61 protein-coding genes, 1 other RNA gene and 2 other annotated features (2 of these 64 running past the window's edge) are annotated in these 57,671 nt (G+C 40.3%); of the genes, 49 read left to right on the forward strand and 13 right to left on the reverse strand.

Translation table 11 applies throughout. The annotated features are described in order from the left end of the window. Together tgt and yajC are read left to right on the forward strand one after the other, a co-directional pair. Positions 1 to 547, forward strand: the end of a protein-coding gene (gene tgt, locus J2S05_RS00950; RefSeq protein WP_306979055.1) for a tRNA guanosine(34) transglycosylase Tgt. It extends 593 nt beyond the left edge of the window; 547 of the gene's 1,140 nt are visible here — the last part of the coding sequence; the start codon falls outside the window, past its left edge; it ends in the stop codon at positions 545 to 547. 91 nt (positions 548 to 638) lie between these two features. Then, complete coding sequence (gene yajC, locus J2S05_RS00955; RefSeq protein ID WP_306979057.1) at positions 639 to 896, forward strand: preprotein translocase subunit YajC; 258 nt, start codon at positions 639 to 641, stop codon at positions 894 to 896. 43 nt (positions 897 to 939) lie between these two features. Here the strand turns inward: yajC and J2S05_RS00960 are convergent, their stop codons facing one another. Next, positions 940 to 1,314 carry a TIGR04086 family membrane protein gene (locus J2S05_RS00960; RefSeq protein ID WP_306979059.1) on the reverse strand — a complete coding sequence of 125 codons (375 nt, stop codon included), beginning with the start codon at positions 1,312 to 1,314 and terminating at the stop codon, positions 940 to 942. Between the two features lie 158 nt (positions 1,315 to 1,472). On the opposite strand from J2S05_RS00960, the gene J2S05_RS00965 reads away from it, so the two are divergent. Then, a complete protein-coding gene (locus J2S05_RS00965) occupies positions 1,473 to 1,919 on the forward strand; it encodes a YetF domain-containing protein (protein WP_306979060.1) in 447 nt (148 codons plus the stop codon). A gap of 85 nt (positions 1,920 to 2,004) precedes the next feature. Beyond that, positions 2,005 to 2,271, forward strand: a complete 267-nt coding sequence (locus J2S05_RS00970) for a peptidylprolyl isomerase (RefSeq protein WP_306979061.1) — start codon at positions 2,005 to 2,007, stop codon at positions 2,269 to 2,271. Here J2S05_RS00970 and J2S05_RS00975 read toward each other — a convergent pair. Further along, positions 2,193 to 3,314: a nuclease-related domain-containing protein gene (locus J2S05_RS00975; protein ID WP_306979064.1), complete on the reverse strand. Its 1,122-nt coding sequence runs from the start codon at positions 3,312 to 3,314 to the stop codon at positions 2,193 to 2,195. The genes J2S05_RS00970 and J2S05_RS00975 overlap by 79 nt on opposite strands. Before the next feature lie 528 nt (positions 3,315 to 3,842). Continuing rightward, the gene (gene spoVB / locus J2S05_RS00980; RefSeq protein ID WP_306979066.1) at positions 3,843 to 5,399 is read right to left on the reverse strand and encodes a stage V sporulation protein B; all 1,557 of its coding nucleotides are present in this window, start codon (positions 5,397 to 5,399) and stop codon (positions 3,843 to 3,845) included. Positions 5,400 to 5,536: 137 nt separating this feature from the next. Between spoVB and J2S05_RS00985 the strand changes: the two genes are divergently transcribed. The 14 genes from J2S05_RS00985 to aspS all read left to right on the forward strand — a co-directional run bounded on the left by J2S05_RS00985 (position 5,537) and on the right by aspS (position 21,058). Beyond that, positions 5,537 to 5,827 carry a post-transcriptional regulator gene (locus J2S05_RS00985; RefSeq protein WP_306979067.1) on the forward strand — a complete coding sequence of 97 codons (291 nt, stop codon included), beginning with the start codon at positions 5,537 to 5,539 and terminating at the stop codon, positions 5,825 to 5,827. A 73-nt stretch (positions 5,828 to 5,900) separates the two neighbouring features. After that, positions 5,901 to 7,199, forward strand: a complete 1,299-nt coding sequence (gene secD, locus J2S05_RS00990) for a protein translocase subunit SecD (protein ID WP_306979069.1) — start codon at positions 5,901 to 5,903, stop codon at positions 7,197 to 7,199. Then, entirely contained in the window at positions 7,189 to 8,130 is a 942-nt protein-coding gene (gene secF, locus J2S05_RS00995; protein ID WP_306979071.1) for a protein translocase subunit SecF, read from the forward strand. Before secD ends, secF begins: the two co-directional genes overlap by 11 nt. 141 nt (positions 8,131 to 8,271) lie before the next feature. After that, a complete protein-coding gene (locus tag J2S05_RS01000; RefSeq protein WP_306979073.1) occupies positions 8,272 to 8,643 on the forward strand; it encodes a LapA family protein in 372 nt (123 codons plus the stop codon). 67 nt (positions 8,644 to 8,710) lie between these two features. After that, complete coding sequence (gene recJ, locus J2S05_RS01005) at positions 8,711 to 11,077, forward strand: single-stranded-DNA-specific exonuclease RecJ (RefSeq protein ID WP_306979074.1); 2,367 nt, start codon at positions 8,711 to 8,713, stop codon at positions 11,075 to 11,077. Then, a complete protein-coding gene (locus J2S05_RS01010; protein ID WP_306979076.1) occupies positions 11,077 to 11,589 on the forward strand; it encodes an adenine phosphoribosyltransferase in 513 nt (170 codons plus the stop codon). The genes recJ and J2S05_RS01010 overlap by 1 nt, the downstream gene beginning before the upstream one ends. 196 nt (positions 11,590 to 11,785) lie before the next feature. Further along, the gene (locus tag J2S05_RS01015) at positions 11,786 to 13,969 is read left to right on the forward strand and encodes a RelA/SpoT family protein (protein WP_306979078.1); all 2,184 of its coding nucleotides are present in this window, start codon (positions 11,786 to 11,788) and stop codon (positions 13,967 to 13,969) included. Between the two features lie 13 nt (positions 13,970 to 13,982). After that, a complete protein-coding gene (dtd, locus tag J2S05_RS01020; protein WP_306979080.1) occupies positions 13,983 to 14,420 on the forward strand; it encodes a D-aminoacyl-tRNA deacylase in 438 nt (145 codons plus the stop codon). Between the two features lie 144 nt (positions 14,421 to 14,564). Next, the gene (locus J2S05_RS01025; RefSeq protein ID WP_306979082.1) at positions 14,565 to 15,560 is read left to right on the forward strand and encodes a LacI family DNA-binding transcriptional regulator; all 996 of its coding nucleotides are present in this window, start codon (positions 14,565 to 14,567) and stop codon (positions 15,558 to 15,560) included. Between the two features lie 58 nt (positions 15,561 to 15,618). Then, complete coding sequence (locus J2S05_RS01030; protein ID WP_306979084.1) at positions 15,619 to 16,338, forward strand: ThuA domain-containing protein; 720 nt, start codon at positions 15,619 to 15,621, stop codon at positions 16,336 to 16,338. 22 nt (positions 16,339 to 16,360) lie between these two features. After that, the gene (locus tag J2S05_RS01035; protein ID WP_306979086.1) at positions 16,361 to 17,380 is read left to right on the forward strand and encodes a Gfo/Idh/MocA family protein; all 1,020 of its coding nucleotides are present in this window, start codon (positions 16,361 to 16,363) and stop codon (positions 17,378 to 17,380) included. A gap of 70 nt (positions 17,381 to 17,450) precedes the next feature. Beyond that, on the forward strand, positions 17,451 to 17,627 hold the full coding sequence (locus J2S05_RS01040) for a hypothetical protein (protein WP_306979088.1): 177 nt from the start codon (positions 17,451 to 17,453) through the stop codon (positions 17,625 to 17,627). A 54-nt stretch (positions 17,628 to 17,681) separates the two neighbouring features. Then, positions 17,682 to 17,923, forward strand: a binding site (T-box leader). A 58-nt stretch (positions 17,924 to 17,981) separates the two neighbouring features. Beyond that, the gene (hisS, locus tag J2S05_RS01045) at positions 17,982 to 19,268 is read left to right on the forward strand and encodes a histidine--tRNA ligase (RefSeq protein WP_306979090.1); all 1,287 of its coding nucleotides are present in this window, start codon (positions 17,982 to 17,984) and stop codon (positions 19,266 to 19,268) included. Continuing rightward, a complete protein-coding gene (aspS, locus tag J2S05_RS01050) occupies positions 19,265 to 21,058 on the forward strand; it encodes an aspartate--tRNA ligase (RefSeq protein WP_306979093.1) in 1,794 nt (597 codons plus the stop codon). The genes hisS and aspS overlap by 4 nt, the downstream gene beginning before the upstream one ends. Positions 21,059 to 21,430: 372 nt before the next feature. Here aspS and J2S05_RS01055 read toward each other — a convergent pair whose 3' ends face one another. Beyond that, positions 21,431 to 21,736, reverse strand: a complete 306-nt coding sequence (locus J2S05_RS01055) for a hypothetical protein (RefSeq protein ID WP_306979095.1) — start codon at positions 21,734 to 21,736, stop codon at positions 21,431 to 21,433. A gap of 133 nt (positions 21,737 to 21,869) precedes the next feature. Between J2S05_RS01055 and ssrS the strand changes: the two genes are divergently transcribed. Then, positions 21,870 to 22,054: non-coding RNA, 6S RNA (gene ssrS / locus J2S05_RS01060), on the forward strand. A 155-nt stretch (positions 22,055 to 22,209) separates the two neighbouring features. Continuing rightward, positions 22,210 to 22,977, forward strand: coding sequence for a tRNA threonylcarbamoyladenosine dehydratase (locus tag J2S05_RS01065; protein WP_306979097.1), 768 nt, complete (start codon positions 22,210 to 22,212; stop codon positions 22,975 to 22,977). A gap of 47 nt (positions 22,978 to 23,024) precedes the next feature. Here J2S05_RS01065 and J2S05_RS01070 read toward each other — a convergent pair whose 3' ends face one another. Continuing rightward, complete coding sequence (locus J2S05_RS01070; RefSeq protein ID WP_306979098.1) at positions 23,025 to 23,657, reverse strand: RsfA family transcriptional regulator; 633 nt, start codon at positions 23,655 to 23,657, stop codon at positions 23,025 to 23,027. Positions 23,658 to 23,897: 240 nt separating this feature from the next. Between J2S05_RS01070 and J2S05_RS01075 the strand changes: the two genes are divergently transcribed. Then, positions 23,898 to 26,063 (forward strand): sensor histidine kinase, encoded by a 2,166-nt coding sequence (locus tag J2S05_RS01075; RefSeq protein ID WP_306979100.1) that lies wholly within the window; start codon positions 23,898 to 23,900, stop codon positions 26,061 to 26,063. A 22-nt stretch (positions 26,064 to 26,085) separates the two neighbouring features. Here the strand turns inward: J2S05_RS01075 and J2S05_RS01080 are convergent, their stop codons facing one another. Next, positions 26,086 to 27,345: a replication-associated recombination protein A gene (locus J2S05_RS01080; protein ID WP_306979102.1), complete on the reverse strand. Its 1,260-nt coding sequence runs from the start codon at positions 27,343 to 27,345 to the stop codon at positions 26,086 to 26,088. Positions 27,346 to 27,513: 168 nt separating this feature from the next. Between J2S05_RS01080 and J2S05_RS01085 the strand changes: the two genes are divergently transcribed. The 15 genes from J2S05_RS01085 (at position 27,514) to J2S05_RS01155 (ending at position 40,486) form a co-directional block, all read left to right on the forward strand. Continuing rightward, the gene (locus tag J2S05_RS01085) at positions 27,514 to 28,218 is read left to right on the forward strand and encodes a YczE/YyaS/YitT family protein (protein WP_306979104.1); all 705 of its coding nucleotides are present in this window, start codon (positions 27,514 to 27,516) and stop codon (positions 28,216 to 28,218) included. Continuing rightward, on the forward strand, positions 28,151 to 28,570 hold the full coding sequence (cymR, locus tag J2S05_RS01090) for a cysteine metabolism transcriptional regulator CymR (RefSeq protein ID WP_306979106.1): 420 nt from the start codon (positions 28,151 to 28,153) through the stop codon (positions 28,568 to 28,570). Before J2S05_RS01085 ends, cymR begins: the two co-directional genes overlap by 68 nt. A 38-nt stretch (positions 28,571 to 28,608) precedes the next feature. Then, positions 28,609 to 29,769 carry a cysteine desulfurase family protein gene (locus J2S05_RS01095; RefSeq protein ID WP_306979107.1) on the forward strand — a complete coding sequence of 387 codons (1,161 nt, stop codon included), beginning with the start codon at positions 28,609 to 28,611 and terminating at the stop codon, positions 29,767 to 29,769. Between the two features lie 63 nt (positions 29,770 to 29,832). Next, entirely contained in the window at positions 29,833 to 30,900 is a 1,068-nt protein-coding gene (gene mnmA, locus J2S05_RS01100) for a tRNA 2-thiouridine(34) synthase MnmA (RefSeq protein ID WP_370873608.1), read from the forward strand. A 38-nt stretch (positions 30,901 to 30,938) separates the two neighbouring features. Next, positions 30,939 to 31,598, forward strand: a complete 660-nt coding sequence (locus J2S05_RS01105) for a tetratricopeptide repeat protein (protein WP_306979112.1) — start codon at positions 30,939 to 30,941, stop codon at positions 31,596 to 31,598. A gap of 10 nt (positions 31,599 to 31,608) precedes the next feature. Beyond that, positions 31,609 to 33,903 (forward strand): SF1B family DNA helicase RecD2, encoded by a 2,295-nt coding sequence (gene recD2, locus J2S05_RS01110; RefSeq protein ID WP_306979113.1) that lies wholly within the window; start codon positions 31,609 to 31,611, stop codon positions 33,901 to 33,903. Positions 33,904 to 33,917: 14 nt separating this feature from the next. Beyond that, on the forward strand, positions 33,918 to 34,331 hold the full coding sequence (locus tag J2S05_RS01115; protein WP_306979115.1) for a hypothetical protein: 414 nt from the start codon (positions 33,918 to 33,920) through the stop codon (positions 34,329 to 34,331). 84 nt (positions 34,332 to 34,415) lie between these two features. Continuing rightward, positions 34,416 to 34,892 carry a PRC-barrel domain-containing protein gene (locus tag J2S05_RS01120; protein WP_306979117.1) on the forward strand — a complete coding sequence of 159 codons (477 nt, stop codon included), beginning with the start codon at positions 34,416 to 34,418 and terminating at the stop codon, positions 34,890 to 34,892. Between the two features lie 14 nt (positions 34,893 to 34,906). Further along, on the forward strand, positions 34,907 to 35,095 hold the full coding sequence (locus J2S05_RS01125; RefSeq protein WP_306979120.1) for a hypothetical protein: 189 nt from the start codon (positions 34,907 to 34,909) through the stop codon (positions 35,093 to 35,095). Positions 35,096 to 35,111: 16 nt separating this feature from the next. Further along, complete coding sequence (locus J2S05_RS01130; protein WP_306979121.1) at positions 35,112 to 35,300, forward strand: DUF3918 domain-containing protein; 189 nt, start codon at positions 35,112 to 35,114, stop codon at positions 35,298 to 35,300. 57 nt (positions 35,301 to 35,357) lie between these two features. Continuing rightward, positions 35,358 to 36,422 carry an AI-2E family transporter gene (locus J2S05_RS01135; RefSeq protein ID WP_306979123.1) on the forward strand — a complete coding sequence of 355 codons (1,065 nt, stop codon included), beginning with the start codon at positions 35,358 to 35,360 and terminating at the stop codon, positions 36,420 to 36,422. Positions 36,423 to 36,467: 45 nt separating this feature from the next. Beyond that, positions 36,468 to 36,673: a binding site (T-box leader), on the forward strand. Positions 36,674 to 36,736: 63 nt separating this feature from the next. Next, positions 36,737 to 39,376: an alanine--tRNA ligase gene (gene alaS / locus J2S05_RS01140; RefSeq protein ID WP_306979125.1), complete on the forward strand. Its 2,640-nt coding sequence runs from the start codon at positions 36,737 to 36,739 to the stop codon at positions 39,374 to 39,376. 84 nt (positions 39,377 to 39,460) lie between these two features. Next, on the forward strand, positions 39,461 to 39,733 hold the full coding sequence (locus J2S05_RS01145) for an IreB family regulatory phosphoprotein (protein WP_306979127.1): 273 nt from the start codon (positions 39,461 to 39,463) through the stop codon (positions 39,731 to 39,733). After that, positions 39,730 to 40,155, forward strand: a complete 426-nt coding sequence (ruvX, locus tag J2S05_RS01150; protein ID WP_306979130.1) for a Holliday junction resolvase RuvX — start codon at positions 39,730 to 39,732, stop codon at positions 40,153 to 40,155. Before J2S05_RS01145 ends, ruvX begins: the two co-directional genes overlap by 4 nt. Positions 40,156 to 40,174: 19 nt before the next feature. Next, positions 40,175 to 40,486 (forward strand): DUF1292 domain-containing protein, encoded by a 312-nt coding sequence (locus J2S05_RS01155; RefSeq protein ID WP_306979132.1) that lies wholly within the window; start codon positions 40,175 to 40,177, stop codon positions 40,484 to 40,486. A 59-nt stretch (positions 40,487 to 40,545) separates the two neighbouring features. Here the strand turns inward: J2S05_RS01155 and J2S05_RS01160 are convergent, their stop codons facing one another. After that, positions 40,546 to 42,294 carry a sensor histidine kinase gene (locus J2S05_RS01160; RefSeq protein ID WP_306979134.1) on the reverse strand — a complete coding sequence of 583 codons (1,749 nt, stop codon included), beginning with the start codon at positions 42,292 to 42,294 and terminating at the stop codon, positions 40,546 to 40,548. Continuing rightward, positions 42,281 to 43,021 (reverse strand): response regulator transcription factor, encoded by a 741-nt coding sequence (locus tag J2S05_RS01165; protein ID WP_306979136.1) that lies wholly within the window; start codon positions 43,019 to 43,021, stop codon positions 42,281 to 42,283. The genes J2S05_RS01160 and J2S05_RS01165 overlap by 14 nt, the downstream gene beginning before the upstream one ends. Before the next feature lie 156 nt (positions 43,022 to 43,177). On the opposite strand from J2S05_RS01165, the gene J2S05_RS01170 reads away from it, so the two are divergent. From J2S05_RS01170 to J2S05_RS01180, 3 genes are read left to right on the forward strand one after another with little or no spacing between them, the layout of a single operon-like run. Further along, complete coding sequence (locus J2S05_RS01170) at positions 43,178 to 43,303, forward strand: hypothetical protein (protein WP_306979138.1); 126 nt, start codon at positions 43,178 to 43,180, stop codon at positions 43,301 to 43,303. A 43-nt stretch (positions 43,304 to 43,346) separates the two neighbouring features. Next, the gene (locus J2S05_RS01175; protein ID WP_370873609.1) at positions 43,347 to 44,255 is read left to right on the forward strand and encodes an ABC transporter ATP-binding protein; all 909 of its coding nucleotides are present in this window, start codon (positions 43,347 to 43,349) and stop codon (positions 44,253 to 44,255) included. Beyond that, the gene (locus J2S05_RS01180; RefSeq protein ID WP_306979142.1) at positions 44,252 to 45,199 is read left to right on the forward strand and encodes an ABC transporter permease; all 948 of its coding nucleotides are present in this window, start codon (positions 44,252 to 44,254) and stop codon (positions 45,197 to 45,199) included. Before J2S05_RS01175 ends, J2S05_RS01180 begins: the two co-directional genes overlap by 4 nt. A 51-nt stretch (positions 45,200 to 45,250) precedes the next feature. On the opposite strand, the gene J2S05_RS01185 is transcribed toward J2S05_RS01180, so the two are convergent. Next, positions 45,251 to 46,021, reverse strand: coding sequence for an HAAS domain-containing protein (locus J2S05_RS01185; RefSeq protein WP_306979143.1), 771 nt, complete (start codon positions 46,019 to 46,021; stop codon positions 45,251 to 45,253). Between the two features lie 14 nt (positions 46,022 to 46,035). Further along, on the reverse strand, positions 46,036 to 46,350 hold the full coding sequence (locus J2S05_RS01190; protein ID WP_306981032.1) for a PadR family transcriptional regulator: 315 nt from the start codon (positions 46,348 to 46,350) through the stop codon (positions 46,036 to 46,038). A gap of 256 nt (positions 46,351 to 46,606) precedes the next feature. Here J2S05_RS01190 and mltG point away from each other — a divergent pair, with 256 nt between their 5' ends. The 5 genes from mltG (at position 46,607) to J2S05_RS01215 (ending at position 50,569) form a co-directional block, all read left to right on the forward strand. Then, entirely contained in the window at positions 46,607 to 47,752 is a 1,146-nt protein-coding gene (gene mltG, locus J2S05_RS01195) for an endolytic transglycosylase MltG (RefSeq protein WP_306979145.1), read from the forward strand. 66 nt (positions 47,753 to 47,818) lie between these two features. Then, positions 47,819 to 48,457 carry an O-methyltransferase gene (locus J2S05_RS01200; RefSeq protein ID WP_306979147.1) on the forward strand — a complete coding sequence of 213 codons (639 nt, stop codon included), beginning with the start codon at positions 47,819 to 47,821 and terminating at the stop codon, positions 48,455 to 48,457. A gap of 42 nt (positions 48,458 to 48,499) precedes the next feature. Beyond that, positions 48,500 to 49,162 carry a uridine kinase gene (gene udk / locus J2S05_RS01205; protein WP_306981034.1) on the forward strand — a complete coding sequence of 221 codons (663 nt, stop codon included), beginning with the start codon at positions 48,500 to 48,502 and terminating at the stop codon, positions 49,160 to 49,162. 74 nt (positions 49,163 to 49,236) lie between these two features. Further along, positions 49,237 to 49,713: a transcription elongation factor GreA gene (greA, locus tag J2S05_RS01210; RefSeq protein WP_306979148.1), complete on the forward strand. Its 477-nt coding sequence runs from the start codon at positions 49,237 to 49,239 to the stop codon at positions 49,711 to 49,713. A gap of 187 nt (positions 49,714 to 49,900) precedes the next feature. Further along, positions 49,901 to 50,569 carry a YrrS family protein gene (locus tag J2S05_RS01215; protein ID WP_306979150.1) on the forward strand — a complete coding sequence of 223 codons (669 nt, stop codon included), beginning with the start codon at positions 49,901 to 49,903 and terminating at the stop codon, positions 50,567 to 50,569. 35 nt (positions 50,570 to 50,604) lie between these two features. On the opposite strand, the gene ligD is transcribed toward J2S05_RS01215, so the two are convergent. Then, the gene (ligD, locus tag J2S05_RS01220; RefSeq protein WP_306979152.1) at positions 50,605 to 52,422 is read right to left on the reverse strand and encodes a DNA ligase D; all 1,818 of its coding nucleotides are present in this window, start codon (positions 52,420 to 52,422) and stop codon (positions 50,605 to 50,607) included. Positions 52,423 to 52,527: 105 nt separating this feature from the next. Here ligD and ku point away from each other — a divergent pair, with 105 nt between their 5' ends. From ku to J2S05_RS20470, 4 genes are all read left to right on the forward strand, one after another. Next, on the forward strand, positions 52,528 to 53,355 hold the full coding sequence (gene ku / locus J2S05_RS01225; protein WP_306979154.1) for a non-homologous end joining protein Ku: 828 nt from the start codon (positions 52,528 to 52,530) through the stop codon (positions 53,353 to 53,355). 71 nt (positions 53,356 to 53,426) lie between these two features. Further along, a complete protein-coding gene (mtnN, locus tag J2S05_RS01230) occupies positions 53,427 to 54,122 on the forward strand; it encodes a 5'-methylthioadenosine/S-adenosylhomocysteine nucleosidase (RefSeq protein ID WP_306981035.1) in 696 nt (231 codons plus the stop codon). A gap of 89 nt (positions 54,123 to 54,211) precedes the next feature. Beyond that, positions 54,212 to 54,448, forward strand: a complete 237-nt coding sequence (locus J2S05_RS01235; RefSeq protein ID WP_306979156.1) for a YrhC family protein — start codon at positions 54,212 to 54,214, stop codon at positions 54,446 to 54,448. A gap of 141 nt (positions 54,449 to 54,589) precedes the next feature. Continuing rightward, positions 54,590 to 54,862, forward strand: coding sequence for a TIGR04104 family putative zinc finger protein (locus J2S05_RS20470; RefSeq protein WP_370873590.1), 273 nt, complete (start codon positions 54,590 to 54,592; stop codon positions 54,860 to 54,862). 156 nt (positions 54,863 to 55,018) lie between these two features. On the opposite strand, the gene J2S05_RS01240 is transcribed toward J2S05_RS20470, so the two are convergent. Together J2S05_RS01240 and J2S05_RS01245 are read right to left on the reverse strand one after the other, a co-directional pair. Then, positions 55,019 to 55,615, reverse strand: coding sequence for an NUDIX hydrolase (locus J2S05_RS01240; RefSeq protein ID WP_306979158.1), 597 nt, complete (start codon positions 55,613 to 55,615; stop codon positions 55,019 to 55,021). A gap of 206 nt (positions 55,616 to 55,821) precedes the next feature. Next, entirely contained in the window at positions 55,822 to 56,811 is a 990-nt protein-coding gene (locus J2S05_RS01245) for a lipoate--protein ligase (protein ID WP_306981036.1), read from the reverse strand. A 167-nt stretch (positions 56,812 to 56,978) separates the two neighbouring features. Here J2S05_RS01245 and J2S05_RS01250 point away from each other — a divergent pair, with 167 nt between their 5' ends. Further along, on the forward strand, positions 56,979 to 57,671 hold the 5' portion of the coding sequence (locus J2S05_RS01250; RefSeq protein WP_306979160.1) for a phosphotransferase enzyme family protein. It continues 309 nt past the right edge of the window; the window shows 693 of its 1,002 coding nt (coding positions 1-693); the start codon lies at positions 56,979 to 56,981; its stop codon lies off the right edge, out of view.

Consider the following 57,671-nt stretch of genomic DNA (forward strand, 5'->3'; position numbering starts at 1 on the left):
GCGTAAACAAAGTGCGCAAGACCTTGTCTCACTAGACTTTCCTGGGTATGCGATTGGTGGACTGTCAGTCGGTGAACCCAAGGATGTCATGAACCGAGCACTAGAATTCACAACGCCGCTTCTACCATTTGATAAGCCACGCTACTTAATGGGTGTTGGTTCTCCAGACTCTTTAATTGACGGAGCTATACGTGGAATTGATATGTTTGATTGCGTGCTGCCAACACGAATTGCTCGTAATGGGACATGTATGACAAGTAATGGCCGTTTGGTGGTTCGTAACGCTAAGTATGCACGTGATTTTGGACCACTCGATGAAAATTGCGATTGTCATGTGTGCAAAAACTATTCAAGGGCTTACATCCGTCATCTGATTAAATGTGAAGAAACGTTCGGATTTAGACTTACTACTTATCATAACCTTCATTTCCTGTTAAACTTAATGGTGGACGTTCGCCAGGCAATTATGGAGGACAGGTTGCTCGACTTTAAAGAAGAGTTTTTTGAGCAGTATGGTTTCAATAAGGCGAATGCTAAAAACTTCTAATTGCGAATTTGTGAAACAGATGATAGCCATATCGACTTTTGTGAGCGATGCAAGCTGACATCTTGGTACACCAGAGAGGGGGGAATTATAAATGGAACTAGCACCATTACTATCCATTGTTCTGATGATTGTTGTCTTCTACTTTTTCTTGATTAGACCACAACAAAAACGTCAGAAACAAGTACGCGAAATGCACAGCTCATTGCAGCGTGGAGATAAGATTGTGACAATCGGAGGGCTTCACGGAACGATTGATGCGATTGATGAGGATACAGTAATCCTTTTAGTAAATGACAACCGCAAACTAACATTTGATCGTGCATCAGTACGTGATATTGTAAAAGACTAATAATAAGAAAAAACACAAATCGGAGCTCCGATTTGTGTTTTTTTTAGGATTTCATCAAATTAACCCCAATCATACCGCCAATGGCTCCTGTTAGCAGGTACCCTCCATGAAGTAAATATTGTGAAGATGTAAAGACTTCGTTATAGCCTAAGGTCGAGACAACATAGGCGATGGCGGTGAAGAGCAGTGCAGTTAAGCCTCCAGCAATCCATCCTTTTGTTTTGGCTTTTGCTCCTGATACAAACCCTCCAATAAATAAGCATAAAAAAGATAAAAATGTGATTAACCATTTAATTGATTGTTCTGTATAGCTTGTCAGGCTCAAAAAACTGGCCAATAATAAGCTTGCTAATATGGCTCCTGACATAATCACAACTAACCCAGTAAATACGGCTGGAACAAATGCACGATTACTCAACTGAGAGCCCTCCTTTTTAAAAATAGCCTATTGATTTGAATATATTCAAGCTTGGCTCACGTTAGAATCGCTTTATGTAATTATTGTTTACTGGAAGATGCTACATCTAATGCATTAAGTAAAACGGGGAACAGTATGTGTGAGAGGAGGTATGCCAAATGCTGATAGAAGGTACAAGGGCCTTGGCCATTTTTGGCACGCTTATCTTGTTCCAGAAGGTGGCACGCCCTAATACGATACAACCCTTATTAATACTTGGCTTCACACTGTTTATTTTAATTTCAGGTCCTATTTTGCGAACACAACACAATAGCGTGATGATGATGATTGTCATTCTTGCCTGTTTCATTTTTTTGATGATTGTTAAAGAACTGCGCCAGCAAGCAGCTGTAGAGCTTAATGAAACCATAACCTCAGAACCCCAACCTCTTCCTGTCATAATGGATGGAGAGATACAATATTCCCAACTGGAAGAACTTCAACAAAATGAATTTTGGCTTCGCCGGCAAATACGCGATCTCGGTTATAGAGATATTAAACGAATCTCCTACTGTAGTGTAAGAGGAGATCAATTATTTTATATAGATGTCATGGACAAGAAATAGGTATATGTAGGAGGTTAAAAGCTTATACCACAAACCCTCGGGTCCCATATGCTACTCATGAACGCTGAAAATGAGGAGGGGAAATATGGGATCATCACTATACCAACAATGCTGCAACTATAAAGGACGTTACATTAATATTCAGCATAAAAATGGTCAGAGCTACTACGGACGAGTAGTAGAAGTCGATGACAGACACGTATACGTCGACATGGGTCGAAATGGTGGCGGAAGAGGCTTTGGTTACGGTGGAGGATATGGCTACTACGGCGGCTATGGCTCAAACGTCGTACCATTTGCATTTGGTGCCATTGCAGGACTTGCGTTAGCCGGAGCCTTTTTCTTCTGGTAGACGTATCTTAGGTGATAGGCCGTAAGAGTTGAGCTCTTGCGGTTTTTTGTTGTGGGTAGGGAATGAGTGGGTAAGGGATAGTGTAGGTTCGATTTTTGAAGGTTCCTGAATAATGGGGACATAACGTTGACAAAATGGAGTGCGCTAGCTGCGGAGAGTCTATTTTTAGGAAAGCACGTAAAGCACGATTTGTAATAGTAGGTTTTATCAGTAGAAAGTAATCCACTAGGCTTTGAATGAGCGTTTTGAGAAGTGTATTTACAAGCACCGCATATCCAAGCTCTTCCCTTGCTTTTACGGACCATACTTAGCTGAAAGCATAATGGACAACTAACCCCCTGCGCTAATTCACCGGATTCAATTTCATATTTAATTAAGATATTTATATCACGCTCTGTATGATTTTTGAGTAATAGTGAAACAAGCTCATCCATTTTCTGATTAGAAATCAGGTGATCGGATGATTTGCTAACTATATTAGTTATGACCTCAGGTAATCTGGCAGCATGGATAACCCGGGACATCAGATGTTGATTAGCTGAATCAACTACAATTTTCGTCGATGGATCGCTAATTACAACAAGATCAACGATATGAAAGAGAGGCCAATTGTGAGAAACAAGCCATTCCTTTAATTGATTTTTTTGTATTTGAGTTTGTAGAAGAGGTGACAGAAATACGTCTTCAGAAGAACGAGTTGTGCGAATCATTTGATGAGTGAGAGGGTTTACGTAGAGTGATCCAGCGATGTTTTTAACTTCTATAAGTATGATTGAAGATTGACTTAGAATAAGTGTATCTATTTGAAAGAAGTGTCCATTCACGCCCTTTAATCGAAGGTCATGCAATAGTGTGACGTCCTTTTCTAATGACAGATTATCAAAGTAATAGTCGAGTGACTTTTCACCTCTATATCCAATTTGTCTTTTAAGTAAGTCCTGTTTAATGACTGCAGTTTTAGGATGAGTATCCGGAAGCCTTCTAAGTAATGCTTCAAGCTTTGAAATCTGCAGCGGTTTTACTCTTTTTTTAGCTATCCTCAAATTGGTGGCCCTCCTTTTAGTATATAAAATTCGAGAAAATGTACGATTCTCCTTTCTTATTGTCAAAATAAATCAGATAGAGGATCGAATTTAAAGGGAGAAGAGGAGATACAACGGGAAGAGGCCAGAATACATCGAGAGAAGAGCAAATACATCGGGAAGAGAACAAATACATCGAGAGAAAAGCAGATACATCAGAAAGAGGAGCAAATACATCGAGAGAAGACCCGATACATCAGGAAGAGGCTCAAATACATCGAGAAAAGAGCAGATAGATCGGGAAGAGGCTCAAATACATCGAGAGAAGACTCGATACATCGGGAAGAGGCTCAAATACATCGAGAAAAGAGCAGATACATCAGGAAGAGGAGCAAATACATCGAGAGAAGAGCAGATACATCGGGAAGAGGCTCAAATACATCGAGAAAAGAGCTAATACATCGGAAAGAGGCCTCAATACATCGAGAGAAGACCAACCAAATTAATTCTATAGCCTATAAGACAAGGAATTAAGGCTATAGAACAAATTCATTTCTTCACTAAGTTTCGAAATAACGGAAAGTGGCTTATTTCACTTGCCTTTAATAAATTCAGAACAAACATCAATACGATATAAGTACTACCCGTCAATGTTAGCTGGATTAGAAGTTCTAGCAATGGATTGGTTGCGAATTGAGTATAGGTTTCAAATAGATTGCTTATATAGATTGATCCTCCAATAAGGATGATCAACTTCCCAATCATTTTCAACTCAATACTAAAGCCTGCGTTCTTGGCGATTGTGGCAAGGTGAAGTAATGTGACGAGAACAAAGCCGATGACAATAGCAAGTGCTGCTCCCATAATGCCGAATTCTGGTCGTGTGGCCAGAGCGAAAATGGCAGCTGTTTTGACTAATGCTCCTACCAAGCTGTTATACATAGCTGGTTTGGCAAGGTCAAGTGCTTGAAGGGCAGCTTGCAATGGGCCTTGAATATATAAAAAGAGACAGAAGGGAGCCATGATTTTTAGGAAACCGGATGCTTCTGGTGCATGGTACATAAAGGACATAATCTGTTCCGCGTAGACTAGTAAAACAACCATTGCAAGGCCTCCGGCTATAAAGGAGAGGCGCATAGCTTGTTCTAATCGAGTGTGAATCAAATGCTGTTGATTTTTAGCGGCTGCTTCACTGATGGAAGGAAGCAGTGAAGTAGATAATGAAAAAGTGATAAATGTAGGCAACGTGAGGAGAGGGATTATATATCCTGCCAACTCACCGTATTGTTTGGTTGCTACAATTGTTGCCACACCTGCGATAGCTAGGCTTTGTGCCACAATGATAGGTTCGAAAAATAAGGATACGGTTCCAATTAATCGGCTTCCAGTCGTAGGAAGAGCGATTTTTAAAAGCTGTTTGGATGTGTCTTTTCCTTCTCCTAAAAAGGCAAAAAACTTTCTTCTTAATTTAAAGCTTTTTTTGCGTTTAAATAAAAAGAGCATATATATAAGAGAAACAAATTCCCCAGCTATGACCGATAACATGGCGCCAGCAGCGGCATATTCAATACCAAGTGGTAAGAAGGCTGTGGATAGCACGGCAACAAGCGTGATTCGGACCATTTGCTCTAGCATTTGTGAGTAGGCAGTAGGCTTCATATTCTGTCTACCCTGGAAGTATCCTCGAAGTACAGCGGATACGGCAACAATGGGTACAATAGGTGCGACGGCTATGAGCGAATAATAGGCTCTTGCATCTGTTAATAGATGAGAAGCAACAAAAGGAGCACATAAGATCATTGCTGTAGTAAAAACAGCGCCAAGGCTAATTGTAATGGCAAGAGACACAATGAGTATTTGTTTGATTTTACTTGTCTCGCCCTTGGCTTCGGCTTCAGCAACTAACTTAGCAATGGCAACAGGTAACCCCATCTGTGTTAACGTTAATATAAGAAGCATGGTTGGAACTGCCATCATATAAAGTCCTACACCTTCAGAACCCATTATACGAGCCATCACCATACGATTAATAAAACCTAGGATTTTAGTGACAAATCCAGCCAAAATTAATATGAGTGTTCCTTTTAAAAATGTTTGTTTGGACATTAGTCACCCTGCTCTCTAAAAAAAATGATGGAAATTTTGTTTGTTTATTTATATGCTTAGAGAGTGGTCAAGCATGACAAGTCGTTTGATATCATGTGTATTTTCTTGGCGATGCCAACAGAGAGAAGGATGATCAAATGGGAGAAAAGCAGCAGTTTGAAGTTTGGAAAGAGGATATGGAGCCTGTACTAGTGAGCAAAGTGGAGGAATTTCATATGCTTGGATATGATAAGGCAACGAAGGACGAGATCTGGCGCTGTGTAACAGAACGTTTGCATAAGAAAAAAGCATATGTCCCCTTTTATACGTTCACTGATGAGTTGTTGAATTTAAAGGTAAGTGTCTATATGACATGGCTGACAGTCGCTTCGTATAAAGAACCTGAGGATTGGTTTGCTGACTTTGAGCAAGCGGATCAGAAAAAGTAGTTTTTTTGATTCACACCAGTTTGTGGTAGGATAGAACGAACGGTGTGTTATACATAAGGAGGCAAAGAAAGAGATGGTTAAAAAAGGCCGCATCTTTGCTTTTTTTCTGATTGTACTTGTATTTGCTGCGGTGATTTCAACCACGGTGATGAGTATAACTAAGGAAACAAAGCTTGGGCTTGATCTTCAGGGGGGCTTCGAGGTTCTATACGAAGTAACTCCACTTGATGAAACAGAGGAAATAACAGAACAAACTTTATCTGCAACAGTGACCGCTCTTAACCAGCGGGTGAACGTGCTTGGAGTATCTGAGCCTGTGATTCAAATTGAAGGCGACGATCGAATTCGAGTACAGCTTGCAGGTGTTGATGATCAAGAGACGGCTCGACAATTGCTTGCGACTGAAGCAGAGCTGACTTTCCGTGATGTAGACGATAATGTTCTACTTGATGGAAGTGACTTGCAGCAAAATGGCGCAGCCGGAGAGTTTAGCCAAACAAATCAGCCAATTGTCACGTTAAAAATGAAGGATGCAGAGCGTTTTGCTGATGTGACAAGAGATTTGTCTCAAAGACCATTTGGTGAGAATGTATTGGTTATTTGGTTGGACTTTGAAGAAGGTGATTCCTACCGAGAAGAAGTAGCTCAGGAAGAGCCTAAGTATCTCTCTGCAGCAAGTGTAGATAATGTAATCAACAGCCAAGATGTACAGATTACAGGTAATTTCACTCCTGATGAAACAAAGCATATCTCTGAAATTCTTAATGCGGGATCTCTTCCAGTAAAGCTGGATGAAATGTTCTCTAATTCAGTAGGGGCATCCCTTGGTGAAAAGTCAATGACTCAGACTGTGTATGCTGGTCTAATAGGTATTGGGTTAATTTTCGCATTCATGCTTTTCTATTATCGATTCCCAGGTATCATTGCGGTCATCACACTAAGTGTGTATACGTATCTGGTTCTTTTAATCTTTAACTTGATGAATGCAGTGCTGACACTGCCTGGTATTGCTGCTCTTGTTCTTGGGGTAGGTATGGCTGTAGATGCCAACATCATTACTTATGAACGGATTCGTGAAGAGCTTCGATCAGGAAAGTCAACAATGTCAGCATTTAAAGCCGGTACGAGACGTTCGTTCTCAACGATTTTAGATGCCAATATCACAACGATTTTGGCTGCTAGTGTGATGTTCTATTTTGGGACTAGCTCTGTTCGAGGCTTTGCGATTGTGTTGATCATTAGTATCTTAACGAGCTTCTTAACAGCTGTCCTTGGTTCCCGATTCTTGCTTGGGATGTGGGTCAGCAGTAAATTCCTCAATAAGCGACCAGGCTGGTTTGGGGTAAAGGAGCGTGATATCGATGAGCTTTAATGATCGAAAATGGAAATTAGACTTTATTACGCACCGCAATAAGTTCTTTGCAGCATCCTTAGTGTTTGTGATTGCTGGGATTATCAGTTTGTTTACGCTTGGATTAAATCTTGGTGTGGATTTTGAGAGTGGTTCAAATATTACGATTGAAACCAATGAAACGTTAACCAACGAGCAAATCCAAGAGGACTTTGCTGAAATTAATAGTGAGTACACACCAACCATCACTTTGGCTGGTGAAAATAACGAGATTGCCACTGTTCGTTTTATTGATGTGTTGAATAATGATGAAGTGGCAGATGTACGTAGTTTTTTCTTAGAGAATTACGATGCAGAGCCTACAGTTAGTACAGTTTCTCCTCAAGTAGGAAAAGAGCTCGCGCAGAATGCCATTTATGCGGTTCTTATTGCTTCATTAGGAATTGTGATTTACTTAGCGTTTCGTTATGAGTTTCTATATGGAGCAGCTGCCATCGTGGCGCTTTTGTATGATGCATTTTTTATCATTGCTCTCTTTAGCTTCCTGCAAGTTGAGGTGAATGTTCCGTTTATAGCAGCTGTGCTTACGATTGTCGGGTATTCAATCAATGATACAATTGTTACCTTTGATCGAATTCGTGAAAATGTGAAGAAAGCTAAGGTCATTGAAGGCTTCGATGATTTGGCTGAAATTGTTAACACAAGCTTGATTCAAACGATTTCACGTTCAATAAATACTGTTCTAACGGTTGTATTTGCCGCTCTTTCTCTACTATTGTTTGGTGGAGACGCTATATTCTCCTTCTCACTAGCATTAGTCATTGGGTTAGTTGCAGGAACGTATTCATCGATGTTTATTGCCGCTCAACTTTGGTTGGTGTGGAAGGCACGCTATATAAAAAAACAACGGCTAAAGCCTGTTGATCCATCGGATGAAGAGCCAACGGTATAGCATCTTTAAAGTAATGAATTGGTCGGCTTTTTAGTGCCGACCAATTATTTTTTTGGTGATAGGTTTTAAATTACGTATATATAGGGTATTTACTAAAGGTATAAAGGTATGACTTACGTACTATAAAGAGGAGTGAATGGCATGAAGGGACAAAGTGCATTTATTATTGGTATTATTGCCGCGATTATTATTGCTATTTTTGCAGTTATAAATGTTGACGCAGTACCGGTGAATTATTTATTTGGAACGGCTCAATGGCCTTTAATACTAGTTATATTGGGATCCGTTTTCTTGGGAGCAGCCGTAGCTGGAGCGATAGGGATGATTCGTGTCTTAAAGCTTCAGTCTGAGGTCAAAAGACTTCGTTCAGGAAATAATATTAGCAGCAATGGAGCATCGACAACACCACCTCGTAGCTCTAGACCTAAGAAACCATTAACAGAACCAACAGAACCAACAGAACCAACAGAACCAACAGAACCAACAAAACCAACTGAATTAACTAAAAAGTAATTAAATGAGCTACACATTGTCACCCCTTGCTCCCTCTAGTATAATAGGAGGGTCAAGGGGTGAAGTCATGTTAAAGCCAAGAGCAAGATGGCAGGTTCAAACTCAGGACCAGGCTGAGATTGACGCTCTTGCTGAGAGCTGTCAACTTCCGCCATTAGTTGCTAAACTTCTGTTGAATCGTGGATTAAAAGAGCAGAAAGATGTGCAACGGTTTTTAGATAAAGACGGTTTGAGCTTCTATGATCCTTATTTAATGGATGGAATGAAAGAAACGGTTGATCGTATACATCAAGCTGTCGAATTACAAGAGCATATTGTGGTCTTTGGAGACTATGACGCAGACGGGGTAAGTAGTACGGCTGTGTTAATGCATGCACTTAAAGAGCTAGGAGCTTTAGCTGAGTACTATGTTCCTAATCGGTTTACTGAGGGGTATGGGCCCAATGAACCTGCGCTAAGACGAGCGAAGGAGCAGGGCTGTAGTCTAATGATTACCGTGGATACAGGTATTTCGGCCGTTCATGAAGCTGCGGTGGCCAAAGAAATAGGACTAGATTTTATTATTACAGATCATCATGAGCCTCCTCCGGTGTTACCGGATGCACTTGTGATTCTTAATCCGAAGAAGCCGGGTTGTTTATACCCATTTAAATCATTGGCAGGTGTAGGGGTGGCTTTTAAGCTCGCGCATGCACTGTTGGACAGAGTACCTGTTGAGCTTCTTGACATTGCCGTTATTGGAACAATAGCCGATCTTGTTCCCTTAGTTGACGAGAATCGTTTAATTGCTCGTATGGGGCTAGAGGCGCTTCAGGAGTCCGACAAACCAGGTCTGCTTGCAATCAAAAAAGTGTGTGGCTTTGGGGCTGACGCAATGGAAGCTGACCATGTAGGGTTTGGTATAGGGCCAAGAATGAATGCTGCTGGTCGATTAGATTCAGCTGACCCTGCGGTCGATCTTTTGTTAGCCGATGATCTAGGAACAGCAACCAAACTAGCGGAGGATATCGATCAATTAAATAAAGAGAGGCAGTCCATCGTAAATGAGATGACTAAAGATGCCATTGATCTTGTAGACGAATCTTATCCAATCTCTGAAAACAATGTCATTATTATTGGGAAAGAGGGCTGGAATGCGGGGGTCATAGGGATTGTTGCATCTCGTTTAGTTGAACGCTATTACCGTCCTGTTATCGTAATGAGTTTTGATTCCGAAAAGGGAAAAGCTAAGGGTTCAGCTAGAAGCATTGAAGGATTCAACATGTTTGAGGAGCTTTCTAAAAACCGAGAGATCCTGCCTCATTTCGGCGGACATCCAATGGCTGCTGGTCTAACGATGGAACTAGATCAAGTGGATGAGCTGAGAAGACGACTCCATCAGCAGGCAGATGAAGTCTTAACAGAGGAAGATTATAGCCCGATTGCTAAAGTCGATGTGTTGGCTCGAGTTGATGAGGTGACACTGTCTGTTGTGAAGCAACTTGAAAAGCTCGCACCATTTGGTGTTGGTAATCCAAAGCCGAAAATTATGTTTGAGAAGGTTCATCTAGGACAAATCAGGCGTATTGGCAGTGATTCGTCACATCTTAAGCTTAGCTTGACAGAGCAAGGGGCAACACTTGATGGGATAGGCTTTCGGATGGGACATCTTCATGAGGAAATTACCCGATCAGCAGCGATTCAAGCACTCGGAACTCTTTCGGTGAATGAGTGGAATGGAACAGTAAAGCCACAGCTTATGATTGAAGACTTGGCTGTTTCAGACTGGCAGCTGTTTGATTGGAGAAGTTTGAAGCCACCGCGTGTTGGTGAGCGAGTTAGTGAACTTAATCAAAGTGATACGGTTTGTATTGCTTTTCGTGGTGAGCCGACTGAACAACTAGTACCTGGGTTGGATGTTTATCATGCTGGTACGACAGAATACTCGTCACTCTCACTTCATGACAAATATCTTGTTCTGTTGGATGTTCCGAGAGATAAGGAACAGCTTGAGGAGCTATTTAAGAACGCTGGAAAACCGAGTCGGATCTATGCAATCTTTTATCAGAAAGAAGATTCTTTTTTCTCTTCTAATCCAACAAGAGAAGACTTTAAATGGTTTTATGCTTTGATACGACAACATAAGCAGCTGCAATTTAAAAAACAACAAAAGCAAATTGAGAGTCACAAGGGTTGGTCTTCTGGCACAGTTCAATTTATGGCGGAAGTATTTGAGGAACTTGGATTCATTGAAAGTAAGGATGGGGTGGCTTTTCCTGCCGATCAACCATCAAAGAAAGATTTGACTCAATCTCTGATTTATCGAAGCAAGCTACAGCAAGCAGACTTAGAAAATGACTTTGTCTATTCGTCATATGACCAATTACGGAATTGGATCGAAACCGCCTGTATAACAGCGGCAGATACCAATCATAATGTGGAGGAGCAGGTATAATGGATTTTAAACAATATATTACAATCGTAGAGGATTACCCGAAAGAAGGTATTCGTTTCAAAGATATTACGACACTTATGCAGAACGGACCAGCATATAAGGCAGCGATTCAAGAGCTGAATAATTATGCCGCTGATCTTGACGCTGATGTAATCGTTGGTCCTGAAGCAAGAGGGTTTGTTGTGGGCTGTCCATTAGCTGTTCAAATGGAAAAAGGTTTTGTGCCAGTTCGTAAGGCAGGCAAACTTCCACGTGAAGTGCTTTCTGTAGATTATGGGTTGGAGTACGGGAAAGACAGTTTGACTATTCATAAAGACGCGATTACTAAAGGACAAAAAGTCTTAATCACAGATGATCTGCTTGCAACAGGTGGTACAATCGAAGCGACAATTAAAATGGTTGAAGAGCTTGGTGGAATTGTAGTAGGAATTGCCTTTTTAATCGAGCTGTCTTATTTAGATGGACGCGATCGTTTGAACAATTATAATACTTTTAGTTTAATGACGTATTAATCATACGAAAGAATGACTCACCTCACTAGGCAGAGTCATTCTTTTTTTACCCTTATTTTCCTTTAGTTGAAGAATAAAGGGTGTATTCCAACCTTATTGAGGTGATCCGTCAAAATTCTTCGGTATATGACTTTACAGGGGTGGTTCCAATCAAGGATAATAGTAGGAAATATTGTTTCGTGAATAAGGTGATGGAATGACCATAGAACAGGTGATTGAAAAGGCAAGTGAATATTTAGGTGAAGAGGACATAGCCTTTCTCCGGAGAGCTTATGAATATGCTGAAAAGCATCATGGGGGCCAATATAGAAAGTCTGGCGAACCCTATATTCTTCATCCTATACAAGTAGCTGGAATTATAGTCGGCTTGCAACTGGATCCTAATACAGTAGCGGCGGCTTTTTTACATGATGTTGTTGAAGACACAGATGTTACGATCGAAGATATTGTCTCTGAATTCAACGAGGAAGTAGCCATGCTTGTTGATGGTGTGACAAAACTTAAGAAATTTAAGTATAAATCAAAAGAAGAACAGCAAGCGGAGAACCACAGAAAGATGCTTGTGGCGATGGCCAAAGATATTCGTGTCATCTTAATTAAGCTCGCAGATCGTTTGCACAACATGCGTACCTTAAAATTTATGCCTCCTGCTAAACAACGGGTGACCTCTAACGAAACGCTGGAGATTTTTGCTCCGTTGGCTCATCGTTTAGGGATTTCTGCAATTAAGTGGGAGCTTGAAGATATAGCACTTCGTTATTTGGATCCACAGCAGTATTACCGTATCGTGAATCTAATGAAGAAAAAGAGAGCGGAACGCGAAAGTTATTTAGAGGAAGTCATCTACAAGATTAATGATCAGCTAGAAGATATGGATGTAACCTGTGAACTTTCTGGTCGTCCAAAGCATATCTATAGCATTTATCGTAAGATGGTTATTCAAAACAAGCAGTTTAATGAGATCTATGACCTATTGGCTGTCCGTATTATCGTAAAAAACATTAAGGATTGCTATGCTGTTCTTGGTGTGATCCATACCTGTTGGCGGCCCATGCCTGGTCGATTTAAGGATTACATTGCGATGCCTAAGGCGAACATGTATCAATCGCTTCACACAACCGTAGTGGGACCGTATGGTGATCCTCTAGAAGTTCAAATTCGCACGGAAGAAATGCACCGTGTTGCTGAATTTGGGGTTGCCGCGCATTGGGCTTACAAAGAGGGCATAGAGCTATCTACCCAGCCTAACTCATTTGAAGACAAGCTAACTTGGTTCCGCGATATTATTGAATCGCAAAATGACACAAATGATGCGCAAGAATTTATGGAATCAATGAAGATGGATTTATTCTCGGATATGGTCTTTGTGTTTACGCCAAAAGGCGATGTGGTGGAGCTTCCTCGAGGGTCCGTTCCACTTGATTTTGCCTACCGCATTCACAGTGAGATTGGAAATCGATGTATTGGTGCCAAAGTAAATAGCAAGATGGTTCCATTAGATCACCAGCTGAATACTGGAGATATTGTCGAAGTGATGACCTCCAAGCATTCTTACGGACCAAGCCAAGATTGGCTTAAAATCACGCAATCGTCTCATGCCAAAAACAAGATTAAGCAATGGTTTAAAAAAGAGAAGCGAGAAGAGAATGTTCAAAAAGGGCGCGAGCTTCTTGAGAAGGAAGTCAGATTGCTTGAGTTTGACCCTAAGGAAGTGCTCACTCCAGAAAACATTACTGAGGCGGCTTCTAAGTTCAGCTTTGCTGGTGAAGAGGATATGTTTGCAGCCACAGGGTACGGCGGCATCAGTGCCAAACAAATTGTTAACAAATTAACGGAAAAGATCCGAAAGAAAAAGGATCAGGAGCAGGAAGATCAGACACTGGATAACGCCTTGTCTGATATGAAGTCCTTTACGCCTAAGAATAAGACCAATTCTGGTGTGCGTGTAAAAGGTGTCGATAACTTATTGATTCGTATTTCTCGTTGCTGTACGCCCGTACCAGGCGATAATATAGTAGGGTTCATTACAAAAGGTCGTGGTGTGTCGATTCACCGAGCAGATTGCCCTAACATTCAATCTGAAGAAGCAAGTAGACTTTTAGATGTGGAATGGGAAGGTGTCGATCAAGAGAACAAGTCATATCCTGTAGACATCGAAATCACTGGATTTGATCGTAATGGACTCTTAAATGAAGTACTTCATACCATGACTGAATCGCGTACGTCGATTAATGCCGTGACTGGACGTTCAGATCCTAAGAACAAGATGGCAACTATTCATATAAGCATCTCGATACGGAATCTTGCACACCTGCAGAAGGTAGTCGAAAAAATTAAGCAGCTCAAGGACATATACTCTGTCAGAAGAATGATGCATTAAAAGGTGGACCCAAATGCGAGTTATTTTACAGCGTTCAAAAGAAGCAAGCGTCACAGTAAACGGTGAGCAAATAGGAGCCATTGAGCATGGCTTAGTTCTTCTAGTTGGCATCACGCATGAAGATACAGAAACAGAAGTGAATGACATCGTAGAGAAAGTTATTAATTTGCGAATTTTTGAAGATGAAGACGGCAAAATGAATCTTTCTTTAGTAGATACTGGTGGCTCGATCCTTTCTATTTCTCAATTTACGCTTTATGGTGATACAAAAAAAGGGCGTAGACCAAGCTTTACGAAAGCAGCCAAGCCAGATGTGGCTGAGGTACTCTATGACCAATTTAATGCAAGCCTATTGGCAAAGGGTATACACGTTGAGACTGGACGTTTTGGCGCTGATATGAAGGTTCAACTCGTCAATGATGGACCTGTCACACTAATCGTCGAAAAGTAAAAAGATATAGTCAAAACCGGTGAGAATAATCACCGGTTTTTTGCTATTGTCTAAAATCCTAATAGAAAGTCATTGATTTTTGTCAAAAGTCATACTAAACTTAAAGTGGTAACGCTTTCACAAGAAGGTGGGGTGTCTCGGTATTTGCCTACTATAAAAGATGTAGCTAAGCTATCAGGAATCTCAAGGTCGACTGTTTCGCGGGTCATTAATAATCATCCGTATGTAAATGATGAAAAACGAATGCGTGTAAAACAGGCGATGAAGGAACTTGGATATGTTCCTAATTCATCTGCGCAAAGACTTCGGGGGAGCAAAACAAAAACGATTGCTGTGTTAATTTCTCGAATCGTGAATCCATTCTTCAGTGGGTTAGTTGATGCGATGGATGAGGTGGCAACAGAAGCAGGTTTCCAGTTAATTCTTTGTAATACACGTGGCAGTAAAGAGCGAGAGTTAAATTATTTAGACCTATTGCGCACAAAGCAGGTCGATGGAGTCGTCTTGGCCTCTATTGAGAATCCTTGGACGACAATTCAACCTTATTTAGCCTATGGACCAATCGTATCGTGTAATGAGTACACAGATCAATCAGATATCCCTTCATTTCGAATTAATCATTTCCAAGCTACGTATGAGGCAGTCACACATTTTATCAATAGCGGGTATTCGAATATTGCTATATGTACTGGGGATGAAACGATTGGATCTAATTTAGGAGTTGATCGGGAAAAGGGTTATTTAAAAGCATTATCTGACCATCACATGACACCAAACGAAGCGTGGTTTTTTAAGAATACGAGTAGTGTGCTTGATGGTAGAAAAGTTCTTGAGAGAATAGAAGCTATGTCGAATCGTCCAAATGCTATCTATACGGGTAGTGATGAAGTAGCAATGGGTATTATCGCACAATCGAAGCAATCGGCTATAAGGGTGCCAAGTGATTTAGCTGTTATTGGATTTGATGATCAACAATTGGCTGGGCTCATAACACCAGGCTTAACAACAATTCGTCAACCAATTCTTGAAATGGGACAGCGAACCATGCACCATATGATTCGAATTCTAACCAATCAAACAAAGATGGATGGGAACACACATCTGCTATTATCTGAACTTATTGTGCGAGATACGTCTTAACGTTTCTCTGCACACAGAATATGAGATCGTTCCCACAAATAAAAGAGGAGAGATGAAAATGAACGTAACAGTATGGAATGAAAACCGACATGAACAGACAAATGAAAAGGTAAAAGAAGTCTACCCAAATGGGATCCATGGTGCCATTGCAGACTTTTTAAAGGAAGCAGGATATGATCCCCTCACAGCAACTCTAGACGAAGCAGAACATGGATTAACTGAAAACGTCCTTAATGAAACAGACGTATTGCTATGGTGGGGACATGTTGCGCATGATGAAGTAAGTGATGACATTGTTGAACGTGTTCAAAAACGGGTATTAGAAGGAATGGGACTTATTGTGCTTCATTCAGGACATTTCTCAAAAATCTTCAAATCATTAATGGGTACAACATGTGATCTAAAGTGGAGAGAAGCGAACGAGAAAGAAAGACTATGGGTCGTATCACCAGGCCACCCTATTGCTGAAGGTGTTGGTGAATATATTGAGCTTGAAAAAGAAGAAATGTATGGAGAGCACTTTGATATTCCAGCTCCAGATGAGCTTGTTTTTGTTAGTTGGTTCCAAGGTGGGGAAGTATTTAGAAGCGGATGTACCTTTAATCGTGGAAAAGGGAAAATATTTTATTTCCGTCCAGGACATGAGACGTATCCAACCTACTATAACAAACAGATTCAACAAGTCATCGTTAATGGAATCAAATGGGCCGCTCCAACAAATCAGCCAATGCCCGTATACGGTAATGCAAAACCATTAGAGGATGTACCTGGTGAATAAATAAGATAAGGTTGTGATGCAAATGGATACATTAAAGATGGGTATTGTTGGCGCGGGTGGAATCGCAAGAGGTCGTCACATACCCGCCTTTCAAAAAATGGCGGACCAAGTAGAGTTAACAGGTGTATTTGATCAAAATATAGAAGCAGCAACTGCAGCAGCAGATGAATTCAACATTTCTTGTGTTGCTGATTCGTATGAAAAGCTACTTAAACGAGTAGATGCTGTAACCATTTGTACACCCAATATCTTTCATGCAGAAATGGCCAAACAAGCTCTAGAAGCTGGAGTCCATGTGTTTTGCGAAAAGCCTATGGCGACAAGTGTGGAAGATTGCCAGGTCATGGTTGATGCTGCTAATGATTCCAGTAAAATTTTAATGATTGGCTATCATTATCGTTTTCACCGTGAAGCAGAGGCCGCTAAAAAGCTTATGGAAAGCGGAGAAATTGGCGATCCATTAGTCATTCGAGTTCAGGCCTTACGAAGACGAAAAGTGCCAGGTTGGGGTGTGTTTACAAATCGTTCATTACAAGGTGGCGGCTGTTTAATGGATTATGGCTGTCATTTGTTAGACCTTGCTCTCTGGCTAACTAATTTTGAAGAAGTAGATCAAGTGCTAGGGCAAACCTACGAGCAAATTAGTCGAGATCCAGACCAGGTTAATGAGTGGGGAGTGTTTGATCCCGAACAAATTGATGTCGAGGACCATGCAACGGCTTATATCAAGTTCAAATCAGGCGCAACGATGTTATTTGAAACTTCATGGGCAGCTAATATTCTTGAAGACAAAGAAACACTGAGTATCTCCGGAACAAAAGGTGGGTTGGATGTTTATCCATTTACCATCAATTCGAGCAAACATGGCATGCTAACAACCTCAGAAGCTCAATGGCTTCCAGGTGAGGCAGACACAGGACTCGCCCAAGCTCAAAATTTTGTGAGAAGCTGTCTAGGATTAGAGCAGCCTCGTACAACTCCTGATCAAGCGCTAAGAACGTCTAAAATTATTTCTGATATTTATGAAAGCAGCACGGTGTGATTCTACAATGTTTATTTTGACGCATAACTGGAAACCCTAATGAGTAAGACAATAAAAGGGAGCTGGCTTTATGCGTTTGAACAGCAAGGTAGCACATTATTTAACGTTAAACCATTGTGTTGCTGTATCAACGTCTGACCAACTTCACCAAGAACTTAATCTCCAACCAATTGGTGAAGCAGGATTTGAACATGGGTATGATCTGAATGAACAGAAATTAGTAAAGAATAAGACAAGCCGTAATTAAGTAGTTGACAGCCTGACTATTCATTCGTATGATAGATAGCATTAGTAATTGTATATGAGTCCGATGAAAAGGCAGAGTAATTAAGAGACACAGATAACCAGAGAAGAGAGGCCTTGGCTGTAAGCCCTCCTGTCTGTCTTAATGAACGAACACCTTAGAGGAGCTTTCTGAACGGTACGATTGTACTGAGTAGGAAAAGCCGTTTTGCAGACGATACCTGCGTAAAAGCGGAGACATGAATTTTTATTCTGTCTCAACTAGGGTGGTACCACGGGAATATAACTCTCGTCCCTGATGAATTCGTTCATCAGAGACGGGAGTTTTTTATTTGAGCAAAAGCAGGGGGAGAAGAGCATGAACATTCAAATTCCACGCGGAACTCAGGATATTTTACCTGGGGAAAGTGAGATATGGCAATTTATTGAGACAAAGGCGCAGGATGTATGTCGTCGATATAATTTCAGAGAGATTCGTACACCGATTTTTGAGCATACTGAATTATTTACACGAACAGTTGGAGATACAACGGATATTGTGCAGAAAGAGATGTACACATTTAAGGATCGTGGGGATCGAAACCTAACTCTACGTCCTGAAGGAACGGCATCTGTTGCCAGGGCTTATGTACAGAATAAGTTATATGGTTCAGCCACGCAGCCAAATAAGCTGTATTATTACGGTCCAATGTTTCGCTATGAGCGCCCTCAATCTGGTAGAATGCGTCAGTTCGTACAGTTTGGTGTAGAGGCTATGGGAAGTGCAGATCCAGCTATTGATGCGGAAGTCCTTGCACTTGTGATGGATATTTATAAAGAGGTAGGCATTACAAGTACAAAGCTAGTCCTAAACAGCTTAGGTGATAAAGAAAGTCGTGAAGCTCATCGCCAAGCATTAATTGATCACTTTAAGCCTAGCATTCATGAGTTTTGCTCTGACTGCCAAATGCGCTTAGAGAAAAATCCATTACGAATTCTTGATTGTAAAAAGGATCGTGATAATCCGTTAATGAAATCAGCTCCTTCTATTTTAGATTACTTAAATGATGAGTCACGTGAGTACTTTGAACAGGTAAAGGCGCACCTTGATCGAATTGGTCTTCCTTATGTTATTGATCCAACGCTCGTTCGTGGGTTGGATTATTACTACCATACTGCATTTGAGGTTATGGCTGAGGGTGAAGGATTTGGAGCGATAACTACTTTATGTGGTGGTGGTCGTTACGATGGATTAGTAGAAGAAGTAGGCGGTCCAAGTACACCGGGCATTGGGTTTGCTTTTAGTATTGAGCGACTAATTATGGCTCTTAAAGCAGAGAACCTGGTGCAGGAGGCAAATCCATCCATTGATTGTTACCTCGTAGCTTTAGGGGATGAGGCAAAGGATGCATCTGTAGAGCTCCTTTACCAACTTCGCCAGGCTGGGATCAGCGCAGATAAGGACTATTTGGATAGGAAAATGAAGGGGCAATTTAAAGCGGCTGACCGTTTGAATGCTCGTTATACAGCTGTCTTAGGTGAGAACGAACTTGCGGACGGAAGTATTGTCATTAAAAATATGGAAACAGGCGAGCAAGTTTCACAGCCGTTGACTGATTTTGTTGAGTATATAAAGAGAGAGATTGAAGGAGGACTTAAAGCATGAGTAGTGGAAGAACGCATCAGTGTGGAGAATTACATGCCCAGCTTGAGGGAGAAAAAGTAGAATTAAAAGGGTGGGTACAACGCCGCAGGGATTTAGGACAAGTTATTTTCTTGGATGTTCGTGATCGTTCTGGATTAGTACAAGTAGTTTTTAGCCCAGATATTAATCAAGAAGCCTTAGCTATAGCTGAGAAAATTAGAAATGAATATGTTGTAGCGGTAACTGGAACTGTTGTGAAGCGGAATGAAAAAACGATCAATGAGAAGCTTGCAACAGGTGAAATTGAAGTTCATGTGTCAGACATTGAAATTCTAAATGCTTCTAAATCACTACCATTTCAAATCGAAGCAGATACGGATGCATCTGAAGACGTACGACTCAAATATCGTTATCTAGATCTACGTCGTCCAGATATGCAAGAAGTCTTTAAGCTTCGTCATCAGACAACGAAATTCATTCGTAATTTCCTAGATGATCAGACTTTTTATGAAATTGAAACACCAATGCTGACTAAAAGCACACCTGAAGGAGCTCGTGATTATCTCGTGCCAAGTCGTGTTCATCATGGTAGCTTTTATGCTCTGCCGCAGTCTCCACAAATCTTTAAGCAATTATTAATGGTGTCTGGCTTTGAGCGTTATTATCAAATTGTTCGCTGCTTCCGTGACGAAGACTTACGTGCAGACCGTCAACCAGAGTTCACTCAGGTGGATATTGAGACATCATTTATGGGTACAGAAGAGTTACTTCTTATGACAGAGAAGATGATGTCTGGACTATTAAAGAAAATCCATAATATCGACATCCCAACTCCATTCAAGCGTATTTCGTATGATGATGCGATGAACCGTTTTGGTTCGGATAAACCAGATACGCGCTTTGGTATGGAGCTTATTGATTTGGAGGAAGTTGCAAAACATTCCGAGTTCAAAGTTTTCCAAAACGCACTGAATTCTGGTGGTATGGTTAAAGGCTTGAATCTAGAAGGTGGAGCTTCTAAGCTGTCTCGTAAAGAAATAGATGCATTAGGAGAATTTGTTAAACCTTACGGAGCTAAAGGACTGGCTTGGTTAAAGGTTGAAGAAGATGGACTTAAGGGTCCTATTGCAAAATTCTTTGATGAATCAGCAGCGGCGTCCCTGCAATCAGCACTTGATGCTGAAGCAGGTGACTTATTATTCTTTGGTGCCGATAAAGCAAGTGTTGTACAGAGCAGCCTTGGTGCACTTCGTATGAAGTTCGGTAAGGAATTTGATTTGATTGATAAAGATGCGTTTAACTTCTTGTGGGTAATGAACTTCCCGCTTCTTGAGTATGATGAGGATGCTCATCGCTTTGTTGCGGCTCACCATCCATTTACAAGTCCGTTAAAAGAAGATATGCATCTATTAGAATCAGAGCCAGAAAATGTACGAGCGGAAGCATATGACCTCGTGTTAAATGGCTACGAACTTGGTGGGGGATCACAACGTATCTACAAACGTGACGTGCAAGAAAAAATGTTCAAAGCCCTTGGTTTTACTGAGGAAGCAGCTCGCGAAGAGTTTGGTTTCTTAATGGAAGCATTTGAATATGGCACGCCACCACATGGAGGAATTGCATTAGGCTTGGATCGTATGGTTATGCTGCTAGCAGGTAAAAACAATCTACGCGACACAATCGCCTTCCCGAAAACAGCAAGCGCAAGCGATTTGTTGACCAATGCCCCGTCCCAGGTGAGCGTTGAACAACTAATTGATCTAAATTTATCAGTCATAGGAAAAAAGAGAACAGAAGAAGTACAACGATAAATCAGGCAAAAAGACGCAGGTGACTGCGTCTTTTTTTTGTGAAGGCAAGGGGGGGAGCTTGAGGATGCGCGAAAACGAGGGTCAGGTGCGCGGAAATTCTGAGAATGCGCGAAAACGAAGGGCAGGTGCGCGGAAAGCCTGAGAATGCGCGAAAATGAGGGTCGAGTGCGCGGAAAGCCTGAAAGATGCGCGAAAATGAAGGTCGAGCGCGCGGAAATCTTGGAAATGCGCGAAAACGAAAGGCAAGTGCGCAAAAATCCTGAACTGCGCATAAACGATGAAAACCACGAACAACAAATCACCCAAAAAACAACCCGACACAAAAAAGCAGGCGCGAAAACCCGCCCTGCTCCTATCTCGTACCTACAAAACTTACATATTGTATTTAGTTGAAGGCATAAGTACTTTGAATTCTTCTATTAACTTAGTGGGATCTTTTTTTATGAAGTACGTTCGCACACCACCAGTAGTGTGTAGATAAAGGTAGCCAATTTTATTATCCTTTTCTTCTAATCGATAGGAAATATCAAGGACACTTTTAATTGGATAACTAATATCTTTCACTTCGATACGATCTTCATAAAGATGGAGGTCAAATGAGGTTTCGACTGTGCGTTTTTCGATCCAGCCGATTTCTTGTCTCACTTCAATACAGCGGTGTGTTACAAGTGGGTCCATAGAGTTTACTCCTTTGCATAATTAGTCTTAAGGACTATCATACCCTATTTAGAAACTGATCTAAACAAATGTAAAGTAGATCGAGTAATTCTTGCGAAGGGATCACGCACATGTTATACTATCGTTAATTAAATAAATCCTGAGATGCTCGTATTCTCTTGTTCTTTTTTGAGCCAACACCTTTTGATAGGGAGCCTAACCGTTATTTATAGGATTACAAGCCTTGTTAGATTAAGAGGACGTAAAAGCATAAATACATGGCACCCACCTGCTTCGCAGGTTCAAAAACCATAGACCTACGGCATATTCGGGATTTATTATATAAAATGTAATGGAAGTGTCTCTTGTTGCAGGGGGCGTTTTTTATTTGTCTAAAAACGCGTTCACATAATGGAGACCTCATGATATAGTTATTCGGGTATTCTAAATATAATTGTGTAAGAAAGATTGATTAAAGGAGGCTTCATAACAGAATGTTGCATCAATTTTCACGTAATGAATTAGCTATTGGTCATGACGGGTTGGACCAATTAAAAGGAAGCACAGTGGCTGTACTCGGGATTGGCGGAGTTGGTTCCTTTTCTGCAGAGGCTTTGGCACGTTCAGGTGTCGGTCGTCTGGTTTTGGTTGATAAGGATGATGTGGATATTACAAATGTGAATCGACAAATACATGCTTTGGTTTCAACAGTCGGAAGACCTAAGGTTGAACTAATGGAAGAGAGAATTCAGGATATTAATCCAGAGTGTGAAGTCATCGCACTAAAGATGTTTTATACAGAGGAAACGTATGAAAAGTTTTTTGAACAAGGCATTGATTATGTCATTGATGCGAGTGATACGATTTCATATAAAGTACATCTGATGAAAGAATGTTTAAATCGAGGAATCCCAGTTATTTCTAGTATGGGTGTTGCGAACAAAATGGATCCAACGAAACTGAGAATTACCGATATCTCAAAAACGTCATATGATCCTATTGCTAGAGTTGTCAGACGTAAGTTGCGAGAGGAAAAGATATATAAGGGAGTAGAGGTTGTGTTTTCGGATGAACAACCTATTCGAATTAGAGAAGATATTCGTAAAGAAATTGTTCCCGAAAAAGCGGAGAATGGACCGATTCGCAAAGCGAAATTGCCTCCATCATCTAATGCGTTTGTTCCATCAGTTTGCGGACTTATTATGGCAGGACATGTTATTACTAAGCTACTTGATGGCATACAAATCAATCGTACGAACTAATAAAAAGGATGTTTCGATCACCGATATGGTGAATCGAAACATCCTTTTTATTTTGCTACTTTTTCTAAGTTACCATTCTTGTCCATTTTGAACGCGGCATTGGAGATGGCCTCTTCATCTTCTAAAATAGCCATTCTTCGTGCGCGATTCATAATTTGAATGAGTGATTGGTAATCTTCTTCAATGATGCTGTTGTCCTGCTTAATCTTTTGAAGTTCTTGTTTAAGCTCATAGTTCTGATTTTTTAGTAGTTCATTTTCCGAATATAGAGAACGAACTTCTTCTTGGTTGGTCTGCTGACTTGTCTTTTGGGCAAATTGTTGTAAGGATTGTATGATATCTTCTAAGCATGTGTCATCTTGATAAGTCTCCACTTGAACAGGGCTAGGATATAATAGCGATGCCGGCGCCCATACAGGTTTGTTGGAAGAATAATAGGTGAATCCAGCAGCTCTTTTACGCTCTTTGCGTTCTTTTTTGGCATTCGCAATGGACTTTAAGTGTTTTTGACGCACGACTGCATTCCATCTGAACCCACAGGCTGCTGATGTTCGGTTTAACGTATCACCGACCTCATCAAAGGCTCTTAATTGAGTACTTCCATCTTTAATATGTGTAAGTACAGTTTCTGCTAATAGTACATCGTCCTCGTGAGACCAAGCATCCTGTCTAACTTTCATGTGTATCATCCTTTCATTCTCCTATAATCTTGGAACTGTTTGTTGGTTTTGAAGTTGTACTATTACTTTTTCCAAATCAAACAAGTTGTATACCAGTATCATAGAAAAAAAGTAGATCATTCATTATGCATATAAATTAGATCGGACTTCTCGGAGCACTTTTTTTTTTGTCGAAAAAAGTGTAAACTGAGACGATAGTCTTAGTTAGGGTTGATTTTTTATTAGTATATTGAGGTGCCTATGTTTAATTCATTACGATCAAAACTAATATTGTTTTTCTCTTTTGTCACATTTGTACCTTTATTAATAGTAGGAATTATTATGTATCAATATCAGCATGAAGATCTTTCAGAACAGATGACAGAGTCGCTTGAAAAAGCTTCGGAAAATCGTGCTGAAGGACTAGAAACATTTCTTATGGAAAGAAAAAGAAACCTTGAATATCTTGCGAAAGACCCAACAATTACAGATGTAGATGCTGGAGATGAAGAAGTTCAGCAAGCATTAATGAGTTTTCAGGAAACGTATCCATATTTTCTAAATACCATTTTTATGAGTAACGAGAATGTGACTTCAATACATAAACAAGAAAAAATGGAGCAACTACTGATTGATGAACCTGAATGGTACATTCATTCTAGACAAGAAGGGACAGGTTTTTCAGATTTCAAAAGAGACTTCTATGGAGAGCCAACGTTTGTTCTAAGCCAAGCGGTTTATGATCAGAATGATGATTTCATCGGAAGCGTTGCATCTTTTGTCAACTTAACTGAAATCAGAAATCAATTAAATCAATCGTATCAAACAGTATCAGAATCCGAACGGTCAGAGTATGCCTTTCTAATAAATGGACATGGTGATATCGTGTCTCATCCCAATAGGGAGTTAGTGTTAAACAATAATTATTTCGCAATGAATGATTTTGATAAATCAAGGTTTTTGGAGTTAGTCGAGTCGAAAGAGCCTTATTATAATTCAACAAATCAAATGATTCAGTTTTTTCGTCCGTTAACAATGACGGATGGATTTGAAGGGGACTGGTTTGTGGCTGTTTCCGTTCCTCAAGATCACTTGCTTTCAAATCAACAGCAGTTATTAATTACGTATCTAGGTTTGTTTGGTATTGTTTTTATCCTTACCCTGTTGGCTGTGTTGAAATTATCCAATTTTATTGTTACACCTTTAAAGCAGCTAGTAGTTGCTACGTCTAATTTTGCGTTTAGTCATAAGGTAGATCCAATTACTCAAGGTTACTACCAAGAAGCTGATACGCTGAACCGGGCTTTTAAAATGATGACCACCAAGCTCATAGAGCGGGAAAGAAATCATCAAAAATCCAGTCTTATTCTTGAGACAACTGACAATGGTATATTGGCATTTACACAGAGTAATCAGGTGCTGACAACTTTTAATGCGACATGTGAGCGGTTATTCAATGAAGAAAGAAACAATGTGTTAGGTCTTACATTGGAAGTGGTTGCGTCTGAAAATCCTCGACTGCGTTCGTTTTTAGAGTGTGCTAACTTAGATGCATTGTCCACTCCGAAAATGAATCAACGATATGAATGTCATTGTACCTTTGATAATCAACTCCACACATTTTTTATCAGTGTGTCTAAGCTCAATCATTCAGGTGCTTCTGGTGAACAGGATACATTGGTTGTGTTTAATGACGTTACAGAAAAAAGGCTTATGCAACAACAACTTGTACGATCAGAAAAATCGAAAGTTGCAGGAGAGCTTGCCGCTGGGTTTGCTCATGAAATACGCAATCCATTAAGTACGATCAAAGGATTTCTTCAGGTCTTTCAAAAGGAAGAACAGAAAGAAAGTAAGAAAGATCAATTTGATTTAATGGTAAAGGAAATTGATCGAGTGAATAAGATCATTAAAGATCTATTAAACATGGCTAATCCTTCAGACGTTATAAAGGAAAAGACAAATCTTTCAGATATTCTGAGTAGTATGAGAAAAATGTATTCAACAGAAGCAGCTAAAAGAGGAATCGATGTTACTTTTTGTCACGATTCTGAATTGCCAGGGGTCTGGGTTGATGCTGATAAGGTTCAACAAGTGATGATTAATCTAGTCAAAAATGGGATGGACTCCATGCCAGAAGGTGGGGAATTAACTATCCGTGCATATGAAAGTGACTCAAAATCAGTCGAGATTTTGGTTCAAGATTCAGGTGAAGGTATGGGGGAAGATATTATAGATAAAATTGGGACTCCATTTTTTACGACAAAGCATGATGGTACAGGTCTTGGTTTAATGACTTCTTTTCAAATCGTTGAAGAACTTGATGGCACATTAACAGTGGAAAGTGAGCAAGGTAAGGGTACATGTTTTACTTTAAAGCTTCCTATCTATCTTTCCGATCATACAAAAAACCAGCTCGACGCATAAATACATGCGACGGGCTGGTTTTTTATTTAGCTTGATGTAGTCGGGTATAGAGATCGGCAAGAGTCGACTCGAATTTCCCTGTTTTCTTCGGAAAATAATATTGACGATCTTTGAGGGGGTTAGGTAGATATTGTTGTTTCACCCAACCGTTATCGTAATCATGGGGATACTTATACGTTACCCCCCTACCGAGGTTTTCTGCTCCTTTGTAATGAGCATCTTTTAAATGGGCGGGTACATCGCCAACCCCACCTTTGCGAAGGTCAGACAGAGCCTGGTCTATGGCTATGATCGAACTATTTGATTTTGGTGACAGGCAAAGTTCAATCACGACATTTGAAAGGGGAATTCTTGCTTCCGGAAATCCAAGTCGTTCTGCCGCTTCGATAGCTGATAATGTCCGCTCACCTGCTTGAGGACTAGCTAACCCCACATCTTCATATGAAATTACAAGCAATCGGCGGGCAATACTAACTAAATCACCAGCTTCAATAAGTCTTGCTAGATAATGAAGCGCTGCATCTACATCACTTCCACGGATTGATTTTTGGAAGGCTGATAAGACATCATAATAAGCATCCCCATCCTTATCATGCTGGTAGCTTTTCTTTTGGATGCTTTTTTCAGCAATTTGCTTAGTAATGTGCTTAGGTGCAGGAGTCGAGAGAATGGCAATTTCAAGCCCATTTAAAGCTGACCTTGCGTCGCCACCACATGCGAGTGAAAGATGAGTTAACGCATCATCATCTACCTTCACATCGGTTTTTCCGTATCCATTAATCGGATCTTCTACTGCTCGTATTAAGGCTAACTTGATATCTTCAGGTTCTAACATCGTTAATTCAAAGATGTGGCATCGGCTTCGAATGGCTGGATTAATTGCGTGATATGGATTGGATGTAGTGGCCCCAATCATTATGACGAGTCCATTCTCTAGGTGAGGAAGCAAAAAATCCTGTTTGGTTTTGTCTAAGCGATGGACTTCATCCATGATAACAATCATTTGCCCATGCATTTTTGCTTCGGCAACAAGGACTTCCATATCTTTTTTGTTATGCATGACAGCATTCATTAATTTAAATGGCAGATCCATAGTTCCGGCAATGGCCCTAGCAATAGATGTTTTGCCAGTTCCGGGTGGACCATAAAGTATCATAGAGCTTAGCTGTTCGGCATCAATCATTCGACGAAGAAGCTCACCTTCGCCCAAAAGCTGCTTCTGTCCAATCACTTCCTCAATGGTTGAGGGTCTGATTCGATAAGCGAGCGGTTGCTTTTTCATCTAACTTCTCTCCTTTTTCAATTAGCTGTTTAAACTAGTGATGTTAAGACAAGTGTACCATTAAAGAAATACAACTTATACGAAGAAGAATCGAAACTGAATCATTACCATTAGCAAGCCGAATCATGATATAATAGCTAGGAATTATAGGGAAGAAGGGATTAATCGTTGAATGTAGTTCTCTTACATCGATTTCAAGCAGCAGGACTTAGGTGGCTGTTTTTTCTTGTTGGATTAATGGTGATGTCTTTTGGAATTGCTTTAATGATTCGTGCTGAGCTTGGAATTGCTCCATGGGAGGTACTTCATGTTGGCCTTATGCAGCAAGTTGGGTTCACTGTAGGGACTTGGTCGGTATTAACTGGATTGGTCGTTTTAGTAGGTTCCAGTTTACTGTTGAAAGAGTGGCCCAAACTAGGGGCTTTAGTGAATATGATTTTAGTCGGCGTGTTTATTGACTTATTTTTATATATTCTGCCTCAAGTTCATCTAACATCTGTTAGTTGGGCGATGATGCTTGCAAGTGTATTGATAAATGGATATGGCATTGGGTTATATATTGCTCCGGGTCTCGGTGCAGGGCCACGAGATAGTTTGATGCTCGCTTTAAATCTCCGCTTGGGCTGGAGTGTTCAGCGTGTGCGCATTTTACTAGAAATAACCGTTTTAACAGTAGGATGGTTATTAGGTGGTCCAGTATTTTTAGGAACGCTTATATACTGCGTTGGGATTGGGTATGTTGTAGGCATAACCTTGCCACATTGCAAAAGAATGGTTCAAAAAATGATAGAAAGAGGGACTTATTATGAAGATATCAACAAAGGGACGGTACGGATTAACAATTATGATGGCACTAGCAAAGAAATCAGGTGAAGGCCCTGTATCCTTAAAGTCCATTGCAAAAGAATATAATCTTTCTGAACATTATCTTGAGCAATTAATTGCCCCGTTACGTAATGCCATGCTTGTAAAAAGTGTGCGTGGCGCGTATGGCGGCTATATGTTAGCTAAAGAAGCTCCACAGATCACTGCGGGAGATATTATTCGTGTCTTAGAAGGACCAATTAGCCCTGTTGAAGTTCTGGAAGATGAAGAGCCAGCTAAACGAGATCTTTGGATCAAAATTCGTGATGCCGTTAAGGATGTTCTTGATAATACAACGCTTGATGACTTAGCAAACTTCAAAACAGAAGGCGAACAAGAATACTACATGTTTTATATTTAAAAGAAGAAGGGTCATTTTTTGTGAAGTAGGTGAATGTTTTGGATAGAATCTACCTTGATCATGCGGCAACATCTCCCATGCATCCTGATATTTTAGAAGTGATGATGCCGTATTTAACAGAAGTGTTTGGAAATGCATCGAGTATTCATCATACGGGAAGACGAGCTAGGCAAGCCCTAGATGGAGCTCGTGCGATGATCGCAACTGAATTGAATGTCCGCCCGCAGACGATCCTTTTTACAAGCGGTGGAACAGAATCGGATAATATTGCAATTCAAGGATATGCTCAAGCGAACCAACATAAAGGACGTCACATCATCACAACACAAGTGGAACACCATGCTGTTTTGCATACGTGTAAACAACTTGAACAATTAGGCTTTGAGGTGACCTATCTTCCTGTGGATGAGACTGGGATGATATCAGTTGAGGATGTAGACGCCGCCTTACGGGAAGATACCATTCTTGTCACTGTTATGCTTGGTAATAATGAGGTTGGGACGATTCAGCCAATTTCAGATATTGGATTAAAGCTCCGTGATCATCAAGCTGTTCTGCATACAGATGCCGTGCAAGCTGCCGGGAGTATTGATTTATCCATTCATCAATTGCAAGTAGATATGTTGTCTGTCAGTGCTCATAAGGTAAATGGACCAAAAGGGGTCGGGTTCTTATATATTGGCGAGGATATTAAGGTTACACCACCCTTTTTTGGTGGTGAGCAAGAACGGAAAAGGCGAGCAGGGACAGAGAATATTGCAGGGATTATAGGGCTTGCAGAGAGCTTTAAGTATGCTTGCTATAATCAGGAAGAAAAACGCAAGCAATATCGTACCTATAAGGAGCGTTTTTCTGCTATTCTAGAGCATGAAGAGATTCAGTTTCAACTAAATGGTCACGAAGATTCTCAGCTTTCACACATCTTAAATATTAGTTTTCCACGTGTGAATGTAGAGTCCATGCTTGTGAATCTCGATATAGCTGGTATTGAAGCATCGAGTGGATCTGCTTGTACAGCTGGTTCCATTGAACCTTCGCATGTATTAACCTCCATGTTTGGTGAAGGAAATGAGCGGGCAAAGACGGCGATTCGTTTTAGTTTTGGATTAGGAAATACAGAGTCAGAAATAGAGAGAGCTGCGCAAGAGACAGCTAAAATAGTGAAACGATTTCAGCAACAGCAGCCCTTTATTGTATAGCTGAAAGACAGGAAGGTGAGCAAGGTGAGTAAACGTCCTGAAGATACCCGTGTTGTAGTGGGGATGTCTGGAGGAGTGGATTCGTCTGTCACAGCGCTTTTGTTAAAAGAACAAGGCTATGATGTGATTGGCATGTTCATGAAAAACTGGGATGACACAGATGAGACTGGTTTCTGTACAGCAACCGAGGATTATGATGATGTGATTCGAGTATGTAATCAATTAGATATACCTTATTATGCAGTGAATTTCGAAAAGGAATATTGGGATAAAGTTTTTACTTATTTCCTTGAAGAATATAAAGCAGGGCGTACACCCAATCCAGACGTCATGTGTAACAAAGAAATCAAGTTTAAAGCATTTTTAAATCATGCAATGACACTAGGTGCAGATTATGTTGCAACTGGACACTATGCGAGAGTGAAAGAAATTGATGGTGTCACTCAGTTGCTCCGTGGAGTCGATGATAATAAGGACCAAACGTATTTCCTTAATGCGTTAAGTCAGCAACAATTGGCCAAAGTAATGTTTCCTATTGGTGATATGCCTAAGTCTGAAGTGCGTGAGCGTGCTCATGCCGCAAACCTAGCGACTGCTGCTAAAAAAGATAGTACAGGTATTTGTTTTATTGGTGAGCGTGACTTTAAAGAGTTCTTAAGCACGTATCTGCCAGCTACACCAGGTGAAATGCGCACCCTTGAAACAGATGAAGTAAAGGGTAAGCATGATGGTTTGATGTACCATACATTAGGACAGCGTCAAGGTCTTGGTATTGGTGGAGCAGGAGAACCTTGGTTTGTTGTAGGGAAAGACCTAGAACGTAATGTGCTTCTTGTTGGACAAGGGTACGATCATTATGGTTTATTCTCAAAAGGGCTCGAAGCGATTGGGATGAACTGGATTACAAACGAAGCACCAGTTGAGCCTTTTACCTGTATGGCAAAGTTTCGTTATCGTCAAGCGGACCAGCCTGTAACGGTTTACCCGCATGCCGATGGAACAGCTTCTATTACATTTGATGAGGATCAACGTGCAGTAACACCTGGACAAGCCGTTGTTCTTTATGATGGCGAGCGCTGTCTAGGTGGCGGAACGATTGATGTGGTATTAACAAATTGGGAAAATGCCTGAGCGGTGTTTTCCTTTTTTTCGAGTGAGGAGACGAACAAATGAAAAACTTAAATGAAAAAGGTATTCAACATATGAAGGACCAACAGTATGAGGAGGCAGGCAAAGCCTTTACTGAGGCTATAGAGCTTGAACCCAAAGATCCTGCAGCTTATATAAATTTCGGTAACCTGCTATCACTGCTAGATGAAAATGACCGTGCTCTAGTGTTTTTTGATCGGGCAATTGGCCTTGATGAAGAAGCGGCTACTGCTTATTATGGAGCAGGGACGATTTATTATAAACAAGATCAATTTGAAGAAGCCGTCAAAATGTTTAAGCAAGCGTTAATCAAGAAATTAGATGAAGCTGATCTCTATTTTATGCTTGGTATGAGTTACTATCAACTAGGTTCCTTGCCACATGCGTGTGCTAATTTCCAACGTGCAGTTGAACTAAATGAAGCTGATGTAGATGCTAATTTTCAGCTTGGTTTGACCTTAGCGCAACTTGAGCAGTTGGAAGATGCCATCCCATATTTATTAAAAACGGTTGAACTGCAGCCCATGCACTCTGACGCGTATTATAATCTTGGAGTAGCCTATGCAAGCCAAGAGCAGGCAGAGAAGGCTCTAGAGGCTTTTGAGAAAGCATTAGAAGCACAACCAGATCATTTATTAGCAGGGAATGGGAAGAAGATTATTGAACAAGCCTTAAAGTGAGGGTGAGACTGTGAGCCAAGAAGAGACTGAGGAGCGTAAACAAGGTGTACAGCGTGGATATATTAAAGGTGAAATTCTGCACGTGGTCTTTCGCAATGAAGAAAATTATTACACAGTCGCTGTTGTTAGAGTACGCGAGACAAATGAAGAGATCGATGAGAAGAAGCTGACTATCGTTGGAGTGCTCCCTCACGTAGAACCAGATGAAACGTTTTTGTTTTTTGGCAGTGTGGCTGATCATCCGAAGTTTGGTATTCAATATAAGGTTGAACAGAGCAGACGAGATTTGCCTCAAAGCAAGCAGGGTGTTATTAGATACCTGGCGAGCGATCGTTTTCCTGGAATCGGAACGAAGACAGCAGAAACCATTGTAGAAAAGCTTGGAGAAACGGCCATTTCGCGTATTGTGGAAAACCGTGATGTGTTAAATGACATTCCTGGATTAAAAGAAGAGAAAGCAGCTGTGTTGTATGAGAACCTCTATGAACAGCAAGGAGTTGAACAGGTTTTAATTGTTCTCTCGGAACATGGATTTGGTGTAGAACTTGCTCTAAAGGTTTATCAAGTGTATAAAACAACGGCGCTTGAAATCATTAAAAGTAATCCATATCAGTTGATTCATGATGTTGATGGAATTGGGTTCAGACGAGCAGATCAATTGGGAGCATCAATTGGCTTAACGGGGAATCATCCTGATCGATTACGAGCGGGGTGTTTGTACTTAGTTCATGAACTCTGCATCCAAGAAGGTCATATGTACATAGAGACAGATCCATTAACAAATCAAGCCGTTTCCTTGCTTTCATCACCGGGGCAACCCATTCAACATGAGGAAATTAAACAACAGTTGGTTCGAATGCATGAGGAAGGTATGCTGGTTGTGGAAGATACACGTGTCTACACGAAGTCGCTATTTGGTGCTGAAAAGGGTATTGCTTCAAATATTCGACGTCTCCTTTCTACCGAGGTAAAAGATGAATTTCCAGAGGCGGAATTTTTGAAGTCTCTTGGTGAACTGGAGGAAGAGTGGGGGATTGAATATGCTCCTAGTCAGAAACAAGGGATTCAGGAAGCCATTGCGAAGCCAGTTATGCTTTTAACGGGTGGACCGGGAACAGGAAAAACAACGGTCATACGTGGCATTGTTGAAGTTTATGCGAGGCTCCACGGGTTATCGCTTGATCCACGTGCGTATACATCAAGTAATCCCTTTCCCATCCTTCTTACAGCTCCTACCGGACGTGCTGCAAAACGTATGTCAGAAGCAACCGGGCTCCCTTCTTCAACCATACACAGTATGCTTGGTTGGAAAGGTGGAGCAGGCGGTTTTGATAAAGGGGAACATGAACCATTAAATGGAGAACTGTTAATTATTGATGAGATGTCGATGGTGGACAGTTGGGTAGCTAATTCGCTTTTTAAGGCAATTCCTAAAGGGATGCAGGTTGTTATTGTGGGAGATGAGAATCAGTTACCTTCAGTTGGACCAGGGCAGGTGTTAAGAGACTTGATTAACTCAGGAACTATCCCTCTTGTTGCCTTAACAGACATTTACCGTCAAGCAGAGGGCTCATCTATCATTGAACTTGCCCATGCAATGAAGGATGGACAGATGCCTCCTGACCTTTCACAAGCTCAGTCAGACCGCCGATTTTTCCCATGTAAGATCGATCAAGTGAAAGAAGTCGTTTGGCAGATCTGTGAAAATGCAATCAAAAAAGGCTATGAGGCTCGAGATATTCAGGTGCTTGCTCCCATGTATAAAGGGAGTGCCGGTATTACAGAGCTAAATGTTATGCTACAAAATTTGTTTAATCCCAAAAAGGAAAAAGTCCGAGAGTTAGCTTTTGGTGATCTGGTGTATCGCACGGGGGATGTGGTCCTTCAGCTTGTAAATAACCCAGAAGAGCGGGTATACAATGGGGACCGCGGAGAAATTGTAGCGATTTTTTACGCGAAGGAAAATACCGAACGTAAAGATCAATTAGTGGTTTCTTTTGATGGGACAGAAGTAACCTATAGTAAAACAGAACTAAACCAGTTAACTCACGCATATTGTTGCTCGATTCACAAAGCCCAAGGTAGTGAATTTCCGATTGTTGTACTGCCTGTCGTGCGAAGTTATAGCCGCATGCTGCGCCGGAATTTATTATATACCGCAGTAACACGAGCAAAACAATTTTTGTTAATGTGCGGTGAACTACGAACGATTGAATATACAATCACAAGTGGCGAAGACTTAGAAAGACAATCGCAGCTTGTCACTCGATTACAATTACTCATAAATGAAGATGCTAAGCCGTAAAAAGGAGTTCCTTTTTGCGGTTTTTTTGTTGGATTGATGTAGAATACATCGGGAAAAAAGCGGAATACAACGGAAAGGAAGCCAATACATCGGGGAGAGAGCAGGATACAACGGGAAGGAAGTCAATACATCGAGAAGAGAGCGGAATACAACGGAAAGGAAGCCAATACATCGGGGAGAGAGCAGGATACAACGGGAAGGAAGTCAATACATCGGAAAGAGAGCAGGATACAACGGAAAGGAAGTCAATACATCGAGAAGAGAGCGGAATACATCGGAGAGGAGATCAATACATCGAGAAGAGAGCAGGATACATCGGAAAGGAAGTCAATACATCGGAAAGAGAGTGGGATACATCGGAGAGGAGATCAATACATCGTGAAAAGAGCGGATACATCGGAAAGGAAGGAAAGAAAGCCAATACTTAAAAACTCAAAAGCAGTGCCCAACACATTCTCATAGCTGTCCGCATTTTGGGCAAACTAAAATTGTTCGGAAGGAAGGTGTATTCGTTGCGAACATTTGCTGTGATTCATGGGTTGCCTGTTATTGAAACAAAGACGGGGAACGAGTGTGGACGAGTGATTGATCTACTCTTGTGTAATAACCAGGTTACCGGATTGTTAGTGGATATGAGTGGGTGGTTAAACAGACATCGTTTTGTTCTTTTTACTAACATAGTCAGCGTTGGGGAACAAGCTGTCATGATTCGTTCAAAGGATGTGCTGGAAGCGTGTCACCCACAGGATGCGTATGAGGCATCCACCTCACTAGCAGTAGGACGATCGAGATTAAAAGGAATGGAATTGTTATCGGATACCGGTACACTGCTTGGTTTGGTAGAAGATGTATATTTCCATGAGAATTTGGGCACGATTGAGGGGTATAAAGTGACGGACGGTTTGCTAGCTGATTTGACTAAGGGGCAGAAAATGCTCACGGGTCACCAATTAGTTGTAGGTAAGGAGCGAGCCATCCTCTCTAATTAAAGGAGGCCCCCGTAATGCGCTGCCCAAATTGTCGAAGTATAGATATCGGAAAGATCGGAACCAATCAATTTTACTGCTGGAGCTGCTTTGTTGAGATGAGTATTGTCCAAGGAAAGCTGTCTCTTCATCAGGTGGAAGAAGATGGTTCATTAAGCTCGTTGGATGATTTATTTGAGGATGAACAGCTTCGAATGGAACAATAACGAGGAGGTGGAGTGAATGCGTCGAGCAATGAAACCTTTACTAATGTTAGGAATTGGTGCGGCTGTCTATTCGATGAATCAATCCAAATCAAAAACGAAAAAAATGGATTGGATGCGTCCAATCGAAAATATAGACCTTAATCAACTGTTATCAAAGAAACAATGGAGAAAAACAAGAAAAAAAGTGATGAAATCATTTAGCTGATCGTGGATGCCGGAACAGCATGAACTGTTCCGGTTCTTTTTTGGGAGGAGGGTCAATGTGGACAAAAAACAACCAATGACATTCATTCTCCGCGCGCTTCATTTGTTTATTTGGCTTTTAATCATTTGGGTCTTTTTTATGATATGGCCTTTGTTGCAGCCTGTTATTGATAAGATTTGGGCTGTCTTGATTCCTGTTCTTATCGCAGCCTTATTTGCCTACATCCTGCACCCATTTATTGAAGGAATTCACAAGTGGGGGCTGCCACGTTTAGCCGCTATCCTACTTATTTTTGCCGGATTTATAGGGCTAATCATTTTGATTGTCATCTATGGAATACCTATGATTGCCGAGCAGATCCAAGAAGCGATGGAAATTTTACCGAGTCAAATGACTAAAATGGTTTCTTATGTACATACGTGGGAGTATTCTCTTGAACGGATGCCAACATTTCTGAAAGGTCATATAGATGATTGGTCAGTACAGCTTTTAGTTGTGTTGGAAAAACTGTTCGATCAAGTGGAAGGAGCACTCATTAGACTCGCTCAATCAATTCCGTCATTAGTTGTTATTCCTTTTCTCATCTTTTATTTCTTAAAAGATGTAACGCTTATTAAAAAATCGACCTGGTATTTGACTCCACCGAAATGGAGACGATCCCTTAGCTATTATGCAAAAGATGTGGATCATACATTTGGTAGCTATATCAGGGGACAGCTCTTGGTCGCGTCTGTTGTCGCTGTCTTATCAATGATAGGACTTTGGTTACTTGGTGTGCCTTATGCCATCTTGTTTGGGTTGTTTATTGGAGCAACAGATATCATTCCTTATTTTGGAGCTATTATCGGTGCAGCGCCAGCAATTGTGGCGGCGTTGCTAATCTCATGGGACAAAGGACTATATACGGTGATCTTACTTGTGGTGATTCAGCAAATAGAAGGGAATTTGCTTTCTCCGCTTATTGTGGGGAGAACGTTACACCTTCACCCAATGCTTATCGTCCTTGCGCTGCTGGTAGGCGTGGAGATGGGGGGGATTCTTGGACTACTTGTTGCTGTGCCTGCTCTTGCTGTGTTAAAAGTAACCTTGCTCCATATACGACAGCACTTTCAGAATGATTGACTTTTAGACGAATGGTTTTTATAATTGTATTGACTCAAACATATGGCAAAATCATTGATGGAACGAGTAGGCGGCAGACCGTTTGAAGAGAGAACCTCCTAGGCTGAGAGAGGTTTAACGAAGGGCCGGATGAACGCTATTCCTGAGAGCCGCTGACAAACAGCTGCCGTTTACCGCGTTAAGGTGCTTAAGCGATGGACAGACTACTGTTCATAACTAGGGTGGTACCGCGTGATAATCTCGTCCCTTTTATAGGGTGGGGTTTTTTTGTTGTTGTGGAACTGTTTGAAAAATGACATGAGGAGATGAGAGGAATGAAGCATTTAACTTCTGCTGAGGTACGGCAGATGTTCCTGGATTTCTTTAAGGAAAAAGGACACGATATTGAACCAAGCGCACCACTTGTTCCATTTGAGGATCCAACCCTACTTTGGATTAACAGCGGAGTAGCGACATTAAAGAAATATTTTGATGGTCGTGTCATTCCTGAAAATCCTCGTTTGGCTAACGCACAGAAATCTATTCGTACAAATGACATTGAGAATGTCGGGAAAACGGCACGTCACCATACGTTTTTTGAAATGCTTGGTAATTTCTCAATCGGTGATTACTTTAAAAAAGAAGCGATTGAATGGGCATGGGAATTCCTGACGAGTGAGAAATGGATTGGCTTTGATGCGGAAAAGCTATCTGTGACGATTCATCCTGAAGATGAAGAAGCTTATGAGCTTTGGATTAAAGAAATTGGTCTACCTAACGAAAGAATTATTCGTCTTGAGGGTAACTTCTGGGATATAGGTGAGGGGCCAAGTGGACCGAATACAGAGATCTTCTATGATCGTGGACCGGAATACGGGAATGATCCAAGTGATCCAGAACTATATCCAGGTGGAGAGAATGACCGTTATCTTGAAGTATGGAATCTTGTGTTTTCTCAGTTTAACCATAATCCAGACGGCACCTACACACCACTTCCAAAGAAAAATATAGATACAGGAATGGGTCTTGAGCGGATGGTATCCGTTATTCAAAATGTGCCTACAAACTTTGAGACGGACCTATTTATGCCAATCATTCAAGCGGTTGAGAAGCTAACACCGGTATGTTATACAGAGAAGCCAGAAACAGATGTGGCATTTAAAGTCATCGCTGACCACATCCGGACGGTTGCTTTTGCGATTGGTGATGGTGCGCTTCCATCAAATGAAGGACGTGGATATGTTTTAAGACGTCTTTTACGCAGGGCTGTTCGTTTTGCTAAACAGATCGAGATCAATCGTCCATTTATGTATGAATTGGTTCCAGTTGTCGGGGAAGTAATGAAGGCATTCTACCCAGATGTGAACGAGAAAGCAGAATTCATCCAGCGTGTTATTCGTACGGAGGAAGAACGATTCCACGAGACGTTAAACGAAGGACTGACGATTCTTGATAAGATTGTAGCGGAGACGAAAGCTGCTTCTGAGGCCATCATTAAGGGTGAGGACGTATTCCGTCTGTATGATACGTATGGCTTCCCAGTTGACTTGACCGAAGAGTATGTGTTGGACGCTGGATTGGTCATTGACCGTCCTGGGTTTGAGCAAGAAATGAACAAACAGCGTGAACGAGCGCGTTCGGCGAGACAGGATACGGGCTCTATGCAGGTTCAGAGTGATTTATTAAGCAAGCTGACAGCAGCAAGTGACTTTGTTGGCTATGAAAACCTGTCTACTCAATCAACGATTCATGCGTTAATCGTGAACCAAGAGCTTGTTGAAGAGGCACAGGCTGGCGAGGAAGCACAGTTGCTTCTGGATCGCACACCATTTTACGCTGAGAGTGGTGGCCAAGTAGCGGATGGCGGAATCATTCGTAGCGAACAAGGTGTCGCTCGTGTCATTGATGTGAAAAAAGCGCCAAACGGTCAACATCTTCATACAATCAAAGTCGAAGAAGGTACGCTGAATAATAAATCTGAAGTAGAAGCAAAAGTTGAAAATACAGAGCGTAGTGGGACAATCAAAAATCACACAGCGACTCATATCTTGCATCAAGCCCTAAAAGATGTGTTAGGTGCGCATGTTAATCAGGCTGGATCCCTTGTATCTGAGAATCGTTTGCGCTTTGACTTCTCTCATTTTGGACAGGTAACGGCTGAGGAGCTTACTCAGATTGAGAAGATTGTGAATGAAAAGATTTGGTCTGCGCTAGCTGTTGATATCTCTGTGAAAAACTTAGATGAAGCTAAACAGATGGGTGCGATGGCACTTTTCGGTGAGAAATATGGTGAATCTGTGAGAGTTGTTCAAGTGGGTGAGTATAGTCTTGAACTATGCGGAGGTATTCATGTTCGCAACACGGCTGAGATTGGACAGTTCAAAATTGTTTCAGAGACAGGCATTGGTGCGGGAGTTAGACGTATTGAAGCTCTTACTGGAAAAGCTGCTTACTTATATGTGCAGGACCAGTTGGACATACTGCAAGAGTCTGCTACTTTAATCAAAGCGAAAAATGTTCGAGATGTGCCAGCAAGAATTGAGGCTGTTCAACAACAGCTGAAAGCGGTCCAACGTGAGAATGAATCATTATCTGCTAAGGTTGGAAATATGGAAGCATCTAGCTTATCTGATGCTGTTGTTGATGTAGATGGTGTGTCAGTTCTCTCTAAGAAAGTAAATGCGAGAGATATGGACGGACTTAGAGCCATCCTTGATACGCTTAAACAAGATACAGAGTCAGGTATTATTGTTTTAGGAGCAGAAACTGACGGCAAGGTTTCCATTGTTGCTGCTGTGACAAAGGATCTAATTGAGCAAGGATACCATGCTGGAAAGTTAGTGAAGGAAGTGGCTTCGCGCTGCGGCGGCGGTGGCGGTGGTCGACCAGATATGGCACAGGCAGGTGGAAAAAATCCTGCGCAGCTAGAAGAAGCGCTTCAATTTGTTTCTGAATATGTAAAATCAATTTCCTAATTAACCGATTTTGATGTACAATAAACGAAACAAGCTCATTTAATTATGGGCTCAGTCCGGAAATTCAAGAAAGAGGTGCATGTGATGAGCTCTATGGACAAAACAATGCAGTTTGATTTCCATGATGACTCTGTTAAAGTAGATGTCCAGGAGGTACTGCTGACGGTTTATGCAGCCCTTGAGGAAAAAGGCTATAACCCGATTAATCAGATTGTCGGGTACTTACTTTCAGGAGATCCAGCGTACATCCCTAGACACCAGGAAGCTCGTACGTTGATTCGTAAGCTAGAGCGAGACGAATTAATTGAGGCACTTGTGAAGTCTTATTTAACACATCACCGTAAGGAGAACGAATGAAATCATTAGGTCTTGATGTTGGTTCAAAAACCATTGGTGTTGCGGTGAGCGATGCCTTTGGTTGGACGGCGCAGGGAGTTGAAACTCTGCGTCGTGAGGAAGGACAAACTGAACAGGATTATCAGGCAGTTGCTAAGCTTGTTCAGGACAACGAGGTAAGTACAGTTGTGATTGGACTTCCTAAGAACATGAATGGAACCATTGGCGCCAATGGTGAGTATTGCCAAGCGTTTGCAGAGGAGTTATCTTCCTACATTGATGCTGAGATCGTCATGTGGGACGAGCGCCTGACCACAATGGCTGCAAAGCGCGTATTGGTGGATGCGGATGTAAGTCGTAAGAAACGCAAGAAGGTCATCGATAAGATGGCAGCAACCCTTATTCTGCAGGGTTATCTCGATCGCGCAGGAAAAACTTTGTAAATAGAGAGGTGTCCATAACATGGCACAAGAAGAAAAAGAACGTATTATCATTCCAGACGAGAACGGAAACGAGCATTTATTTGATGAACTATTCCGTTTTACTGTTGACACCACAGGAAATTCGTACCTATTAGTTGTACCAGTTGGTGAAAACGAAGACGATACAGAAGAGGATGACGAAGAAGAGCAAGAAGTCTTTGCATTCCGTTATGAAGATCGTGAAGGCGAAGAAAACGATATCGCTTTATTCCCAGTTGAAACAGACGAAGAATGGTCAGTGATTGAAGAAATGCTTAATACTTTCTCTGAAGAAGAGGAAGAAGAAGAGTAATATCATAAAAGCGACCAAATCCTGAGGGTACTCGGATTTGGTCGCTTTTTTTATTCCTACTATATATCAGTAGCTATATTTATGTAGACTTTAAATGTAGTTCCTTTACCTAGTTTTGATTGCACATCAATACGTGCTCCATGTGCTTCAGCAATCCCTTTGGCAATACTCATACCAAGTCCAGATCCCCCTGTATGCTCCCCAGTATTGGTCCCACGATAATAGCGGTCAAATAACGAGTCTAAGGTTGTCGTATCCATTCCTACACCATCATCCGCTATCCTAAGCTCAACGATGCCATCATTCTCATGTAAGGAGGCATCAATCGCTGTTCCAGTAGGGTTATGACGGATAGAATTATAAAGTAGATTCTCCAATAATCGATGAAACCATTTTAGGTCAACAGAGACGGATAAGGGATCTCCTTCGTGCTTTAGAAAGGAAACATGATAATCAGCACTCACTGGATCGTTTGCAAGGTTTAAAACGGAATCCTTTAAGAGTTCATTTGCATAAACAGTCTCTTTAGTAAGTGGTAAAGCGTGATTTTTTAACTGAAACGACAACGAAAAATCCTGTAAGAGCTCGAGCATATGATCTCCTTTTTCCAGAATTGCGGAACCAATGTCCTTGAGCTCATCTTCTCTCCATTGATAATCCCCTGATTTTAATAGATGGCCATAGCCTTCAATCGTAGAAAGGGGAGTACGTAGATCATGGGAAATTCCCGTCATCCATTCTTCTCTCGTCTGTTCCAATTTCTTTTGATCGTCTTCACTTTTCTTGAGTTTCTCAGCCATTCCACTAAACGCATGGATGACCTCTTCGTACAATTTATAACGAGACCGAATTTTCCCCTTTTTCGTAAACACCCGATTCTTTTGCTTAGAGCTTAAATGCAGCTTATAATCCCCGCGTCCTAATTTTTCTAGCCAAGAGATAAACAAAACCAATGGCTGACCAAAACGCGTAACCTGCCAAAAGGTATAGAGGATGCCAAGCGCAAGAAATAGAGCAAGAAGAATGGAGACAGCAATAATAAAGTAAGTGACCATAGACGGAGAGCTAGAGATCGGTGAGTTATTTTCTGTGCTTAGAACCCAAATCTCATTCGCATCCTCATTATAAAAAACTCGTTTGTATTGATCAGAGCTTCCAGGGTGAAGCTGTTGTTCTACTATCTCAAGAGGCTCGCTGTTAGAGGGTTCGCCGTTTTCACCATATGAAGCAAGAACCTCGTTATCTCCAGTAGTAATGGTAAGAGACCCATCAATTTCAGCTAAATAGCTCGATATCTCATCGTGCAGAGTAGGTGAGCTGTCTTCATATGAAGATTCTGCCCATGATTGCAATACACTGTAGGTACGATCTTCATAACCTAAGATAAATAATAAAGGTTCATCTCTTTCAAACGTATCCAATTCTGTATGAACAGTATAATGGTCTAATCGGTTTGTATCCTGAAGATTTAATAAATGATGAGCAGTGTAAGCACTAGGAATGTCATTAGGGGCTTCAATTGAATAAATAACCTGACCTTGCTTATTGATAATTTGAAGCCAGCTATCACTCTCAACAATAAGGTCTTCGTAATAGTTAGGTACCCAAGGTTCGTTATCATTTATAAATATCGTTTCAGTAACTAAGTTGCTTAATCCAATGGAAGAGAAATTTTGTTCTATATCTTTTTTTGTTAAAAAACTAATTAAGATAAAAAATAACAACCCCAACACAAGTAAAGCAATCAAACAAAATATCACAAATTGAACTGAAAATTGCATGGCTATTCTACGTTTAGTTGTTTTCATGACGTGGTTCCTTTAAGAGCTTATAGCCAAGCCCTCTTACTGTGATTAATTGTTTAGGGTTTCCAGGATCAACTTCAATTCGTTCGCGTAACCGACGGATGTGCACCATCACCGTATTATCGTCCAGAAAAACATCTGCTCCCCATACACTTGAAAACAATTGTTCCTTGGAAAAGACCTGATTAGGGTGTTTGCAGAAATGCACTAACAAATGAAAAACCTGCGCAGGGCAATTCGTTAATTTTCCACCAACTTTAAGCTCTCCGGCACGTTCATCTATTGTGAAATTTCCAAATGAAAACAAACCGCTCTCTACAGGAGTAGGGGTCATAGCTTCTAATTCATTATTTGTATTCTTTCCTGTACGTCGAATTCTCGCCTTGATTCGAGCAGCAATTTCAAGTGGATTAAAAGGTTTGGTGATATAGTCATCGGCTCCTATTGCAAATCCAGTCAGCTTATCTAAGTCAGACACCTTTGCAGTTAGAAAAAGGATATAGGCATTCGTATGTGTGCGAATGATCGGGCATAAGTCAAAGCCTGTTGTATCAGGAAGCATGACATCTAATACGATGAAGTCAAATTTAACGCGTTGTACAAGCGCGAGTGCTTCCTTTCCTGTATAGGCTTTATACACATGTTTGCACCCTTCTTTATGTAATGTTGTTTCAAGCATCGTCACAATGGATTGTTCATCATCTACGATCAGAATAGTAGCTTGGTTCATAAGATGTCCCTCCTCATGCCTTATCCTAGCATACAAACCTTACCAGAACCTTACTCGTTTATTGAAGAAGTTAACAAAAGATAAGCTTCTGTTTGAGTGGACGTTTACGCCCATTGCTAAAGTGTAGATAGTGAACAAGACAAGGAGGTTATAAAGATGAGGTCGTTAAAAATACTAACTGAAGTGGCATTAGTGGTGGTGCTTATTTTTGGGGTTTATTTTCTGTGGGACACATCTGCAACTAAAGGTTTATTAATGCAAGTATGGGATTACATATTTTAAAAATAGTCAAAAGTAAAAAGGTGGGGGATTCATTTTGGAAAAAATGTTGCAATTAAAGAGCGTAAGCAAAACAATACGAGGCAAGAAGATTGTGAAGGATCTTAGTTTTACAGTAAATAAAGGTGAAGTATTTGGTTTTTTGGGACCGAATGGAGCTGGGAAAACAACTGCCATACGGATGATGGTTGGTTTATCTAGTTTAAGTTCCGGTGAGATCTTAATAGATGGTCATAGCATACAAACATCCTATAAAAAGGCTATTAGTCAAGTAGGTGGGATCATTGAAAATCCGGAAATGTATAATCACTTATCTGCCGAAAAAAACCTAGCCCATTTTGCAAGAATGATCGGCAAAGTGAATGAGGAGAGAATTGATGAATTACTTAGATTGGTTGGGCTTGAATCAGTAAAGAAAAAAAGAGTTGGAACGTTTTCGTTAGGAATGAAGCAAAGGCTGGGCATCGCTCAAGCATTAGTTCATAATCCTAAGATCTTAATTTTAGATGAACCAACGAATGGATTAGATCCAGAAGGGATTCGTACAGTTAGAGATTATTTAAAACGGTTAGCAAAAGAGCAAGGGCTCGCTGTTTTGGTCTCTAGCCACTTAATGTCGGAAATGAAAATCATGTGTGACCGTTTTGCTATTATCCAGAAGGGTGAGATGGTGAGCTCAGAGATTATAACCAGTGATAAAAATGCTTTATCAAAAAAATATCGAATCTCCCTTCAAGAGGATCAGGTAAATGATGCACTACATTTATTAAAAGCGTATAACAAAGATATTGAGTCAGAAGGCGAGTTTTTATTTGTTCATTTACTCGTTGAAGAGGTTCCTACCGTTATTAGAGAGCTAGCTAACAAATTAAATATCTATGAAATCAAGGAAGACAAAGAAACATTAGAAGATAAATTTCTTACTCTGACGAAAGGAAAGGGGACTCAGCTATGATTAGACTTGTTTATAATGAGTGCATAAAACTTGCTTATCGAGTGGGGACCTGGGTTATGGTTGGTATACTCATTCTCGGTGTTATCACTATGTTCATTTTTGACTATAAAACAAAAGCTGATAGCGAGATTTCGGAGGAAGTTTGGAAAACTAATTTACAAGAAGAAATAAAGCAGTACCAAGAATACTTAGATGAATTTGGTTCAGATCATATTATTGAATCATTTATCCGCGAAAATGAATATCGTATTGAGAATGACCTCCCACCAACAGATGCGTTACCAACTAGTGTTTGGACGTTTATAAGTGGGAATCAAAATCTCATTTTACTCGTCGGAGTGTTTGTGATCGTTGTATCTGCCACAATTATCTCAACAGAATTTAAACAAGGCACAATTAAACTCTTGTTAATCAGGCCACCATCAAGATTAGCAATTCTAGTTTCAAAATATATAACGGTTATATTGTATTCGCTCTTTTTACTAAGTATCTTGTTTATCTCTTCTTTCATTCTTGGGTCCATCTTTTTTGGTTTTGAAGAAAAGTATTCAAATGTGATTCTACTAAATGGAGAACTATACGAGCAATCACCAATTATAAGTTTAATCATCACCTATTTATCCAACTCAATAAATTTTGTGATGCTTGTAACGTTAGCTTTTGCGATTTCCTCTATTTTTAGATCGGACACAATCGCTATTGCACTCAGTCTAATTGGATATATTATGGGGGCAACGGCTACTGGTATACTAACAATCTTTTATGATTGGCCAAAATATATTCTTTTTACGAATACAAATTTAAGCCAGTATTTTTCTAGTACTGGACCACCAGTTGAAGGAATGACGATCGGTTTCTCTATTGTAATATTAGTCATCTATTGGGTTCTCTTCCTCGGAATCGCGGCGATCCTCTTTCAAAAGAAAGAAATAAAAACAGGGTAAAGATAATGAAAAAAACGCGCAAGAATGCTAGCGCGTTTTTTTGCGTGCTTTTTAATGTGCACTATTTTCACTTTTTGATTTTTTCATAGTCATTCCCATATAAATGAGCAAGCCTGCATAGGTAATGAATAGACCGATGATAAGTCTGCTAGCCTCTTGCAAAGCTGTAAAGCTAAGTAGGTATTCTGGAGCTATTAATAAAAGGATACAGATAGGCAAAAGTAACGATTTTGACCACACAGCCATGTAAATAACGAATAGGATAGTAATGATCACGGTAACCAGCCTAGATAGTGTGTTTAACTCTATAATGGGTGTAGTGACAAACGTATCCATGAAAATCACACCCATAAACATGGCAGCTGGAATAATGGCTGCTGGTAATAAAACCAAAATTTCTTTTCTGGTTGAAAATGAATTGGAAGCAAGGTATTTCATCGTTAGTAAAAGAAGCGGTATAGATAGTAAGACCGTAACAATATGACCGATCAATTCAAAGGTAGAGTAAGCCATACTACCTCTTGTGAAATCTGACAATACTCTAAATGAAAATGCCCCCAAAATAATCATTGCAATGTACTTCATCCATGTCTTCATATCCACTTTCATCTCACTTGATAAAGACTCCATATAAGCCTTAGGGGAGTCTCCAACGATTTTTTCTATGGGTTTCCCTGCTTCTTCCGCTTCGTGTAGGTGATTTTCAAGTTCGGCTACAATGCCATCTATTTCATCTGATTGTTTCCCACTTGAAAATAAGTAGACGCGTAGATTTTCAAGAAAGGTCTGACTTTCTTTTGATAAGGTTGAATGAACAGACAAATCATCATCTCCTTTTAATCGTTTTTTTGTTGTGATAGCACTCTGTTTACATTTGTTTCAAGAGCATTCCATCTTTCTTTAAATAGGACCAGTTCTTCCTCACCTTTTTCGGTTAAGGAGTAATATTTTCGTTTTGGTCCGGCTGTTGATTTTCGTAAGGTGGAAGTAACCAGCTTTTCTTTCTGCATTCGGAGAAGCATTGGATAGATGGTTCCTTCACTAAATGCTTCAAAACCATAAGACTCGAGCTTCTCAGCTAATTCATAGCCGTAAACTTCCTTTTCATTTATGATCGACAAAAGGCAGCCATCCACGACCCCTTTCATCATCTGCGTAGTGGACAAGGGTGTACCTCCATTTTTTTGTCTTGTTATGCAAGGTATAAATGAAGTATACAATTAGCTACCTTGTAATGCAAGTGTTTTTTTATCTTGTTATACAAGATAGTGATGGTAGAATGGTATTTCTGAATCAGGAGATGCTAAATTATGTGCGATTTCACAATATCTACAGATACAATTTGAATTCAATACTGACATTTTCCACAGGTATTAGTATAATGGGAACGGCGGAGGGAGGAGAACAATGTCTGATTCCAAAGAAAAACCACGAAATGCGTTATATGAAGATCGCGTTTCTCAGGCGAAAGTCGTTCGCAAATGGGTGTTTATCTCTTTAATTGTCTTGATCCTAATAGGTGTTATTGCGGTTATAAGTGGATATACATATGTTAAAAATGCGATTGAACCGATAGATCAAGAAAATGGGGAGGAAGTTGAGATTACGGTTCCAATTGGTTCTTCACCAAGTACAATAGGTGATATCCTTGAAGATGCGGATTTAATCTCAAATGGGACTATTTTCAGATTTTATGTTCGTTATCTTAATGAATCAAATTTCCAAGCTGGTGATTATACACTTTCAACGGAGATGTCAATGGATGAAATGATTGCTGCACTGAAAGATGGAAGAGTAATGCAGGAGCCTGTTTTTTCATTTACTATTCCTGAAGGATTCTGGCTTGAGGATATTGTAACTATGATTTCAGAAGAGACCGAATATAGTGAAGAAGAAATAATGGATAAAATGCAGGATGAGGAATACATAGCGTCATTAATGGAACAATTTCCGATGCTTGGCAATCAAGTATTAAATAATGAGATCCGTTATCCGCTTGAAGGGTACTTGTTTCCTGCAAAATATGAATTCACTGATGAGAACACATCAATTGAAACGATTATTGAAACCATGTTAGCGAGAACAGAATCTATTTTGGATCAATACACAGAGCAGATTGGAAATAGTAACTATACCTTACATGAGTTGATGACACTCGCCTCCATTATTGAACGTGAGGCACAAACATCAGAGGATCGGTACTTAATCTCAGGTGTATTATACAACCGCTTAGATGACAACATGAGACTTCAGGTTGACCCAACGGTTGCCTATGCAGCCGGATCGCATCTCTATATGACGTCGCTTGAGGACTTAGAAGTAGATTCGCCTTATAATACCTATATGTACGAGGGCATTCCAATCGGGCCGATAGCAAGCCCTGGGGAAGACTCGATAAAGGCTGCACTAGAGCCAAGAGTGACAGATTATATATTCTTCTATGCTCGAGTAACTGGTGAAGTGATCTACAACAGCTCTTATGAAGATCATCAAGAAGTGGTTGAACAGTATCGTCAAGAATGGATCGATGCAGGAGAAAGTGCAGAAGATTAAAAAACATAAAGCTTAGAAGGGATGGAATAATCATTCCTTCTTCTTTTTTCATGAGGAGCTCAAGAGATGTTCGATCAAAAAACAACGGACTATTTAGTCGCATTAACACCAAAGCGTTCTGAGCTGCTTGAGCAAATGGAAGCTTATGCAGAAGAGCACGGCGTACCTATTATGGATTTAGTTGGAATAGAGAGCTTGTTACAGCTATTACAGCTTCATTCACCTAAGCGAATTCTTGAAATAGGTACAGCCATTGGGTATTCGGCTATTCGGATGGCAGAGGTACTTCCAGAGGCTGAAATCGTTACAATTGAACGAGATTCTGAACGTGCAGCCGTGGCAAGAACTAATATAAAAGAAGCTAATTTGAGTAATCGGATTCATTTAATTGAAGATGATGCATTAAATGTGGTGGAAATACTTGAAAAAATGCCATTGTTTCATGTATTATTTATTGATGCAGCTAAAGGACAGTATCAGCGTTTCTTTGATCAGTTTTCTCCATTACTTGCACCAGGTGGTATTATCTTTTCAGATAATGTTTTATTTAGAGGATTGGTTGCCGAGCAAGATATTGAAAGCAAACGATTATCCAAACTCGCAGGAAAAATAAATGCCTACAATCAATATTTAATGGAACATCCTGATTTTCATACACGTATACTTCCGATAGGAGACGGTCTTGCCGTTAGCATAAAGAAATAGAGGATTTTTAGTGTACGAGGTAGAAAAGAAACATAGAGATTTATTCATCGAAAAGAGGACTGCAACATGAATCACAAGCCTATCATCATCGGCGTAGCAGGCGGTACTGGATCTGGTAAAACAACCGTTGCTAAGGAAATATTTCGTCAGTTTAATGAACAGTCCATCGTATTAATTGAACAGGATGCATATTATAAAGATCAAAGTCATTTAAGTATGGAAGCGCGGTTGCTTACCAATTACGATCACCCGCTTGCTTTTGATAATGAATTGCTTCTTCATCAATTAAAACGGCTAACAAGTCAACAAGCTGTGGAGAAGCCAGTCTATGACTACGCAAACCACACTCGTTCATCAGAGGTCATCCCAATTGATCCTAAAGATGTCATCATATTAGAAGGCATACTCATTCTTGAAGACGAAAAGCTACGTGATATGATGGATATCAAACTTTTTGTGGACACGGATGCCGACATTCGGATTATTCGTAGATTATTACGTGACATAAAAGACCGAGGTCGCTCTATTGATTCGGTGATTGGGCAATACACAAACGTTGTTCGACCTATGCATCTTCAATTTATTGAACCAACTAAACGTTACGCTGATTTAATTGTACCTGAAGGTGGTCAAAATAAAGTGGCAATTGACTTGATGGTCACAAAGATCCGTGCAATTATTGAAGCAAAATCATTGCTAACTTAATGGGAGAGGCACATGCCGACTCTTATCTAGTATAGGAACTAATTATAACTTGTAACTTTTGAGGAGTGAGTCAGGTGGCAGAAGAGAAAAAGCATTATATGACATTGGACGGTAAGAAAAAGCTTGAAGAGGAGCTAGAGTTTCTTAAAACAGAACGACGTAAGGAAGTCGTTGAACGTATAAAGGTTGCGCGTAGTTTTGGAGACCTTTCTGAGAACTCTGAGTATGATTCAGCTAAGGAAGAACAAGCCTTTGTTGAAGGCCGAATTCTCCAAGTCGAAAAAATGATTCGTGATGCAATTTTAATTGAAGAAGAAACGGCACCAGGGAACATTGTTTCATTAGGTAAAACCGTTCGTTTCCTAGAACTTCCTGATGGCGATGAAGAAGAATACATTATTGTTGGAAGTGCAGAGTCTAATCCGTCAGAAGGCAAGATTTCGAACGACTCTCCATTAGCTCAAAGTCTGCTTGGTCGATCTACTAAAGACCGTGTGACTGTGTCTACACCAGGTGGAGACATGCAAATCGAAATTCTTGAAATTAAATAAGATAGAGAAAAAACGAATCTGACAAATATAGATTCGTTTTTTTTTAGTAGTTCATAAGAGCTAGTAAAGAGGACAATTCTCTGTTGAACTTCCAGTTGGAGACGATATAATGAGAAGTAAGGTTATTTTATATTAAGAGGATCCTATGTATAATAGAGAGAGAATAGTATGAAGGGATGATTTATGAATGCAGGGAAATCGTTACGAAACGCGTAAACGTAAAAAAATGAGTCAATTCTTAAATATAGCGATAGGAATTGTTGTTCTTCTAATATTATTTGTTGGTGCACAGATCTTCCTTAACAATGATGCGAGTGATACACAACCACAAGAGGAATCAGATAATAATGAGGAAGTAGCTAATTCTGGCGGTTCTACTGAAGTGGAAGAGTCAAATGAACAAGATGCAGTAGAAGAGGAAGATGAGGAACAAGGTGCCTCAACGGATGGTCGTGTAGAAGATGATGAGGATCCATCAGATAATGAGGAAGATCAAACGGATGAAGACGAAACAAATGAAGATGCTGAAAATGAAGAGGATACACAAGAAGAGGGAGATTGGGAGCCAGTAGGTACGGAACAAACTGGTGATTTTTCTCCAAACTTTACTGAAGGAAGCCAGAACAGGATCGAGATGGAGGCAGCTTTACAATCCGCCACGGGTATTAGTGCGGGTGATATGACGTTATGGAGAATTGAAAACGGAGGTTCTCCTACAACGGCTGTTGGTACATTAAGTGATAGTTCCGATAATTCAACAACAAATAGTCCATATCAAGTTCGGATTGAATGGCAGGATGGTGAGGGATGGCGTGCGGTTTCAATGGACCAGCTAAGCAGCAATCCTTATCGGTAAGTAGTAAAAGCACAGCTAATCAGCTGTGCTTTTTTCTAATGTGAAATTGTTTGATTCTGAATGGCAAGCAGTGCCTCAGAGAAGGGTTGGCGATGTCTGGAGAGTTCATACTCTCTAAAAGGGTCTCTCTGGCTATCCAGACGGTCGAGCACGGTCCAAACCGTAAAGAGGGAAGGATGTAACGAATCATTTTCTAGTTCCTCCCACTCGAGTGGTGTGGCTACATACCCTGTGTCCCCCCTTGTTGAATAGGGCGCGATGATGGTTTTCCCTTCATCGTGTTGTACATAATCAAGATACAATCGATTAGCACGATTTTTTTTCAATCGTTCCAATGTAAAGAGCTCGGGCTGTTGTTCATATAGGAATTGACAAAGAAATAACGTAAATGTCCTTGTCTCTTTATATGTGAATCGATCATGAGGTAAAGGGATGTAGACTTGAATGCCTTTTCCTCCGGATGTTTTGACATAGGCCGTTAGATGAAAGACATCAAGAGCGGCTTTAGCCATCTTGGCCGCTTGAACAGCCAATTGAAACTGGTCTATTGAGGGTGGATCTAGATCAATGACAATTTCACTGGGATTGGTTTCACTATAACGTTGAAATGGAATATGGAATTCTAGGGCAAGCAGATTACCCAACCAAAGTAAGGAATCCATTTGATTACATAGAATATAATCTGTATCTTCACGGATAACCGATTCGATAAAAGTAGGTGCCGACTCAGGTCGATTCTTCTGATAAAATCGTTCATTTCCACCACCGTGGGGATAGCGTATGACTGTAAGTAATCTGTCCTTTAAAAAAAGTAAAAGGGTAGGAGCAATACGTTGTAAATAATATAAGTAATCACTTTTGTTGACGGAGGTCCAGATTGGTTTAGTAGGATGGGTGATATCCACATAGTCAGATGGGAAAATCAGCTGTTTGCGCAAATGGTGTAAGGTACAGCCCTCAAGATCAGCGGATAAATTGAAATCAATGAACGAGGGTTCGCGTAGCTTATGATCATGTAGACCAATGCACGCAATCTCTGCACAAATTCCTGGTGGAAGCTCCCATTCATTCGATGATACTCGGGTGCCATTTTGTTTAAAAACGCTAATAAGTGACGCCCTTTTATCTTCGCTAAATCCATGTGAAACCTTTACTATTTCAACTAGGCAATCGTCACCATAAACCTTGCCTGTAAAATAATCATTTGCTGCATTATAGTGAGTGAGGATGACCGTTCCTGTTTTTTTTAGTTTCCATTTAAGCCAATTTGGACTTCGCTTCCCACTCTGCCAAGAACTTGTTTTTCGTTTTGCGACGATTCCTTCTCCTTGTTCAAACGTCAATTGTTTGATTAAAGAATCAGAGGACTCATAAATGGGTGTAAGTAGAAGAGGTACGCGATCCATTTCTGGATTGATTGTGTCAAAAAGAGTCTGAAGATATGTTTTGCGTTCCAGTAGGGGCCGGGTAGTTAAGCTTTTCTGATTGTGTGAAAGAATATCAAAGACCATCAACTGACATGGAAACTGTTCGGCATGTTTAGTAATCGTTTGCTTTGTACGCAGGCGCGCTCGCTTGAGAACCTTTGAAAAATTGCTATGAAGATCCGACATAAGGCAAACAAGCTCTCCGTCTAACACGCATGGCTTCAGTCTTGTTTTTTGAGAGGTAAGCCAATCAATGATCTCAGGGAATTGAATAGATAGATCCTTTCCATTTCGACTCTGTAATGAGATCTTCATTGGTGTCACAATGAGTAAACAGCGAAAACCATCGTATTTCGGTTCAAATATCCAGTCCGCACCTTTTGGTAATGTTTGTGCCAGCGTCGTAAGCATGGGTTTAATAAACATAAGCACATCTCCTCTTAGGTATTATTTTTGGTAGAGGGACATTTTCTATACATAAAAATATACTCAAAACCTCACATTAAAAGAAAAAGAAGTGAGGCGTTATCATTGCATACAGTCTGGAAAGGGAGCATTAGTTTTGGGCTTGTAAGTATCCCGGTGAAATTGCATACGGCAACTGAAAATAAAGATATAAAATTAAGGCAGCTCCACAAAGCTTGTCACACTCCGATCTCCTATCAAAAGCATTGTCCAAATTGTGAGCAAGAAGTGGATCCAGAAGAAATAGTGAAGGCGTACGAATACAGTAAAAACAAATTCGTTGTGCTCGATGAAGAGGACTTAAAGCAATTAAAAAAAGAAAACGAAGATAAAGCGGTTGAGATCCTTGATTTTGTAAAGCTAGAAGAAATTGATCCTATTTATTTTGAGCGTAGTTACTTTTTAGCTCCGGGTGATGGAGGAAATAAAGCGTATTCACTCCTGCATAAAGCTCTAGAGCAATCAGGGAAGATTGGTGTAGCTAAAATTATTATTCGGTCGAAGGAACAATTAGCGATCGTCCGCGTTTATCAGCAATGCCTATTAATGGAAACCATCCATTTTCCTGATGAGGTTCGTAAAGTAGAGGATGTCCCGTCAATTCCAATGGATAAAGACGTGGATACTAAACAATTAAAAACAGCTTTGCTCTTAATTGATCAGTTAACGACAAGCTTTGATCCAACAGCTTATCATGATGAATACCGAGAAGACATGATGAAACTTATAGAGCAGAAACAATCTGGCGAGGAAACCGTTACAGCTTCTAGTAAGAAACCAACGGCTACAAATGTAACTGATTTAACAGCAGCACTTCAAGAATCGTTAGAGCGAACAAAACCAAAACGTAAGGCTGCGGTTAAGCGGAAAACTCCTGCTCGAAAAAAAGCATAATATCGTTTGACCCCCTGATTGGTGTATACTATTTGTATAGTTCGCGCATGAAGAGAAGGGACGTATGAATGTTGGTTATTGGGATTATAGGAGCAATGGAAGAAGAAGTTGTGTTATTACGTAGTAAGCTTGAGGATCGAAAAGACCGTACGATTGCGGGTTGCGAATTTCATGAAGGTAGGATTAATGGGGTAGACGTTGTCTTATTAAAATCCGGAATTGGAAAAGTGAATGCGGCAATTGGTACAACACTATTAATTCAACTGTTTTCACCTGATCGGATCATTAATACTGGTTCGGCAGGTGGGTTTTATCAATCGCTTTCTGTTGGTAACATCGTGATTTCAACAGAGGTGCGTTATCATGATGTTGATGCCACTGTATTTGGTTATGAATATGGACAGGTTCCACAAATGCCGGCATTCTATCAGCCTGATGAGTCCTTGATAGAGGTGGCAGAACAGGCAGCAAAAGAAGTAGGCATCCACTCACAAAAAGGACTCATTGTTTCTGGTGATTCATTTATGAGTGATGAAGCTAGAGTAGAAGACATCAAAAAACTGTTCAACGAGCCTTATTGTGCTGAGATGGAAGCTGGAGCCATTGCGCAAGTATGTCAGCAGTTTGAGGTTCCTTTTGTGATCATTCGTTCTTTATCTGATATTGCTGGAAGCGATGCAAAGGTTTCTTATGATCAATTTTTAGAGACAGCTTCTGTGAATTCCGCTAAGCAAGTCTTATTGATGTTAGATGCAATAACGAATTAGGAAATACATTCCTTTATTTCCTCCTATTACATCATTTTTTTGATTCAAAGGATGATAGAATAGTTGATAGTAAAGGGAGGCTGATTTTCATGGAAAACAACAGAGAGAAGATCCTTCTTGGCAAACAAGAAGACTATCATCGTTTTGGTTTCATCCTATGGTCATTAGCCGCTTTTTTGTACGTAGGACTTATTATTCCTCAAGACTGGGCAGCAACAACAAGACCACCAGAATTGATGATTCCAGCAATTTGTGTGGCACTTGGATGTGCGCTTATATGTAATCGATTATCGATAAGAGCAAGAAAACAATTAGATGAAGACTAACAATGGCTAGACAGAGCTGTTTTAGTTATCAAAAAACCGAATCATTATGCTGTTAAGCTAGCATAATTGGTTCGGTTTTTTTTGTTGTTAAAAGGGTAATGGATCTGTAAACCTTATACAAGGGAAGGAGAAACCTTAATAATGAATAGAACGTGTAGTTACTGCAATCGAGACATTCCTCTTTGGAAAGTAATTCTTTCAAATTGGCGTAGTATAAACTGTCCACATTGTAAAAATAGAAATTACACAACCAAGTCTACGCAAAAATTAAATAAATTTTTTCTTTTTGTAGGGACTTTAATTGGAATTATTGTTGCGTTGTCAGCAAATTCGATCTTTGAATTATTAGTATATTTAATCATTCTGTTTCCGGTGTTATTAGTCATAAGCGTACCTTTTTATAAATTAGAATAACGATTAACCCGTCTGGACACTTGCCAGCCCGCGGGTGCGGAGCGTATGTCCGGAGCGATAGCTACTCTCATAATAAGATCGGACAAAAAAACCGACACATTATGCTCGTTAAACAGCATAATGTGTCGGTTTTCATCTTATTACGTCTCAAGCTCTTTATTTTGCTTTTAAGATAGAGAGGAACGTAACCATGATTCGAGCGGTAAGCCCCCAGATCACTCGGCCATCATAATGGAAAACATGTTCAGTATATGTTTGTTTTCGATCCGTATAGGCGGAACGATTAGCAATAAGGTGAAGCGGGAAATCTTCGGAAAATGTAAAATGAAATGATGTCTGATGCTCTTCTGGTGGATTCTCCAATAAGTAGGTTAACGGAATGCGAAACGTTGAAGATACTTCAGCCTGATTAGGACAAATCTTATTTGGTTCTGCGATGTAACAAACAAATGGAAAAATCGTACCACGTCTTGGACTCATAATAGGTTCAAGCGGTGAAAGCATATGGATGTCGGTGAGGGATAGACCAAGTTCTTCACACAATTCCCGAGAGGCTGCGGCTTCTGGAGTTTTATCATCTGGATCAATACGACCACCAGGGAAACAAATTTCACCAGGTTGGCTACGCATTGATAAAGAACGAACCTCAAATAATAAGGATAAACTTTGATCTGCTTCACGAACCAGTGGCAACATGACAGCAGCATCCCGATCAGTCTGCATCGTATGATTGGTTAACATTTCCTGAATCATTTGGATATCTTCCATGACAATCCTTTCGTAAACGGTTAATTTATTTGCATTGAGAAAATATGTGAGGATATATGACAAAATTACTGTATCTTCGTTGTCATTGCTTTAAAGTAGGACTTAGGAAAGGTCACTGACCTAGCTTCCAAAATGTTCTCTCTACTCTCCCCCATTGCGGCGGTTCGCTAAGCGGACCGCCACTTTTTTGTTTAATATAAAAGATCGAGAAATTCTTCTTTCGTAACTTTTCCAAAGAAGCTTGTAATATCAACTTCTTGTAAAGCCTCAGCAAGTGCTGCGGATTCAAATTTTGTTCCGTTAAGTACTTCCTCTAATTCACTCACATCTTTTACACCAAAAAAATCACCATAAATTTTGCTCGATACAATATGTCCTTTACGAACATTTAATCGGACATCCACATTCCCACCTGCAAAGCGTTTTGTTCGTTGAATATCAAAGGTAGGTGATTTTCCATAATTCCAATCCCAGTTTTGATAACGTTCCTCAGATAGCTTATGAATAGCTTGCCAATCCTGCTCCGTTAATTGATAAGTAGGAATTTCACCTTCCGTGTTAAAGATATAGCGAAGTAAGATCTTTTTGAATGCGTCCATTTCAACAGGTGTTTCTAGGAATTCGCTAATGTTTGCGACACGGCTACGAATGGACTTAATCCCTTTTGAACGGATTTTTTCGTCCTTTACATTTAATGCTGAAACAACATTCTCAATTTCTGAATCGAGCATTAATGTACCATGACTAAACATTCTTCCTTTCGTTGTGAACTGGGCGTTTCCAGATATTTTTCTTTCCCCGACATGAATATCGTTTCGACCACTAAGTTCAGCCTCAACACCTAACTTAGCTAAGGCTTTTACAACTGGCTCAGTAAATTTCTTGAAGTTGTGAAAAGAATGACCGTCATCTTCAGCAATGAAACTAAAATTCAAATTACCTTCATCATGATAGACAGCACCACCACCTGAGAGACGTCGCACAACACGAAGATTTTTTTCCTCTACGTAGTTTAAATTAATTTCTTCATATGTATTTTGGTTTTTTCCAATGATGATGGAAGGCTGATTAACATAAAACAGCAAATACGTGTCTTTAGGATCAAGATTCTTTAAGGCATATTCCTCAATCGCTAAATTTATTTGTGGATCAGTAATTCCAGTGTTATCAATAAATTTCATCATTTCATTAACTCCTCTATTAGTAAACATCTTTTAATACTAGTATATCCATCTTTATGGAACGGGTCGAGTTGTAATACTTGAAACAATGCGTATTGCGTTATTTTGGTAAATGGCTGGAACCCTCAATGAATTTGTCCGTATAAATAATAGAGGGGGAGAGTACCTTGGACCTAAAATTAATAAAAGAAGTAGCATCGTATTATGGAACAGAAGTTGTTTCATGTCTAGGTGGTTTCTTTCAGAACGTTTATCATATAAAAGACAGAGAGAGAGAATATGTTCTTAAGGGTCAGCTGGCAGAACATACGAGCTATAGAAAACTCCAATCAGAACTAATCTGGATGCAAACACTTAGAGAAAGCGGAATGAGTGTACCTGAGCATATACCCACGTTAAATGGAGAACGGATTGTAAAAGTTCGTGATCAGGAGAAGGTTTATTTTTTTGTAGCATTTGCAAAGGCAAAAGGGTCTATTGTTTCACCTAAGCTTTGGAACAGTGAATACTTTGAATTGTGGGGCAGAGCACTAGGAAAAATGCACGCCGCAGCATCTGTATTTAAAGAACCAGATGAAGAATTTGAATTGCCTCATTGGAGTACAAGTCCTGATTTTTTAGCAATTCATGAATCGTTTGATCCAGAGATTTTTGATATCTATCAAGAAATGGTTAGCTATTCAACCACATTACCTGTTTCTAACATGACATTTGGGATCATCCACAATGATTTTCACCACAACAATTTTCTTGTACATAAGGATAAGGGCGTCCCTATCAATTTTGGAGATGCACAGTACAATTATTACTTTTATGATCTTGCTGTGAGCATTTATCATACGGTCCATTCAATTCGTACA

The sequence above is a fragment of the Alkalicoccobacillus murimartini genome, assembly GCF_030813245.1.
Lineage (GTDB): Bacteria > Bacillota > Bacilli > Bacillales > Bacillaceae_D > Alkalicoccobacillus > Alkalicoccobacillus murimartini.

Bases quoted from the DNA above. Each gene is read 5' to 3' on its own strand.
- yajC (WP_306979057.1), top strand. From the start codon at position 639: ATGGAACTAGCACCATTACTATCCATTGTTCTGATGATTGTTGTCTTC.
- J2S05_RS00965 (WP_306979060.1), top strand. From the start codon at position 1,473: ATGCTGATAGAAGGTACAAGGGCCTTGGCCATTTTTGGCACGCTTATC.
- J2S05_RS00970 (WP_306979061.1), top strand. From the start codon at position 2,005: ATGGGATCATCACTATACCAACAATGCTGCAACTATAAAGGACGTTAC.
- spoVB (WP_306979066.1), bottom strand. From the start codon at position 5,399: ATGTCCAAACAAACATTTTTAAAAGGAACACTCATATTAATTTTGGCT.
- J2S05_RS00985 (WP_306979067.1), top strand. From the start codon at position 5,537: ATGGGAGAAAAGCAGCAGTTTGAAGTTTGGAAAGAGGATATGGAGCCT.
- secD (WP_306979069.1), top strand. From the start codon at position 5,901: ATGGTTAAAAAAGGCCGCATCTTTGCTTTTTTTCTGATTGTACTTGTA.
- secF (WP_306979071.1), top strand. From the start codon at position 7,189: ATGAGCTTTAATGATCGAAAATGGAAATTAGACTTTATTACGCACCGC.
- J2S05_RS01000 (WP_306979073.1), top strand. From the start codon at position 8,272: ATGAAGGGACAAAGTGCATTTATTATTGGTATTATTGCCGCGATTATT.
- recJ (WP_306979074.1), top strand. From the start codon at position 8,711: ATGTTAAAGCCAAGAGCAAGATGGCAGGTTCAAACTCAGGACCAGGCT.
- J2S05_RS01010 (WP_306979076.1), top strand. From the start codon at position 11,077: ATGGATTTTAAACAATATATTACAATCGTAGAGGATTACCCGAAAGAA.
- J2S05_RS01015 (WP_306979078.1), top strand. From the start codon at position 11,786: ATGACCATAGAACAGGTGATTGAAAAGGCAAGTGAATATTTAGGTGAA.
- dtd (WP_306979080.1), top strand. From the start codon at position 13,983: ATGCGAGTTATTTTACAGCGTTCAAAAGAAGCAAGCGTCACAGTAAAC.
- J2S05_RS01030 (WP_306979084.1), top strand. From the start codon at position 15,619: ATGAACGTAACAGTATGGAATGAAAACCGACATGAACAGACAAATGAA.
- J2S05_RS01035 (WP_306979086.1), top strand. From the start codon at position 16,361: ATGGATACATTAAAGATGGGTATTGTTGGCGCGGGTGGAATCGCAAGA.
- J2S05_RS01040 (WP_306979088.1), top strand. From the start codon at position 17,451: ATGCGTTTGAACAGCAAGGTAGCACATTATTTAACGTTAAACCATTGT.
- hisS (WP_306979090.1), top strand. From the start codon at position 17,982: ATGAACATTCAAATTCCACGCGGAACTCAGGATATTTTACCTGGGGAA.
- aspS (WP_306979093.1), top strand. From the start codon at position 19,265: ATGAGTAGTGGAAGAACGCATCAGTGTGGAGAATTACATGCCCAGCTT.
- J2S05_RS01055 (WP_306979095.1), bottom strand. From the start codon at position 21,736: ATGGACCCACTTGTAACACACCGCTGTATTGAAGTGAGACAAGAAATC.
- J2S05_RS01065 (WP_306979097.1), top strand. From the start codon at position 22,210: ATGTTGCATCAATTTTCACGTAATGAATTAGCTATTGGTCATGACGGG.
- J2S05_RS01070 (WP_306979098.1), bottom strand. From the start codon at position 23,657: ATGAAAGTTAGACAGGATGCTTGGTCTCACGAGGACGATGTACTATTA.
- J2S05_RS01075 (WP_306979100.1), top strand. From the start codon at position 23,898: ATGTTTAATTCATTACGATCAAAACTAATATTGTTTTTCTCTTTTGTC.
- J2S05_RS01080 (WP_306979102.1), bottom strand. From the start codon at position 27,345: ATGAAAAAGCAACCGCTCGCTTATCGAATCAGACCCTCAACCATTGAG.
- cymR (WP_306979106.1), top strand. From the start codon at position 28,151: ATGAAGATATCAACAAAGGGACGGTACGGATTAACAATTATGATGGCA.
- mnmA (WP_370873608.1), top strand. From the start codon at position 29,833: ATGTCTGGAGGAGTGGATTCGTCTGTCACAGCGCTTTTGTTAAAAGAA.
- J2S05_RS01105 (WP_306979112.1), top strand. From the start codon at position 30,939: ATGAAAAACTTAAATGAAAAAGGTATTCAACATATGAAGGACCAACAG.
- J2S05_RS01125 (WP_306979120.1), top strand. From the start codon at position 34,907: ATGCGCTGCCCAAATTGTCGAAGTATAGATATCGGAAAGATCGGAACC.
- J2S05_RS01130 (WP_306979121.1), top strand. From the start codon at position 35,112: ATGCGTCGAGCAATGAAACCTTTACTAATGTTAGGAATTGGTGCGGCT.
- alaS (WP_306979125.1), top strand. From the start codon at position 36,737: ATGAAGCATTTAACTTCTGCTGAGGTACGGCAGATGTTCCTGGATTTC.
- J2S05_RS01145 (WP_306979127.1), top strand. From the start codon at position 39,461: ATGAGCTCTATGGACAAAACAATGCAGTTTGATTTCCATGATGACTCT.
- ruvX (WP_306979130.1), top strand. From the start codon at position 39,730: ATGAAATCATTAGGTCTTGATGTTGGTTCAAAAACCATTGGTGTTGCG.
- J2S05_RS01155 (WP_306979132.1), top strand. From the start codon at position 40,175: ATGGCACAAGAAGAAAAAGAACGTATTATCATTCCAGACGAGAACGGA.
- J2S05_RS01160 (WP_306979134.1), bottom strand. From the start codon at position 42,294: ATGAAAACAACTAAACGTAGAATAGCCATGCAATTTTCAGTTCAATTT.
- J2S05_RS01165 (WP_306979136.1), bottom strand. From the start codon at position 43,021: ATGAACCAAGCTACTATTCTGATCGTAGATGATGAACAATCCATTGTG.
- J2S05_RS01170 (WP_306979138.1), top strand. From the start codon at position 43,178: ATGAGGTCGTTAAAAATACTAACTGAAGTGGCATTAGTGGTGGTGCTT.
- J2S05_RS01175 (WP_370873609.1), top strand. From the start codon at position 43,347: ATGTTGCAATTAAAGAGCGTAAGCAAAACAATACGAGGCAAGAAGATT.
- J2S05_RS01180 (WP_306979142.1), top strand. From the start codon at position 44,252: ATGATTAGACTTGTTTATAATGAGTGCATAAAACTTGCTTATCGAGTG.
- J2S05_RS01190 (WP_306981032.1), bottom strand. From the start codon at position 46,350: ATGATGAAAGGGGTCGTGGATGGCTGCCTTTTGTCGATCATAAATGAA.
- mltG (WP_306979145.1), top strand. From the start codon at position 46,607: ATGTCTGATTCCAAAGAAAAACCACGAAATGCGTTATATGAAGATCGC.
- J2S05_RS01200 (WP_306979147.1), top strand. From the start codon at position 47,819: ATGTTCGATCAAAAAACAACGGACTATTTAGTCGCATTAACACCAAAG.
- J2S05_RS01215 (WP_306979150.1), top strand. From the start codon at position 49,901: ATGCAGGGAAATCGTTACGAAACGCGTAAACGTAAAAAAATGAGTCAA.
- ligD (WP_306979152.1), bottom strand. From the start codon at position 52,422: ATGTTTATTAAACCCATGCTTACGACGCTGGCACAAACATTACCAAAA.
- J2S05_RS01235 (WP_306979156.1), top strand. From the start codon at position 54,212: ATGGAAAACAACAGAGAGAAGATCCTTCTTGGCAAACAAGAAGACTAT.
- J2S05_RS20470 (WP_370873590.1), top strand. From the start codon at position 54,590: ATGAATAGAACGTGTAGTTACTGCAATCGAGACATTCCTCTTTGGAAA.
- J2S05_RS01240 (WP_306979158.1), bottom strand. From the start codon at position 55,615: ATGATTCAGGAAATGTTAACCAATCATACGATGCAGACTGATCGGGAT.
- J2S05_RS01245 (WP_306981036.1), bottom strand. From the start codon at position 56,811: ATGAAATTTATTGATAACACTGGAATTACTGATCCACAAATAAATTTA.